This is a genomic window from Rufibacter sediminis (assembly GCF_014269285.1).
Classification (GTDB): domain Bacteria; phylum Bacteroidota; class Bacteroidia; order Cytophagales; family Hymenobacteraceae; genus Nibribacter; species Nibribacter sediminis.
In genome coordinates, this window is record NZ_JACOAF010000001.1 from 57,672 (window position 1) to 115,342 (window position 57,671).

The 57,671-nt window shown below is 53.7% G+C and carries 52 protein-coding genes (2 of these 52 cut by a window edge); 39 read left to right on the forward strand and 13 right to left on the reverse strand.

Annotated features, from left to right (window positions below):
- Positions 1-69, forward strand: partial view of a serine hydrolase gene (locus H7U12_RS00255; protein ID WP_241748987.1) — the 3' portion only. Its footprint begins 1,200 nt before the window's first position; 69 of the gene's 1,269 nt are visible here — the last part of the coding sequence; its start codon lies off the left edge, out of view; it ends in the stop codon at positions 67-69.
- A 65-nt stretch (positions 70-134) separates the two neighbouring features.
- Here H7U12_RS00255 and H7U12_RS00260 read toward each other — a convergent pair whose 3' ends face one another.
- The 7 genes from H7U12_RS00260 to tsaD form a co-directional block, all read right to left on the reverse strand.
- Entirely contained in the window at positions 135-371 is a 237-nt protein-coding gene (locus H7U12_RS00260) for a hypothetical protein (protein ID WP_186631129.1), read from the reverse strand.
- A 219-nt stretch (positions 372-590) separates the two neighbouring features.
- Positions 591-1,583, reverse strand: coding sequence for an MBL fold metallo-hydrolase (locus H7U12_RS00265; RefSeq protein ID WP_186631131.1), 993 nt, complete (start codon positions 1,581-1,583; stop codon positions 591-593).
- A gap of 268 nt (positions 1,584-1,851) precedes the next feature.
- On the reverse strand, positions 1,852-3,084 hold the full coding sequence (locus H7U12_RS00270) for a nucleoside recognition domain-containing protein (RefSeq protein WP_186631133.1): 1,233 nt from the start codon (positions 3,082-3,084) through the stop codon (positions 1,852-1,854).
- A 111-nt stretch (positions 3,085-3,195) separates the two neighbouring features.
- Positions 3,196-4,263 carry a mandelate racemase/muconate lactonizing enzyme family protein gene (locus H7U12_RS00275; RefSeq protein WP_186631135.1) on the reverse strand — a complete coding sequence of 356 codons (1,068 nt, stop codon included), beginning with the start codon at positions 4,261-4,263 and terminating at the stop codon, positions 3,196-3,198.
- On the reverse strand, positions 4,260-5,336 hold the full coding sequence (locus tag H7U12_RS00280) for a DUF1611 domain-containing protein (RefSeq protein WP_186631137.1): 1,077 nt from the start codon (positions 5,334-5,336) through the stop codon (positions 4,260-4,262). Before H7U12_RS00280 ends, H7U12_RS00275 begins: the two co-directional genes overlap by 4 nt.
- 92 nt (positions 5,337-5,428) lie before the next feature.
- Complete coding sequence (locus tag H7U12_RS00285; protein WP_241748990.1) at positions 5,429-6,922, reverse strand: M14 family metallopeptidase; 1,494 nt, start codon at positions 6,920-6,922, stop codon at positions 5,429-5,431.
- A 475-nt stretch (positions 6,923-7,397) separates the two neighbouring features.
- On the reverse strand, positions 7,398-8,402 hold the full coding sequence (tsaD, locus tag H7U12_RS00290; protein WP_186631139.1) for a tRNA (adenosine(37)-N6)-threonylcarbamoyltransferase complex transferase subunit TsaD: 1,005 nt from the start codon (positions 8,400-8,402) through the stop codon (positions 7,398-7,400).
- Between the two features lie 96 nt (positions 8,403-8,498).
- Here tsaD and H7U12_RS00295 point away from each other — a divergent pair, with 96 nt between their 5' ends.
- The 11 genes from H7U12_RS00295 (at position 8,499) to H7U12_RS00345 (ending at position 21,184) form a co-directional block, all read left to right on the forward strand.
- A complete protein-coding gene (locus tag H7U12_RS00295; RefSeq protein ID WP_186631141.1) occupies positions 8,499-13,067 on the forward strand; it encodes a translocation/assembly module TamB domain-containing protein in 4,569 nt (1,522 codons plus the stop codon).
- A gap of 215 nt (positions 13,068-13,282) precedes the next feature.
- On the forward strand, positions 13,283-14,182 hold the full coding sequence (locus H7U12_RS00300; protein WP_186631143.1) for a cell division protein FtsX: 900 nt from the start codon (positions 13,283-13,285) through the stop codon (positions 14,180-14,182).
- 14 nt (positions 14,183-14,196) lie between these two features.
- Entirely contained in the window at positions 14,197-14,418 is a 222-nt protein-coding gene (locus H7U12_RS00305) for a DUF3098 domain-containing protein (RefSeq protein WP_186631144.1), read from the forward strand.
- Positions 14,419-15,261, forward strand: a complete 843-nt coding sequence (locus H7U12_RS00310; protein ID WP_186631145.1) for an undecaprenyl-diphosphate phosphatase — start codon at positions 14,419-14,421, stop codon at positions 15,259-15,261. It begins immediately after the preceding gene.
- Positions 15,261-15,971 (forward strand): tRNA pseudouridine(55) synthase TruB, encoded by a 711-nt coding sequence (gene truB / locus H7U12_RS00315; protein ID WP_186631146.1) that lies wholly within the window; start codon positions 15,261-15,263, stop codon positions 15,969-15,971. Before H7U12_RS00310 ends, truB begins: the two co-directional genes overlap by 1 nt.
- Complete coding sequence (locus H7U12_RS00320; RefSeq protein WP_186631147.1) at positions 15,949-16,875, forward strand: bifunctional riboflavin kinase/FAD synthetase; 927 nt, start codon at positions 15,949-15,951, stop codon at positions 16,873-16,875. Before truB ends, H7U12_RS00320 begins: the two co-directional genes overlap by 23 nt.
- A gap of 96 nt (positions 16,876-16,971) precedes the next feature.
- Entirely contained in the window at positions 16,972-17,370 is a 399-nt protein-coding gene (locus H7U12_RS00325) for a hypothetical protein (RefSeq protein ID WP_186631148.1), read from the forward strand.
- A gap of 118 nt (positions 17,371-17,488) precedes the next feature.
- Positions 17,489-18,187, forward strand: coding sequence for a CoA transferase subunit A (locus tag H7U12_RS00330; protein WP_186631150.1), 699 nt, complete (start codon positions 17,489-17,491; stop codon positions 18,185-18,187).
- Between the two features lie 94 nt (positions 18,188-18,281).
- Complete coding sequence (locus tag H7U12_RS00335) at positions 18,282-18,638, forward strand: four helix bundle protein (protein ID WP_186631152.1); 357 nt, start codon at positions 18,282-18,284, stop codon at positions 18,636-18,638.
- Between the two features lie 99 nt (positions 18,639-18,737).
- The gene (locus H7U12_RS00340; protein ID WP_186631154.1) at positions 18,738-19,394 is read left to right on the forward strand and encodes a CoA transferase subunit B; all 657 of its coding nucleotides are present in this window, start codon (positions 18,738-18,740) and stop codon (positions 19,392-19,394) included.
- 236 nt (positions 19,395-19,630) lie between these two features.
- A complete protein-coding gene (locus H7U12_RS00345) occupies positions 19,631-21,184 on the forward strand; it encodes a GNAT family N-acetyltransferase (protein WP_186631156.1) in 1,554 nt (517 codons plus the stop codon).
- 280 nt (positions 21,185-21,464) lie between these two features.
- Here H7U12_RS00345 and H7U12_RS00350 read toward each other — a convergent pair whose 3' ends face one another.
- Positions 21,465-22,376 (reverse strand): hypothetical protein, encoded by a 912-nt coding sequence (locus H7U12_RS00350; RefSeq protein WP_186631158.1) that lies wholly within the window; start codon positions 22,374-22,376, stop codon positions 21,465-21,467.
- Between the two features lie 281 nt (positions 22,377-22,657).
- On the opposite strand from H7U12_RS00350, the gene H7U12_RS00355 reads away from it, so the two are divergent.
- From H7U12_RS00355 to H7U12_RS00415, 13 genes are all read left to right on the forward strand, one after another.
- Positions 22,658-23,959, forward strand: coding sequence for a flippase (locus H7U12_RS00355; RefSeq protein WP_186631160.1), 1,302 nt, complete (start codon positions 22,658-22,660; stop codon positions 23,957-23,959).
- Between the two features lie 122 nt (positions 23,960-24,081).
- A complete protein-coding gene (locus tag H7U12_RS00360) occupies positions 24,082-24,951 on the forward strand; it encodes a glycosyltransferase family 2 protein (protein WP_186631161.1) in 870 nt (289 codons plus the stop codon).
- Positions 24,952-25,051: 100 nt separating this feature from the next.
- Positions 25,052-26,077, forward strand: coding sequence for a glycosyltransferase family 2 protein (locus H7U12_RS00365; RefSeq protein ID WP_186631162.1), 1,026 nt, complete (start codon positions 25,052-25,054; stop codon positions 26,075-26,077).
- Positions 26,074-27,384 (forward strand): O-antigen ligase family protein, encoded by a 1,311-nt coding sequence (locus tag H7U12_RS00370; RefSeq protein ID WP_186631163.1) that lies wholly within the window; start codon positions 26,074-26,076, stop codon positions 27,382-27,384. Before H7U12_RS00365 ends, H7U12_RS00370 begins: the two co-directional genes overlap by 4 nt.
- Complete coding sequence (locus H7U12_RS00375) at positions 27,365-28,486, forward strand: glycosyltransferase family 4 protein (protein ID WP_186631164.1); 1,122 nt, start codon at positions 27,365-27,367, stop codon at positions 28,484-28,486. Before H7U12_RS00370 ends, H7U12_RS00375 begins: the two co-directional genes overlap by 20 nt.
- Before the next feature lie 52 nt (positions 28,487-28,538).
- Positions 28,539-29,654 (forward strand): glycosyltransferase family 4 protein, encoded by a 1,116-nt coding sequence (locus tag H7U12_RS00380; protein WP_186631166.1) that lies wholly within the window; start codon positions 28,539-28,541, stop codon positions 29,652-29,654.
- Complete coding sequence (locus tag H7U12_RS00385; RefSeq protein WP_186631168.1) at positions 29,632-30,906, forward strand: O-antigen ligase family protein; 1,275 nt, start codon at positions 29,632-29,634, stop codon at positions 30,904-30,906. Before H7U12_RS00380 ends, H7U12_RS00385 begins: the two co-directional genes overlap by 23 nt.
- Positions 30,907-31,332: 426 nt before the next feature.
- Complete coding sequence (hisS, locus tag H7U12_RS00390; RefSeq protein WP_186631169.1) at positions 31,333-32,715, forward strand: histidine--tRNA ligase; 1,383 nt, start codon at positions 31,333-31,335, stop codon at positions 32,713-32,715.
- Entirely contained in the window at positions 32,715-34,220 is a 1,506-nt protein-coding gene (gene hutH, locus H7U12_RS00395; RefSeq protein ID WP_186631170.1) for a histidine ammonia-lyase, read from the forward strand. The genes hisS and hutH overlap by 1 nt, the downstream gene beginning before the upstream one ends.
- Positions 34,217-35,866, forward strand: coding sequence for a T9SS type B sorting domain-containing protein (locus H7U12_RS22840; RefSeq protein ID WP_186631171.1), 1,650 nt, complete (start codon positions 34,217-34,219; stop codon positions 35,864-35,866). Before hutH ends, H7U12_RS22840 begins: the two co-directional genes overlap by 4 nt.
- A gap of 210 nt (positions 35,867-36,076) precedes the next feature.
- Positions 36,077-37,129, forward strand: coding sequence for an acyltransferase family protein (locus H7U12_RS00405; protein WP_186631172.1), 1,053 nt, complete (start codon positions 36,077-36,079; stop codon positions 37,127-37,129).
- A 262-nt stretch (positions 37,130-37,391) separates the two neighbouring features.
- On the forward strand, positions 37,392-37,727 hold the full coding sequence (locus H7U12_RS00410; protein WP_123128821.1) for a YbaB/EbfC family nucleoid-associated protein: 336 nt from the start codon (positions 37,392-37,394) through the stop codon (positions 37,725-37,727).
- Positions 37,717-38,769, forward strand: coding sequence for a glycosyltransferase family 2 protein (locus H7U12_RS00415; protein WP_194362484.1), 1,053 nt, complete (start codon positions 37,717-37,719; stop codon positions 38,767-38,769). Before H7U12_RS00410 ends, H7U12_RS00415 begins: the two co-directional genes overlap by 11 nt.
- On the opposite strand, the gene H7U12_RS00420 is transcribed toward H7U12_RS00415, so the two are convergent.
- Complete coding sequence (locus H7U12_RS00420) at positions 38,734-38,952, reverse strand: PspC domain-containing protein (RefSeq protein ID WP_186631173.1); 219 nt, start codon at positions 38,950-38,952, stop codon at positions 38,734-38,736. The two genes, H7U12_RS00415 and H7U12_RS00420, sit on opposite strands and share 36 nt — an antisense overlap.
- Before the next feature lie 206 nt (positions 38,953-39,158).
- On the opposite strand from H7U12_RS00420, the gene H7U12_RS00425 reads away from it, so the two are divergent.
- The 3 genes from H7U12_RS00425 to H7U12_RS00435 all read left to right on the forward strand — a co-directional run bounded on the left by H7U12_RS00425 (position 39,159) and on the right by H7U12_RS00435 (position 42,510).
- Positions 39,159-40,865: a tetratricopeptide repeat protein gene (locus H7U12_RS00425; RefSeq protein WP_186631175.1), complete on the forward strand. Its 1,707-nt coding sequence runs from the start codon at positions 39,159-39,161 to the stop codon at positions 40,863-40,865.
- A gap of 138 nt (positions 40,866-41,003) precedes the next feature.
- Entirely contained in the window at positions 41,004-41,987 is a 984-nt protein-coding gene (locus tag H7U12_RS00430; RefSeq protein ID WP_186631177.1) for a pyruvate dehydrogenase complex E1 component subunit beta, read from the forward strand.
- A gap of 103 nt (positions 41,988-42,090) precedes the next feature.
- Positions 42,091-42,510, forward strand: a complete 420-nt coding sequence (locus H7U12_RS00435; protein ID WP_186631179.1) for a hypothetical protein — start codon at positions 42,091-42,093, stop codon at positions 42,508-42,510.
- A 105-nt stretch (positions 42,511-42,615) separates the two neighbouring features.
- Here the strand turns inward: H7U12_RS00435 and H7U12_RS00440 are convergent, their stop codons facing one another.
- Complete coding sequence (locus H7U12_RS00440) at positions 42,616-43,335, reverse strand: class I SAM-dependent methyltransferase (RefSeq protein WP_241748994.1); 720 nt, start codon at positions 43,333-43,335, stop codon at positions 42,616-42,618.
- A 320-nt stretch (positions 43,336-43,655) separates the two neighbouring features.
- Here H7U12_RS00440 and H7U12_RS00445 point away from each other — a divergent pair, with 320 nt between their 5' ends.
- The 8 genes from H7U12_RS00445 (at position 43,656) to H7U12_RS00480 (ending at position 51,482) form a co-directional block, all read left to right on the forward strand.
- Positions 43,656-45,164, forward strand: coding sequence for a sensor histidine kinase (locus tag H7U12_RS00445; RefSeq protein ID WP_186631191.1), 1,509 nt, complete (start codon positions 43,656-43,658; stop codon positions 45,162-45,164).
- Positions 45,161-45,871 (forward strand): sensor histidine kinase, encoded by a 711-nt coding sequence (locus H7U12_RS00450; protein WP_186631194.1) that lies wholly within the window; start codon positions 45,161-45,163, stop codon positions 45,869-45,871. Before H7U12_RS00445 ends, H7U12_RS00450 begins: the two co-directional genes overlap by 4 nt.
- A 110-nt stretch (positions 45,872-45,981) precedes the next feature.
- Positions 45,982-46,395 (forward strand): response regulator, encoded by a 414-nt coding sequence (locus H7U12_RS00455; protein WP_186631197.1) that lies wholly within the window; start codon positions 45,982-45,984, stop codon positions 46,393-46,395.
- Positions 46,396-46,457: 62 nt separating this feature from the next.
- A complete protein-coding gene (locus H7U12_RS00460; protein WP_241748997.1) occupies positions 46,458-46,886 on the forward strand; it encodes a response regulator in 429 nt (142 codons plus the stop codon).
- A gap of 13 nt (positions 46,887-46,899) precedes the next feature.
- Positions 46,900-49,251, forward strand: coding sequence for a hybrid sensor histidine kinase/response regulator (locus H7U12_RS00465; protein ID WP_186631200.1), 2,352 nt, complete (start codon positions 46,900-46,902; stop codon positions 49,249-49,251).
- A 75-nt stretch (positions 49,252-49,326) separates the two neighbouring features.
- Positions 49,327-49,848, forward strand: coding sequence for a DinB family protein (locus H7U12_RS00470; RefSeq protein WP_186631202.1), 522 nt, complete (start codon positions 49,327-49,329; stop codon positions 49,846-49,848).
- A gap of 76 nt (positions 49,849-49,924) precedes the next feature.
- Complete coding sequence (locus H7U12_RS00475) at positions 49,925-50,410, forward strand: nucleoside deaminase (RefSeq protein WP_241748998.1); 486 nt, start codon at positions 49,925-49,927, stop codon at positions 50,408-50,410.
- 310 nt (positions 50,411-50,720) lie between these two features.
- On the forward strand, positions 50,721-51,482 hold the full coding sequence (locus tag H7U12_RS00480; protein ID WP_186631204.1) for an OBAP family protein: 762 nt from the start codon (positions 50,721-50,723) through the stop codon (positions 51,480-51,482).
- Between the two features lie 42 nt (positions 51,483-51,524).
- Here the strand turns inward: H7U12_RS00480 and H7U12_RS22420 are convergent, their stop codons facing one another.
- The 3 genes from H7U12_RS22420 to ffh all read right to left on the reverse strand — a co-directional run bounded on the left by H7U12_RS22420 (position 51,525) and on the right by ffh (position 54,520).
- Positions 51,525-51,866, reverse strand: a complete 342-nt coding sequence (locus tag H7U12_RS22420; protein ID WP_206683840.1) for a hypothetical protein — start codon at positions 51,864-51,866, stop codon at positions 51,525-51,527.
- Between the two features lie 9 nt (positions 51,867-51,875).
- Positions 51,876-52,853 (reverse strand): glycosyl hydrolase family 8, encoded by a 978-nt coding sequence (locus tag H7U12_RS00485; protein ID WP_206683841.1) that lies wholly within the window; start codon positions 52,851-52,853, stop codon positions 51,876-51,878.
- A 329-nt stretch (positions 52,854-53,182) separates the two neighbouring features.
- On the reverse strand, positions 53,183-54,520 hold the full coding sequence (gene ffh, locus H7U12_RS00490; RefSeq protein ID WP_186631206.1) for a signal recognition particle protein: 1,338 nt from the start codon (positions 54,518-54,520) through the stop codon (positions 53,183-53,185).
- Positions 54,521-54,739: 219 nt separating this feature from the next.
- Between ffh and H7U12_RS00495 the strand changes: the two genes are divergently transcribed.
- The 3 genes from H7U12_RS00495 to H7U12_RS00505 all read left to right on the forward strand — a co-directional run.
- The gene (locus H7U12_RS00495) at positions 54,740-56,059 is read left to right on the forward strand and encodes a glycosyltransferase family 4 protein (protein WP_186631207.1); all 1,320 of its coding nucleotides are present in this window, start codon (positions 54,740-54,742) and stop codon (positions 56,057-56,059) included.
- An 81-nt stretch (positions 56,060-56,140) separates the two neighbouring features.
- The gene (locus H7U12_RS00500; protein ID WP_186631209.1) at positions 56,141-57,460 is read left to right on the forward strand and encodes a polysaccharide deacetylase family protein; all 1,320 of its coding nucleotides are present in this window, start codon (positions 56,141-56,143) and stop codon (positions 57,458-57,460) included.
- Positions 57,461-57,590: 130 nt separating this feature from the next.
- A protein-coding gene (locus tag H7U12_RS00505; protein ID WP_186631211.1) for a lipopolysaccharide biosynthesis protein crosses the window boundary here: on the forward strand, positions 57,591-57,671 show its start. It continues 1,392 nt past the right edge of the window; 81 of the gene's 1,473 nt are visible here — the first part of the coding sequence; it begins with the start codon at positions 57,591-57,593; its stop codon lies off the right edge, out of view.

Sequence of the window (57,671 nt, forward strand, 5' to 3'; positions counted from 1 at the left end):
CGCAAAAAGAAGCACCAACCCGACCTGAGCCGTTTTAAGCTCGTTTATGACAAACCCGCCCAAAACTGACGTAAACCAAAACGGCCCCAGTCTGAAGATCAGGCTGGGGCCGTTCCGTTATAGATAAATGCCTTTTAGCGGCTGCCGGTAGAGCTGCCGTCTACGTCGCCGCCGTCTTCCACGCTGATGTTGCCTCTTCGGCCGCTGGCGCTTTTCACCACGCCCGGGCTGTCTTCAATGTAGCTCGGGTCATCGTTCACATCGGTTGGCAACGGCAGTTTGCCTACTGCTTCTGGCACGCGGCCCGGCTCGGCCTGGTTACTTACGTTGTCTTGGCTGTTGTTCAGGTTTTTATTTTTCTCGTTATCCATGGTCCGTTCAGTTTATGTGATTACTCTTCCTGTAAATACGGAGATTCCCCGGAACGGATACCGCCGCTCGCCAGAAAGAAGGCGGAAGTCCTATGAAAGGCACGTGTTTTAAGGCCGATTCTGGTAAAACAAGCTTAAAACAGCATGGCGTTCTTTCCTCAATTCTTCCTATCCTGAGAGCCGAAATCATCTTACCCTGAAAGCGGAGAGCTGTTTTCTTTACTTCAAGGGAAGCGCCTGCCCAATGGCCAATACCTGCAGTTTACCCGGAATTTCCCCCTCGGCCTCCATTTTCCTCAGCCAGCGCACCGGCTCACCCATGGGCTCATCAGACAAATCAAATGTGCCGTAGTGCATGGGCACCAGCGTGCCGCCCTGCAAATCTTTAAAGGCCTGCACCGCCTCGGCCGGATTGGTGTGGCTGGGCTGCATAATAAACGCCGGGTTATAGGCCCCCACGCCTAACAGACACGTGTCAATCTGGGGGAATAGCTTCTGAATCTCCTTGAAATGCTGGTCGTAGCCAGAATCGGCCCCGAAATAGAGCGTGTGTTCTGGGGTCTGAAGCATAAAACTGCCCCAAAGAATCTGGTTGTTGTCCGTGAGGCCGCGTTTGTGCCAGTGGAAAGCCGGTAAGTAATAGACCTTGGGTTGGTTCTCCCGCAGTTGGTATTGCTGGTACCAACCCGCCTCCTGCACGTCAATGCCCGGCAACCAGCTTTGGATCAGGTGCTTCATTTTCAAGGAGGTGAGTACCGTAAAGGAATGCGTTTTGCGCAGCGTCTTCAGGCTGTCCTTGTCACAGTGATCAAAATGACCGTGCGAGAGCAGCACGTAATCAAGGGGCGGCAGTTCACTGGGCTGCACCGGGAAAGGCACTTTCCGCTTGAGCATGGAAACGCCGAAGAACAGCGGATCGGTGAGGAACGTCACGCCGCCCAGCCGAATAAAAAAAGTCGCGTGTCCCAACCAGACCAACCCATCCTGCTGGCTGTTCAGAAACGCGCGCGGGTCCAGGACCTCGGGCAGCCACTTATCATTTTTCTTTTCGTCCTTCTGCGGATTGGTGGTCAGTTTCCATTTCAGGGCTAATAACATAGACTGGTTGCCCTGCCTGAACTGGTTCAGGAAACGGCCGTTCTGCAGCGCGTTGCCTTGCCAATCCGGGCGGATGATGGGAAGCGCTGGGTTCGATAAGAAGGTATCTGCCATGAGGTTTGAGCATCAAAGAAATAGCCGAGCGGAAAACGCCCGCTGAAAAGTACACCAATATCGGCTAGGATCAATACGGGATTTCTGGAGCCGAATCCATCCACCTTGGCTTCTGTAGCCAATTCTAAAACAGAGCGGGCTTCCTGGTCAGGAAGCCCGCTCTGTTTTAGGCGTGTTTTAAAGAAAGTAGCCGTTAAACGACCTCTTCGTTTCTGGGCGTGAAAGCTGTTTTAAGCCTGATTTTCAGAAACCAGCCTCTAAACGCTTCTTAATGGAAGAACAGGTACGCCAGCGTGATGGCCGCAATCACCCCGAACAAATCGGCGATGAGGCCGCAGACCAGCGCGTAGCGCGTTTTCCGGATACCCACCGAGCCGAAGTACACGGCCAGAATATAGAACGTGGTCTCCGTAGAACCCTGGATGGTGGAGGCCACCCGGGCCACGAAAGAATCAGCGCCGTAGGTTTGCATGGCTTCCACCATCAGGCCGCGGGCCCCGCTGCCGCTCAGGGGTTTCATGAAAGCAACCGGAAGCGCCGGCACAAAATCGGTGTTCATGCCCATGAGCGCAAACAACTGTCCCAGGCCATTCACAATCAGATCCAGCGCGCCAGACACCCGGAACACGCCTACCGCCACCAGAATGGCGATGAGGTACGGAATAATGGTAATGGCCACCGAGAAACCTTCCTTCGCGCCTTCGATAAAAGCCTCGTAGACGTTCACCTTCCGGATGAGCGCCAGGCCAATAAAGGAGACAATGATGGTAAACAGAATCACATTGCTGGCCACCGTGGAGATGGTGCCAATCTGCTCCTGCGAGATGGTGGAGAAATAGTAGATCAACGCCCCGATAAGCAAAATCAAGGTTCCCAGGTACGCCAGCACCACCTTGTCAAACAGGTTAATTCGCTGGTAAAGGGCCACGGAAACCAAGCCCGCTAAGGTAGAGAAAAAAGTAGCCAGCAGAATAGGAATAAAGATATCCGAGGGATCGGCGGCGCCCATCTGCGCCCTAAATACCATGATGCTGATGGGAATGATGGTCAGCCCCGAGGCGTTGAGCACCAGGAACATGATCTGCGCGTTGGAGGCGGTCTCCTTCTCAGGGTTCAGCTCCTGCATCTCTTTCATAGCCTTCAAACCCAGCGGCGTGGCGGCGTTGTCCAGCCCCAGCATGTTGGCCGAGAAGTTCATCAGAATAGAGCCGAATACCGGGTGATTCCTGGGAATCTCGGGGAAAAGACGGTTAAAAAAAGGACCAACCGCTTTGGCGAACAGCGCGATGATGCCGCCCCGCTCCCCTACTTTCATGAGGCCCAACCACAGGGTCATGACGCCGGTCAAGCCCAAAGATATCTCGAAACCGGTTTTGGCGTTGTCAAACGTACTAGCCACCAGCTTCTGGAAGATCTCTACGTCCTGGAAAAAGATGAGCTTGAAGAGCGCAATGCAGAAGGCGATCAGGAAAAACGCCGCCCACAGATAATTTAAAACCATGTAAAAGGGTTTGTTAGGGTTGGATCGAAGCTGAAAGATACAAAGTCGACCTAGAAAAACCGCTGGCCTTACAGAAGAAGACCAGCGGTTGGGGAAATATTCTCAGTGGCGCTACAGCCGTTCCACGCCCAGGCCGGGTTTGCCGTTGGGGCGCATGATGCCGTTCTCCAGGATAAAACCACCCGAGACCACATCGCGGGCCAGGTCCAGGCTGCCGTCCAGGTCAATGTAGCGGGTGTTGGCGCAGGAAAACGCCGCGTGCAGGGCCGCCGTGATGCTGATGATGCTTTCATCGTTACAGCCCCACATCAGGTCAATGCCCGCCTGCTGCGCGATGGTGCCAATCTGCCGGGCCGCGTGCACGCCGCCGCACTTCATCAGCTTGATGTTGTAGATGCCGCAGGCCCGCGGCGACTGGGCGAGTTGAAACGCATGGGCCGGGGTTAGCAACGATTCATCGGCGGCCACCAGGTCTTTCACCGCGTCTGGCAATTCCCGCAGGTCATCAATCATGGGCGCGGGAAGCGGCTGCTCAATCAACTCAATCTCCAGGGGTTGGGCCTGGGTGCAGAAGTTGGCCAGGTCATAGCTGGTCCAGCCCTGGTTCGCATCTATCCGGATGGTGACGTTCTGGCCGTGGGCTTCCCTGAGTTTCACCAGACGTTCCAAGTCCTGCTCCAGGGTCTCTCCTACTTTTACTTTCAGGTGCGTGAAGCCACGGCCTACGTATTCCTCGGCTTCGGCCAAGGTTTCCGCCACTGATTTTATCCCGATGGTGATGGACGTAGGCAACGCATCAAGTCGCTGCCCCAGAAAAGAAACCAGCGGCACATCTAAATACTTGGCGAACACATCGTGCAGGGCGATGTCCAGCGCGGCTCGGGCCGCCGGGTTGCGGGGCAGGCGCTGGGGCAATTCATCACAGAGCAACTGAAAACTGCGGATGTCCTGGCCGATGAGCCAGTCCAATTGTTCGGGTTGGAGCACGGCCATGGTTTCGGAGAGCTTCTCGCCTACCACTTCGGTGCTGGGGTTTCCGGCTCCCAAACCGGTCAAGCCATTTTCAGTGACAATCTCCACCAGCACGTTCTCCACGGCAGAAACGGTCTTAAAGGCGATGGTATACGGGCGGGTTAAGTCCAGATTGGCTTTCCAGACATTGATTTCCTTTATCTTCATACCGCAGCCGCTCCTTCTTTGGCCAGCACCTGCTTCACCAAGTCAATGATGGAATCCACACCTTCTTCCAGCGGAAGAATGACTGGCAAACCCAGCTCCTCCTGGTACTGTCTCTGGTAAGCGCGGGCCTGTTCTAAGGTAAGACCGGCGGTATTCAACGTCACGGCCAAGACTTTAGCGCCGTACAGTTCTATCAACTGAATCTCAGTGGATAGCGGCGGTATCTTGAACCCGAGAACTTCATTATCATCAAAGTACACGCGGGCGGGGGCGTGTTGCAGCACCACGTACTTCACCTGCCCCGACACCAGATATTCAGACCCGCAGGGGCCACTTGGGTTGCGCAAAGCGGCCTGGCCTTCCACAAAAAAGACATCGGGTTGGTGTTCTTCATAGCTGGAAACAATGGCGTGCTCCAGTTCTCCGGAGACAAAGTCATTGTAGGTAGAGTCCAGGATGAAACCTTTGCCCCTGCCCTGCATCCAGCCGGTCTGGCCCGTGAAAATCATCTGAGCTTTGAGCCCGGCGGCCTCGGCGGCCTGGGTGAGCAGACGCGTGGTGGTTCGCTTGCCCATGCGCACATCGGTACCCAGCACGGCTACGCGCGGGGCCGGAACGTCTTTGATTTTGCCGGTCCAGAAATGCAGTTCGCTTTTGGGTTTGGGTTTGCGCACGTCAATCAACTGCACGCCGTGCTTTTGCGCCAGCGAAGCCAAATCGGGCATGTCGCTCAGGTATTCATGGAGGCCACTCACAATGTTCATTCCCTCCCCAATGGCCGCCTCAATGTCCTGCTTCATGCTGGCCGGTAATTTGCCACCCTTCGGGGCGATGCCCACCAGACAGTACTGCGCCGTTTCGGGGCTGTTTTTCAGAAAATCAACTAAATCTGCGTATACCGGGATGTTGCGGTTTTTTCCGTCTACGACTTCGCCGGCGTCTTGCCCGGCAGAGACCGCGTCAATGACGCCAATGATGTTGAACCGCTCGGTGCCTCTGATGAGTCCGTGCGCGGTTTTGGCCGGATACTGGTGGAGTAATCCGTTGGTAAGGATAATGGCATTTCCGTCCATTGTTTGTTAGGGGTTTGGAAGAGGGTGAAGTAAAATAGAGCAACCTATTTCAGGGCTGATTTCGGAAAACCAGTCCTGAAACAGGCTTTGGATTATAAGACCAGGCCGTGGAAGAGGGCGGGTTTTTCTTTGCTGAGGTCGTAGATGAACCCGTTCACGATGGCGTAGCGCACCTGCCCCTCGGGGGTTTGCAAGGTGAAGTTGGCGCCCCGGTCCAAGGCCAGGGCGTGGTTCACGCGGCCGGATGGCTCCACCACGTTCAGGGGCAATTCTACGGGATTATAGCCCACCGGCAGCTGCTGAAGCTTCACGGTGGTATAACCCGCGGAGAGTAGCTGGTGGGTTCTTTCTGGGGTGAGTTCTCCCGCGTTGGCCAAGGGTTCTTCGTAGACTTTGCCAGGCACCAGGTACAGCCCCTCGGCGTTGAGTTCCTCGTAGCCGGTGAACACGCTCATGTCTCCGATCTCTTCCACGGTGCTGCGGTGGTAGAAATTCTGGGGCGTATTGGCGGAGATTTCATTACGGATGATGCCCACGTCCAGCAGGGTGTCACGGCCTTTGTCGCGGTACAGGACCTTGCGGAGCACCACGTCAAACAGGTTGCGTTGGTTCTCCGGGATCTTGAAGTACTCTTTGACATCGTACCTGGTATATTCTTCCGTTCCAATCAGTTGCAGCGCCGACAAAATAGAAGCAAAGTTCAGTTGCCGGATGTACTGCTTCTCGGGATCGCCGTGGTAGCCACCCGACTCGATCAAAATCAAACTGGTGCCCCATTTCTGGATGTTATCGCCGAAGGCGCGGGGTTCGTGTTCATCGGAGTACTTGGCCACCTGCCCCGGAATGAACTGCTGGATGCTTTCGTTCATGCCCACGATGGTGCGCATGGCTCGCTCCCGCACCTCGTTCACGCTCTGGGCGTGGTTATAGGCCGGGGCCAGAAAAGAGATGGTGGCGGGTTTAGCGGTGGAGCCAACGGTGTAGAGGCGGCTCTGGTCGTGCAGGTTGAACCCAAAATCTGGCTGGATGCTGTCGCGGAGGCTTTTCAGGAGTTTGGCCTCGGGGCTCTGCAAGCGCAGGGCATCGCGGTTGAGGTCAATGTCCAGGGCGTTCCGCCGAATGAATTTCTCCGCCCCGTCAGGGTTGAGCATGGGCACGAAGTAGAGCGTGTTGTTCTTCAGGATCTCCTCCCGGATGGGGTTCAGCTCGTCTGAGGCTTGCAGGAAGTTGAAGATGTCCAGCAGCGCCATAGTGGCCGTGGACTCATCGCCGTGCATCTGCGACCACAGCATGACTTTGGTTTTGCCGGTTCCGGCCTTGATGAGGTAGATGTCGCGCTTCTCCACTGATTTGCCCGCCACCTGCACCTGAAAGAGCGGGTTTTGGCGGAGTTTTTCCAAAAGCGGCACCAAATCTCGGTGCTTGAAGCGGCGATGGGTGATGCTGGCTTCTTTGTACTGCGCATGTTGGTCAAACACCTGCCGCGCCATGGCGGCGGAAGGACTCTGACCCGAAACTAGACTTTGTTGGCACTGGCTCCCCAGAAGTGTCATGAAGGATAAAAAGTAAATAAGGACTTTTCGCATGAACCACGCTTTTTAAGTGGCGGCAACTTGACAACCAACCCCGAATGCTTTTCAGGGAAAACAGCCAAGGCTCTTCGGGCGGTCAATGTACCCACGAATTCTGGGTTACAAAAAAGTTTTCTCCATATTTTGCTCCTTAACGCCCCCAGCAAATCCCTAAACTCACCTTATCCCTCCCCTGCTCAGACGCAAATTCCTCCCCTACGTTTTAGACCTACTTTCCCAAAAACAAGCCCAAAGCGCTTCATCCTTTGGCGCGAGACTCCAGTCTCGTGCCAAAGGATGAAGCGAGTCTCCAGACTCGCCGGAATCCACCGGCATTTCGGCAGTAGCAAAAAGGAAGGGAAATTTACGGGTGACCAGAACAATACCAGATAGGATAATCAACTAGAGTTCTGACTTTAATACGTGCAAACCAGTACCCGCCTGTTTCGGGTGTGATTTTCCAAAAACAGGCCCGAAACAGCGGAGCAAACTAAACTTTCAGGCGGGGATCTGGGCTGGCGTATTGCGTTGTGAAATCACCGGCCAGGTACTGGTAGTGGGCGGCCATGGCGATCATGGCGGCGTTGTCGGTGCAGTACTCGAAGGCCGGGATGTACACGTTCCAGCCGTGTTTTTGGGCATATTCCTGTAAAGTAGCCCGTAAACCCGAGTTGGCTGACACACCTCCGGCAATGGCAATTTCCTTTATGCCCAGCTCTTTGGCGGCCAGTACCAGTTTCTTCATGAGCGTCTGGATGAGCGTCCACTGGATACTGGCGCAGATATCGTTTAAGTGGTTCTGCACGAAATCGGCCTCGGCGGCGGAGTTCTTCTTCACAAAGTTGAGGATGGACGTTTTGATGCCGCTGAAGGAGAAATCATAGCCGTCCATGTTCACGATGGGGAACGGGAACCGGTTGGGGTCTCCGGTGGCCGCCAGTTTGTCCAGCATGGGTCCGCCGGGGTACGGCAAGCCCAGCAGCTTCGCTGATTTGTCAAAGGCCTCGCCCACGGCGTCATCGGTGGTCTGGCCCAGCACTTCCATGTCCAGGTGGCTGCGCACGAGCACAATCTGGGTATGGCCGCCGCTCACGGTGAGGCACAGGAACGGAAAGTTGGGCTTGGGATCGTCAATGAAATGGGCCAGGATGTGGGCCTGCATGTGGTTCACCTCAATGAGCGGCAGATTGAGGCCCAGGGCGAACGATTTGGCGAACGAGCAGCCTACCAGCAGCGCGCCCAAAAGTCCGGGGCCGCGGGTGAAGGCCACCGCATCTAATTGGCTTTTTGCTATATTTGCTTTTTGGAGCGCCTGGGAAACCACGGGGATGATGTTTTGCTGGTGGGCCCGCGAGGCTAACTCTGGCACCACTCCGCCGTATTGCTCATGGATTGCCTGCGTGGCTACAATGTTTGACAGCACCTGGCCGTTTTGAATGACAGAAGCGGAGGTTTCATCACACGACGATTCAATTGCTAAAAGTGTAGGGTTCATATTCCGTTGGAGACGCAAGACCAAGAAGAAACTCAAGAAAAAAAGAAAAACTACCCGCAAGTTATAGCAAAAGCTCTGTTAAAAATAATTCTGGGCGTGCTTATCCTGGCGATAGTACTGGTGGGGGGACTCGCCCTGGCTTTGCGTTTTCCGTCGGTTCAAACCAGCGTGGCCCAAAAGGCCGCCAGCATGCTCTCCGAAACCATCCACCACCAGGTGACCATTGGCCGGGTAGACATCCGGTTCTTCAAGAGCGTGGTGCTGGAGGAGGTGCGGGTGCTGGACCGCCAGAAAAAGACGCTTTTCTACATAGGTGAAGCCGATGCCGACATTGGTTTTTTTCAGCTTTTCACCTCAGACCAGCTGCACATCCCGCTGTTTGCCAAAAAGGAAATCCGGATTCCCATTCCTAAATTTCAGCCGAACAAGCTGCACATCGCTTCGCTCACCCTCACCCGGCCCGAGGCCAACCTCATCAAATACGCAGGCACGGACACGCTGAACATGAGCACGTTCATCACGGCTCTGTCTAACCTCGTCACCAAAGACACCACTCAGGCCAAAGCACCCTTCGATTTCAAGATTGACGAGATCGTCCTGAAACAAGGGCTGTTCACCTACCACAACTACAACATCCCGCGCACCGACTACGGCCTGGATTACCAGCACATGGACCTGGAGCGGATTAATGGCCGTTTTTCCGAAATCGATATCAAAGGAGACACCATCCATACGGTGGTGACCAGCCTCACCACCCAGGACCGGCGGTCAAAAACCTTTCTCAAGGACCTGGACACCCGCATGACCTTCGCGCCTACGTTCTGGGAGTGGGATAATCTGAACCTGCGCGTGAACGACAGCCACCTGGCCAAGTACGTGCGCTTTGATTACCGGCAGTTCTGGGACTTCAAGGAGTTCAATGACAGCATGAACGTGACCGCCACCTTTGACAGCACCTACGTGACCTCAGACGACATTGCGCTGTTTGCCCCCGTGCTCAAAGACTGGAACGAAAAGGTGCTGCTCTCGGGCAAGGTGAAGGGGAAAGTGAAGAATTTTAGGGCCGAGGACATTGACGTGCGATACGGGCAGTACACCCACATTGTAGGCGACATTGCCGCCGACGGGCTGCCCAATTTCAAAAACACCTTCGCAGACCTGAACCTGGAACGCACCACCCTCAATGCCCGCGACCTCAAGAAGTTTCTGCCTAAGAAAGCCTACGAGATGGCCGCCCGCGCTGGTACGGTGACACTGGAGGGCGAGTTCACCGGTTTCTATAATGACTTTGTGGCCAACGGCGCTTTCCAGACTGCGCTGGGCAATCTGGTGTCTGACATCAACCTCAAGTTTGACAAGAACAACATTGACAAATCGGCGTACCGGGGGTACCTGAAGACCAGCGGCTTTGACGTGGGCGGCCTGTTGGGGGACCGAAGTGTCATCAAGAAAGTAGCCCTGGACGGCCGGGTGACGGGCAGCGGCTTCAGTCTAGCCACCGCCCGCCTGAACGTAGACGCCACCATCAACGCGCTCAACCTAAACAACTACAACTTCCGGAACATTGTGGTGAACGCCGACCTGAGCCGCCAAACCTTCAACGGTGACCTCCGCATCAACGACCCCAACCTGAAGATGACGGCCAGCGGCCAGATTAACCTGCAGAACAACCGGCAGGTGTTTGACCTGAAAACCAGCATCAAAAGCGCCGATTTGCGGGCCCTGGGCTTCACGGAGCAGGGCATTGTGCTTTCCACCGACGCCGACGTGGATTTCATTGGCGTTAAACTGGACGAGATTGCCGGGCTGGCCAACTTTAAGAACACCAAACTCCTGTACGGCGGCAAGCAGGTAGACATTGACTCGCTCACCATTGAGTCTCATTTCCATGACGGCATCCGGGAACTGCACGTGGGTTCTGAGGTACTGGCGCTGCAGGCGGGCGGCAATTTCCTTTACTCCACGTTCTTCCGGGATCTGCAGACGCTGTATGAAGAGTACCGCCTGAACCTGGAGAACAATCCCCTCAAGATTGAGAACTACTACCGTCGCAAATCATCGGCTCCGCCGGCATATTATGAGGTGGATCTGGACGTGCATTTGCGGCACATCAACCCGGTGCTGCACGCCTTCGCCCCGGATATCTCTATTTCAGATTTCTCCCGGCTGGAAGGTACTTTCCGTAACGGCCCCACCTCGGTATTAAGCCTTGTCAGCCAGATTGATACCATTATGTACGGCAAGAATGAGTTTTACCAGAACAACATAGAACTTACCTCGTCTAAACTCTGGAACACGCCAGACGTGCTGGCCAACGCCATCATCACCTCAGAGCGCCAGAAACTGGGCAATGCCGGAGACACCGAGAAGCTGTACGTGGAGGGTGTCTGGAACGAACGCGTCATCAGTTTCTCCAGCAACATCGCGCAGACCGGCACCACCAACCGCGCCAACATCAGCGGCAACGTGTCCTTTGAGCGCGACCAGATTCAGGTGGTTTTCAACCGGTCCAACATCAACGTGCTGGACAAAGTCTGGAACATCTCCCCCAACAACACCATTGTGTATGACGATGGCGCCATCCGGTTCGATAACGTCACTTTGTCCAACGGCCCGCAGAGCGTGAACATTTTTGGGGTACTTTCCAGAAATCCGCAGGATTTGCTCACGGTGAGCTTGGCCAACTTCCGGCTGGAGAACCTCAACCCGCTCCTCCCCGATAAGATTGACGGCCGCCTGAACGGCGAGCTGCAGCTGAAGGACCTTTATAATGACGTGAACCTGACCTCGCGCATGGCCGTGGACACGTTCATGATCGGGAATCAGCTGATTGGGAACGTGGCGGGCACCACCACCTGGGACAACCGCCAGAAACACATGAACGTGGACCTCGGCATCAGCCGGGACAGCAAAAAAGTACTCTCGCTCACCGGTACCTACGACCCCAGCGCCGACAAAGAGCAACTGGATCTGCTGGCCGTGCTGGACGATGCCCAGATGAAGCTGGTAGAACCGGTCCTGAAAACCATTATGTCTGATCTGGGCGGCACCATGGACGGCCGCGTCCGGATCACGGGCAAGTTATCTGGGCCTATTCTGAAAGGCTCCGTGATGGTGACCGATGGCTCCTTCGTGTTCAATTACCTCAACACGAAGTACACGTTCTCTGACCGGGTTTTCTTCTCTGAGAATGACATTTCCTTCCAGAACGTGCGCATCCGGGACATTTACAACAACGTGGCTATATTGAATGGCGGTATTTTCCATGACGGGTTCCAGAACATGGTGCTGGACCTGAGGGCCCGGTTTAACCGGTTCATGGTCCTGAACACCACCCGCGCCGACAACCCACTTTATTACGGAACCGCCTTCGCCACCGGCGAGGTGACCGCCCTAGGCGCTACCTCCAACCTGCAGGTGAACATTACCGCCAAAAGCGAGAACAACACCAGCATTGCCATTCCGCTGGACAACACCTCGTCGCTGGAACGGCAGAACTTCATCACGTTCGTGAACAACAACCCCGCCAAGCAGGACAGCGCCGGCACGGCCACGCCCATTGTGCAGAAACAGGTGGATTTGAGCGGCATCCGGCTGAACTTCAACCTGGACGTGGATGAGAACGCCTACATAGAACTGATTTTCGACGAACGCACCGGGGACATCATCCGGGGGAAAGGCCGCGGCAACATCCGGATGGAGATTGACACCCGCGGCGAGTTTGCGATGTACGGAAACTACGAGATTGTGCAGGGGCGCTACAACTTCACCATGCTGGGCCTCATTAACAAGGAATTTAACGTGCGCCCCGGCGGCACGGTCACCTGGAACGGCAATCCGCTGGAAGGCCTCCTGAAGATTTCGGCCACTTACACCCAACGTGTCTCGCTGGTCCCTATCCTGAACAATCTCTCTACGGAGGAGCGGCAGTCGGCGGCGGCGCAGACGCGGTACCCAGTGACGGCGGTCATGGACCTGGACGGACCTCTCACCACACCCCAGATCAGGCTGAACCTGGAGTTCAATGACACGCCCAGCCTGCTCGAAGATCAGATTACCCGCTATCTGAACAACATCCGGAACGATGAACAGGAGCTGAATCGGCAGGTTTTCTCCCTTTTGGCCCTAAAACGCCTTTCCTCGCAGGACGAATTGCAGGTAGGGCTAGGCGTGGGTGACCTGGGCAGCAGCGTGGGCGAACTTTTCTCTAACCAGCTCAGCTACTGGCTTTCCCAGATTGACACCAACCTGGAAGTGGACATCGGGGTAAGCGGCAACGGAAACCAGGTACTGGACGATGTACAGCTGCGCTTAAGCTACACCTTTATGGAGGGCCGCCTGAAAGTGACCCGCGAGGGCAGCGTGAACAATAACCGCCTGGGGAGCAACCGTTCCACCGCCGCCGGTGACTGGTCTGTGGAGTATTACCTGAGCCAGAGCGGACAGCTGCGGTTGCGGGCTACCTATGAGACCACCCCGCGGGACTTTGAAGCGAGCGCCACCTCCAGCCGGCAGACGGTGAGTATCCTGCATCAGGCCAACTTTGACCGGTTCGGGGAGCTGTTCCGGCGCCGGAAACTGAGCAAACGCGCCCAGCGCGCCGCCGAACGGGAACGCACCATCAAGCTGGAAGACGATACGCCCACGCCCATTCAGAACCTCTGACCTGCTTTGAGCCTGTTTTCCTGAAAATAGCCCTAAAACGGAAAGCTCGCCCCTACAACCTGCCGGTGGAGGTACGCGTTTACTCCTCCATTCATGGCGTAAATGTCCTGTTTGGGCGTTGTCGTTTAGAGGCTCTTTTACAGAAATTAGGTTAAAAACGCTCCTCTGGCCGTTCTTCTTCTAAATAATTACTATTTTTGCCCGCACACGTTTCTATGGCTGCTAAACCGCTCAAACATACCCGCAAGAAAAAGCTCGGCAATTACCCGCACACCATGGTGATCTTCAGCATCACGCTGGCGCTGTTTGTCATTGGTTCTTTTGGGCTCCTGCTCATCCATGCCGGTAAGCTATCCAACCTGGTGAAACAGAACATCGAGGTGCAGGTGTACCTGGATCGGGAGATCTCGCCGCTGGAAATTGAGAAGCTGAAGAAGACGCTGGGCCGCAAGGAGTACATCGCCTACGAAGAAAACGAGCCGCAGGTCCTGTTCATGTCCAAAGAGGAGGGCGCCAAGGAATTCATTGACGAAAGCGGCGAGGATTTCCTGACGTTTCTGGGCGAGAATCCGCTGCGCGATGCCTTTATCCTGCGCATCAACCCCGAGTTTGCCACCTCAGAGCAACTCAAGAAAATTAAACAAGACCTGCAGAACACCCTGGGCGTGTACGAGGTAGATTACGTGGAGAGCCTCATTGACTCCATTAACCACAACCTGCGCCGCCTGAGCATTGTGCTGCTTTCGTTTGCGGCCATTCTGGTGCTGGTGGTCATCATCCTCATCAACAACACCATCAAACTGGCGCTTTACTCGCAGCGGTTCCTGATCAGGAGCATGCAGCTGGTGGGAGCCACGTCCTTTTTCATCCAGCGGCCATTCTTAAACCGCGCCACGTTCCAGGGACTGGCAAGCGGGGCCTTGGCATCACTCCTGCTGTATGCGCTGGTGCAATACGCCTACCATGAGATCAGTGAACTCTACCTGCTCCGCGATGAGAAGCAGATGCTCATTCTCATGGCCATCCTGCTGCTGTTGGGCGGGCTGCTGGGCTTTTTCAGTTCTTACCGGGCGGTTAAGAAATACCTCCGGGCATCCTTAGACGATTTATACTAAACACTACCTCCTTTATGGAAAACAAGACTCCCACCCCTTTCTCTTTTGGGCGCCGCAATTACCAAATCATGCTGGTAGGTTTACTGGTGATGGCCGTTGGCTTCATTCTGATGGCCATGGATTCTGAGCCTTACGGATACGGCTTTCTAGGACTCACCTTAGGGCCCATTGTGTTGGTCATTGGGTTTATCATTCAATTCTTCGCCATTTTGGCAAAACCCCGCAAAAACGTTTAAATGAGTATCTGGCAAGCCATCATCCTGGCCATAGTGGAAGGGTTGACGGAGTTTTTACCAGTTTCGTCTACCGGGCACATGGTCATCGCGTCCAGCCTGATGGGCATCAGCGCGTTTGAGTTCACCAAGATGTTCACGGTCTCCATTCAGTTTGGGGCCATCCTGTCGGTGGTGGTGCTGTACTGGAAGCGGTTTATCACTTCCTTTGATTTCTATAAAAAACTGATGGTGGCGGTGATTCCCGCGCTGGCCATTGGTTTCAGGTTGAAAGATCTGGTGTACTCCATGCTGGAGCGCATTGAGATTGTGGCCATCAGTCTGCTGCTGGGCGGTATTCTCCTGATCTACATTGACCGCTTGTTCCATGATCGGGTGAACCCCGTAACGACGCCCAGCTACAAAAATGCCTTTGTGATTGGATTGTTCCAGTGCATTGCCATGATTCCGGGGGTTTCGCGGTCAGCTTCCTCCATCATTGGCGGGCTTACCCAGGGCATGACTCGTAAATCGGCGGCGGAGTTCTCTTTCTTCATGGCGGTGCCCACCATGCTGGCGGCCACGGTCTACAGCGTGATCAAAGACCTCCTACACCTGGAGATCTCTGACGTGCTCACCTTCAACCTCCCCAAGATAAAAATGGGCTTTGCCTCCATCACCGCTCAGGAATGGCAGGTGCTGCTGGTGGGGAACGTAGTGGCGTTCATTGTGGCGCTGGCTGCCATCAAGTTCTTCGTGGACTTTCTGACCAAGTACGGGTTCAAGCTGTTTGGCTACTACCGCATTCTGTTAGGCCTGGTGATCCTGATTTTGCTTTCCATGGGCGTTGATTTACAATTGATCTGATGCAGGAAATTCCTTATGACTTTGAGGCCGGCGCCATCCTTCTGATGGACAAACCCCTCACTTGGACTTCGTTTGACGTGGTCAAGAAAACCAAGTTCGCGCTCCGCATCAAGAAGATCGGCCACGCCGGCACCTTGGATCCTCTGGCCAGTGGCCTCCTGATTCTGTGCACCGGCAAGTTCACCAAACGGATTGAGGAGATCCAGGCCCAGGAAAAAGAATACACCGGCACCTTTGTCTTGGGGCACACCACACCGTCTTTTGACCTGGAGACCGAGATTGACAGCACCGCCTCCACCGATCACCTGACCGCTGAGATGCTGACCGAGGCCGCCAACTCCTTTCTGGGCGAGATTGACCAGACGCCTCCCCTTTACTCAGCGGTAAAAGTGAACGGGGAAAGAGCCTATGCCATTGCCCGCCGGGGCGATGACGCCGAGATCAAATCCAAGCGCATCACCATCAAGCAATTTGAGCTTACCGCCATTGAGGGCAACCAAGTCCATTTCAAGGTAGTATGCTCCAAGGGTACCTATATCCGGAGTCTGGCCCGCGATTTCGGGCAGAAGCTGGGCTGTGGGGCGTACCTTTCCAAACTGGTCCGGACCCGTATTGGGGAATACCGGCTGGAAGATGCCATGACCCTGGACCAATTACAGGAACTCCGCGAAAAACAAGCGATGCACCATGATCGTCATCCGGGAGCTTAGTCAATTTCCAGTACTTTCAAATGCCGTGGTCACCTCCGGCACGTTTGACGGGGTCCATGTGGGCCACCAGAAGATACTTTCCCGGCTTATTGAAACCGCCCGCCAGAGCAACGGGCAAAGCGTGGTCATCTCCTATTGGCCTCATCCGCGCACGGTCCTCAACCCGAATGATGACTCCCTGCGCCTGCTCTCCACCATTGAGGAGCGCATTGAAGCCCTCCGCGCCTATGGCGTAGACTACCTGCTGCTGCTTCCGTTCACCCGCGAGTTCGCGCAGCTCACCTCCGAAGAATACATCCAGCAGATCCTGATACAGGCCATCCAAACCAAAAAGCTGGTGATTGGCTATGACCACCGGTTTGGGAAGAACCGTGAGGGCGGCTTTGATTACCTCCAGCAGAACGCGGCCCGCTATGGTTTCACCGTAGAGGAGATTCCGCGCCAGGACATTGATGCCGTGGGCGTGAGCTCCAGCAAAATAAGAACCGCCCTGGAACACGGCGATGTAGCCACGGCCGCCCGCTACCTGGGCCGGCCGTATTCCCTCACCGGCACGGTGGTTCAAGGCAAACAACTGGGCCGCACCATCGGTTACCCCACCGCTAACCTAGAGCCTAAGGAGAAGCTGAAACTGGTGCCCGCCCAAGGCATCTATGCCGTGACCGTCCAAACCCAAACCGGACTTTTCAAGGGGATGCTCAGCATCGGCACCAACCCCACCGTACAAGGCACCCACCAAACCATTGAGGTGAACATCTTTGATTTCGACGCCGATGTGTACGGGCAGGAAATCACCCTCTTTTTTGTTTCCTACCTGAGGCCCGAGCAGACGTTCAGCGGTCTGGAAGAACTCACCCAACAGCTCCACCTGGACAAAGTGGCCGCCTTACAAGTGTTAGGATAAATCAGGTAAATACGTAACTTCACCTCGGGCTTTCACGATAAAGACAGAAGGGAAGCAAGCCTGCCACTTGTTTGTCACCTAACACACCACTGTCTTATGTTCAGAAGCATTCTGGCTGTTCTAGGCGGAGCCGCGATTGGGGTATTTACCATCAGTTTGGTGGAATACATGAGCCACCAGCTCTTCTCCCTGCCCGCTGCGGTGAGTCCTCCCGAGGCTGCCTCCGGGTCTTTGAATGATGCTCCCACCGCGGCCTTGCTGCTGGTACTGCTGGGCTACGCGCTGGGCTCCTTCTTTGGCGGCATGGTGGCCGCCCGGTTCGGGCAGCACCGGCGCATCTTACTGGCGGTGCTGGTAGGTCTCTTTCTGCTGGCCGCCGGCATTGCCAACTTAGCTACTTTTTCGCACCCGCTCTGGTTTACTGTGGTCTCCGTGGTCATCTATTTGCCCATGGCGTATTTTGGCGGCATGATGTCGGTGCGGCGTATTCCGTAAGGCAGCTCTGTTTTGGGCCTCATTTTCTGAAAACAGGCTTAAAACGCCTTGTAAAGCAGAAACGAATCGGCAACCTGATTTAAAATTTTCTACACACTCCACGTTCATTTAGAAGATTATGATAAACAAAGTGGTGCAAAATGCCGCCGCGGCCTGTCAAGATATCCCAGACGGCGCTACCCTCATGTTGGGCGGCTTTGGCTTATGCGGTATTCCGGAGAACGCCATCCAGGAACTGTTGCGCAAAGGCATCAAAGACCTTACCTGCATCTCCAACAATGCCGGCGTGGATGATTTCGGGATAGGGTTGCTGCTGCAGAAACGGCAGGTGAAAAAGATGATCTCCAGCTATGTGGGCGAAAACGCCGAGTTTGAGCGCCAGTTGCTGTCCGGGGAACTGGAGGTGGAACTGATTCCGCAGGGCACCCTGGCCGAACGCATCAGGGCCGGAGGGGCAGGTATTCCCGCTTTCTTCACCCCGGCCGGCTACGGCACCGAGGTGGGCGAAGGCAAGGAAAGCCGCGCGTTCAACGGGAAAATGTACCTGATGGAAAGCTGGCTCAAAGCGGATTTCTCCCTGGTGAAAGCCTGGAAAGGCGATACCGCCGGCAACCTCATCTACAAAGGAACAGCCCGCAACTTCAATCCCATGATGGCCACCGCCGGGCACATCACCATCGCCGAAGTAGAGGAACTGGTGCCCGAAGGCGAACTGGACCCGAACATGATCCACACGCCCGGCATCTACGTGCAACGCATCTTCCAGAGCAAAGACTACGAAAAGCGCATTGAGCAACGGACGGTTCGGCAGGCATAGCCTGCCTCTTGATGTGGAGATGTGGTAATTTGAAGATGTGAGGATGTGGAGATGTGAGGATGTGGAGATTTATCAATTGGTCTATAACTCAGATATGGAAAAGCAGCAGCCTCAAAATCTCATTCTGGACCTCACGCTTGACTTTTCAGTGGCCGTAATAGAGTACGCGGAACAGTTGGAGACTCAAAGAAAATTTGTGGTGGCCAACCAACTCCTGAAAAGCGGAACTTCTATAGGAGCGAATGTACGTGAAGCGCAGAATGCGGAAAGTAGAGCTGATTTCATCCATAAGTTCAAGGTCGCGGCGAAAGAAGTAGATGAAACGGAGTATTGGCTTTTGCTTTGTCAGCGAGCACTTACATATCCAAACCCAGAACATCTTCAAAAAGACCTTCAATCCCTCAAAAAGATCATCTCTAAAATTATTATTAGTGCAAAAGCAAAAAATTGAAGTTGTGAAGAAGGGGATTTACCATTTCACGAATCTTCAAATCTTCAGATTTCCACATCTCCTAATTTCCAAATCTTCCCATCTTCAAATACGAATGAAATGAGTCTAGATAAACACGGCATCGCCAAACGGATAGCGCAGGAACTGCAGGAGGGATTCTATGTGAACCTGGGGATAGGGATTCCGACCCTGGTGGCCAACTACATTCCGGAAGGGATGAACGTGGTGCTGCAGAGCGAGAACGGGCTGCTGGGCATGGGCCCCTTCCCCACCGAAGACCAGGTGGACCCCGACCTAATCAATGCCGGAAAGCAAACGGTGACCACGCTGCCGGGCTCGGCGATTTTCAGCTCCGCCGAGAGTTTCGCCATGATCCGGGGGGAGCATGTGCACCTGACCATTCTGGGGGCTATGGAGGTATCGGAGCGCGGCGACATCGCCAACTGGAAAATTCCGGGCAAAATGGTGAAAGGCATGGGCGGCGCCATGGATTTGGTGGCCTCCGCGAAGAACATCATCGTGGCCATGCAGCACACCTCCAAAGACGGACAGTCCAAGCTATTAAAGAACTGCACCTTGCCCATCACCGGCCTGCAGTGCGTGAAGAAGATAGTAACGGATCTGGCGGTACTGGAGGTAACTGAAGACGGCTTTAAGTTGCTGGAGCGGGCACCGGGTGTTACCGTAGAACAGATTCAGGCCGCTACAGAAGGGAAATTAATCGTAGAAGGCGACATCCCTGAAATTAAAGTCTAAGAAAAGGTGTTACCCTAAGGCTGCCCCAACCCGGGCCTGACTGCTTTTGCTGTTTTTGAACCCATTTCCGGAAAACAAGTAAAAAGGAGCTAGCCCTTCATCGGCTTGGTGGCCGCAGAAAGCTTTTGTAATTTTGAAGGAACGCCTTTCAGAAAAGTCTGCAGCACTCTCCCAATCCTCCGTGATCAGGAAGCTGCCCTTCTCCCGTTGGCGTTTCTAAACCGATTTGACGTAACATGAGTGAAAATACCGAACACAAATTAATCCTTCGTCAGCTTACCACCTCAGACTACAAGGAAGTAAAACAGATCATGGAGCTGGTGTACACCAACATCGGCGGCTCCTGGACCCAGAAAGAATTCTCCTCGCTCCTGAAACGCTTCCCCGAAGGCCAGCTTTGTATTGAAGACAAGGGCCGGGTAGTGGCCGCCGCGTTGAGTCTCATTGTGCAGTATTCTGAGTACGGCGACAAACACACCTACGAGCAGATTGTAGGCGGCGGAAAGTTTGACACCCATGACTCAGACGGCGACACGCTCTACGGCGTGGACGTTTTCGTGCACCCAGAGTACCGCAACCTGCGCCTGGGCCGTCGTTTGTACGATGCCCGGAAAGAGCTCTGCGAGAACCTGAACCTGCGCGGCATCATCCTGGGCGGCCGAATCCCGGGGTACAACGCGCATTCAGACCAGATGACGCCCGGCAAGTACATTGAGCAGGTCCGGAACAAGGAGATCTATGACCCCATTCTCACCTTCCAGCTCAGCAACGGTTTCCACGTCCGGAAAATCATCAGAGGCTACATGCCGCAGGACAAAGAATCCAAAGCTTATGCCTCGCTGCTGGAGTGGATCAACGTCTATTATGAAGAGAAAGAAACGCTGGTAGGCGGTACCAAGCGCGTGGTTAGAATTGGGGTGATTCAGTGGCAGATGCGCCAGATGACGTCGCTGGAGGATTTTGAGCAGCAGGTGGAGTTCTTTGTGGACACCGTCAGCTCGTACAAAGCCGATCTGGTGATGTTCCCCGAGTTCTTCAACGCCCCGCTGATGGCCCTTTCCGATGAGAAATCGCCCTCGGCCGCTATCCGGAAACTGGCCGAGTACACCGATGGCATCCGGGAACGGTTGATCCACCTGGCGCTTTCCTACAACATCAACATCATCGCGGGCAGCATGCCTGAGTACATTGACAACAAGCTGCACAATGTGAGCTATCTCTGCCGCCGCGACGGTACGTATGACAAGCAGTACAAGCTGCACGTGACCCCGGATGAATCTCAGTACTGGGGGATGCGTGGCGGAAACAAACTCAGCGTCTTTGACACCGATTTCGGGAAGATTGGTCTGTTGATCTGCTATGACGTGGAGTTCCCGGAACTGGCCCGGATGCTTTCCGATCAGGACATGAAAATCCTCTTCGTGCCGTACCAGACCGATACCAAGAACGCGTATCTGCGGGTGCGTCACTGCGCTCAGGCCCGCGCCATCGAGAACGAGTGCTACGTGGCCATTACCGGAAGCGTAGGGAACCTGCCCCGCGTGGAGAACATGGACATTCAGTACTCCCAATCGGCGGTGTTCTCCCCTTCCGATGTTGCTTTCCCGCACGATGCCATCATCGCGGAAGCAACGCCTAACACGGAGATGACCCTCATTGCCGACCTGGACCTGGACTTGCTCAAAGACCTGAACACCACCGGTAGCGTACGGAACCTGAGAGATCGCCGGAAAGATTTGTACAACCTGAGCTGGTTACACCAGAAAGAAGACGATTTAACGGAGATTTAAGGAAAACACCCCAAAAACAGAAAGGCCGGTAAATACCGGCCTTTCTGTTTTATAATGATCTGGCAATTAAGTTCATGGACTTAAGATTGCCTGAACGCTTAGACTTCTATAGCAAGTTGTCTCTCAGTTCGAACCCATCTACTTGTTTGTTCTAAGAAGGACGTTTCTGTTTTGGGGCAGTTTTCAGAAAAGTGACCCTAAAACGTGGGCAGAAGCAGATGTTTGCTGCTGAAAACACTAATCAAAACTGCCACTAAGAAACGTTTTACAGGCTGTAAACCTATCCCACTCTTTGGTTGTTGATCCGGCTGTTTTTGCGGTTTTCCTGCGCCTGCGCCAGCAGGAAAGCAAGAAGGAAACCCACCAAAGCACCAATGGCCAAATGCCATTTCAACCGGGGACCAGTTTGGTGAATCAACGGGGCGAAAGCAACCGCTACCTGCATGGTTTCCAGCTTCCGGAGCTCATCTTCCAATAGGGCTTGATTTTCGTACAAGGCCGCACTTTGCTTGTATAGGTTGGTAGGGTCTAATGGCTCTCCGTAGACCAGTCCATTGGTGGGACCTTTGAGGGTGACCGCCGCCCGCTTGATGCTGTCAATAGAAGCGATGTCTTCCTTTAACTTGGCGATGGTGTTCTGCAACTGTTCCCGCCGGGATTGGGTGCTTCTGGAGAAGAAGGCGTTGCGCTCAAAATAACCAATCAACGCTTTCTGAAAAGCAGGAAAGAAATTCCGGTCGTACAGCTCCGCATCTACCCGGAAGGCTGCGCCCACCAACACCGTGTCCGGGGTGCCGGCAAAAGGATCAATCTCCACATACTGCACCGATTTGATATTGGCTGCCTCTTCGGGGCTCAGGTGGAGATCAGAAGCAACGGTTTCAGTATTGCCGTCCAAAAGCAAGGTGGCTAACCGGTTCACCTGCTCTTGCAGTAACCGGTTCCGGATTTCAGAAGGTACTAACGTGACCGATGACCGGTAGAAAGGACGTTGGCTTAAGTAGATCAGGTAACTTAAGCCAATGCCCACCAGTACCAAGAAAAGTACCAACGGCCAGCGGCGCAGAAGCAAAAAGAAAGAACGCCTGATCCCGTCCCGGATCTGGCCCGCGAAAGAAGCCAGTTTTCGGAAAACTACTCGTAAATCAATTTCGTCGCTTGTTCGGTCCTCTCGCCGAGACGTTTTATCCATGGGAACGTTGTTGTACTTCTCTTTTCAAAAATATAAAAACTTTATAGAACTCTGTGAAAAGCTTTCGGGCCGCTGCCAGCCGCCGTTTGGTGCTTCCGTTTATATTCGACTACCTTTGTCTGCTGGCAAATTCCCCGCGGGCGAAGCGAAACCCGAAGATTTTCTACTGTTTCAATTTGAAGGTTTACCTCACCAGGCATTGACCTTTTGACGAAACCACCCGGAGGTTGTAACCTACCAGTTTCTGCCAGCGACTTCACTTATAAACTAACGCCTTTCCGTTGAGTAAAATCAGAGCACTAACGAACGAGATGATGAGCGGCAGGATCCTGAAGAACTTGGTTTCGTTGGGTTCTCTGCAACTCTTCAATTTCCTGATTCCGCTGGTGCTGTCGCCCTACCTCGTCCGGATCATTGGGCTGGAGAATTTTGGACGGGTGTCGGTGGCACAGGCCATCATCTCCTACTTCAACATCGTCACCGACTACGGGTTCTACATCACGGCCACCAAGGAAATCTCCCAAAACCGCGACGATCAAAAAGCCATAGGCGCACTTTACAACGAGGTGCTTACCACCAAATTGGCGTTGCTTGCCGTCAGCTTTCTGCTCTTGGTAGGGCTGGTGACACTTTTCAGCACCCCTGAGACGCGGCCGCTTCTTTACCTGCTGTCTTTCACCTTGGTGGTGGGGCAAGCCGCCTTACCCGTCTGGCTGTTCCATGGCCTAGAAGACATGAAGTACATCACGCTGGTGAACTTCGGCACGAAGGTGTTTTCCGTACTCCTGATTTTCCTGTTCATCCGGCAGGCGGAAGATTACATCTACATCAACTTTTTCCTGGGCCTGGGCACCATGCTGGCGGCGGCCATTTGCCTCTTCTTCATCAAAAGGAAATATGGCCTGGTGTACCAACCCACTTCTTTAAAGAAAGTCCGGCAACATCTGAAGGAGGGGAAAGACATATTCGTCTCCAATTTTGCCGTCAACCTTTACTCCAATTCCAATATCCTGATCTTAGGTTTATTTGCCCCCGTGGAAATTGTGGGCTTCTACAGTATAGCCGAAAAGATCATCAATGCCGTGCGGCAGGTGTTGGGCGTGTATTACCAAGCCATTTACCCGTCTATGTGCAATCTGGTGACCAAAACGAAAAAGGAGATTCTTCAGGTCACCTTGCGCCTCCATCTTCCTTTTTCGTTCGGGATTTTAGGGATTTGCGCCGGAATCTTCTATTTCTCAGAAGAACTGACGCTTTATTTTTCCGGCACTCACACGCCAGCCATCGTGCACCTGATCCGGTTGTTGAGTTTCGTTCCTTTCTTCGTGGCGCTAAACATTCCCTCCAACCAGCTTCTGCTCATTTACGGGTTCAAGGAAAGCTACCGGACAACCTTGCTGCTAGGCTCTTTCCTGAACCTGCTGCTGAACACCGTCTTAAGTTCTTTTTACCAGGCTCAGGGCACAGCAATTGCCGTGATCATCACCGAGGTTTTCATTACAGCGGGCTTGATCATTATGCTGGAATACAAGAATCCTGTTTTTAGCCTGTTATTTAAAAAACAGCCCCAAAATCAAATCTGAGGATGGGCGGTTTCTCACCGTTTATTTTCTGATGCTTTTGATTTACGTCATCGGAAGTATAACACCCCGGGCCGCCGAATCTCAGTACCTATGCATATGGCGCTTACCAGTCTGAACCTGACATGATTGTATCTACCCTTGAAAACACGGCGGCCGTGGTGGTATTGTACCACCCGGAGGAAGAGGTTCTGGCCAACCTTGCCTCCTACTTACCCGCCGTTGACATTCTCTTTTGTGTAGACAATTCAGAGGTTAAAAATTCCAGGTTGGTGGCGCAGTTAAAGGCTTTCCCGAAGATCGTGTACCATGACAACCAGGGAAACAAGGGCCTGGCAGCAGCTTTGAACCTGGGGGCGAATCTGGCGCAATCTAAAGGGTACGCCTGGCTTTTGACCATGGACCAGGACAGCAAAGCTCATCCAGATATGCTGCCCCAAATGCGTAGTGCTTTGTCCCACCTTGGTGCTCAGAAGGTAGGCATTGTGGCTCCTTTCCAGCTGGATAAGGACAATCAGGACCAACTTCCGCAGCAAGAGATTCAGGATTTAAACGCCGTGATGACATCGGGCAACTTGCTTTCTATGGAAGCTTTTAAGAGCGTTGGTCCGTTCAGAACCGATTTCTTTATTGATTACGTAGATTATGAGTATTGCCTGCGTTTGAAGACCCACGGGTATAAAATCCTGCAGGTTCCACAAGCCATCCTGTACCACAGCGTAGGAAATATTACTCTAAATTATCTGCTGGGCGTACGGGTGACCGCCTCTAACCACTCTCCCATCAGGAGGTACTACATGGCCCGGAACCGGCTTCAGGTGATGAAAATCTACCGTAAACAATTTCCCGGTTTCGTGAAACAGGATACCTTTGACTTTCTGAAAGACGTGGTCAGAATCCTGTTCTTTGAGAAGGAGAAAGGGAAAAAGCTCCTGTACACGGCGTTCGGGATCCGGGATTTCTGGCACAACTCTTTCGGGAAATTCAGGCCCTGATGCGTTTACTTCTGGCTAATGCCGCCACAAAGATGAATTTCATGCGAGTTGACTTTATCCGCACTTACTTGAATCTGCCCGGCAGACCTACTTGCACCTCATGACAGAAGCTGCCTTCGCTCTCCCCTGGGTGAGTATCATCCTGTTGAATTACAAAGGCCACCAAGACACCATGGAGTGCCTTGAAAGCCTGTTCAAACTGGACTATGAGCGGTTTTCCATTGTCGTGGTCGATAACCACTCGCCCGATCATTCCCTGGACTACATTCAGCAGTGGCTGCAGGAATATGAGCAGGAGAAGGTAAAAGAGAAGTTAGTCGTAACCGAGGGGCGATTTCATTTCCATTTTGATCATGTAAAGGAGGAAACTCTGGCAACTCACTCCAGGGTGAAAGCCTTGGTGACCACCATTCAGGGAGCAGAGAACCTGGGGTTTGCGGGAGGCAACAACATCGGGATTCGTTTTGCGCAGCGTACGTTTTCGCCCGATTTCGTCTGGGTGCTGAACAACGACACGGTGGTGGCTCCAGACAGCCTTTCCCATCTGGTCAGGAAGGCGCAGCTCGATCTGCAGTTTGGGCACAGGATTGGGATTTGGGGCTCAAAGCTGCTCTACTACCATCAGCCGGACACCATTCAAGCCATCGGCGGAAAACTGAACCTAACCACCTTTACCACCCGCCATATCGACGAAGGGCAGAAAGATTCTCCTTCCGCTTACCTGGAAAACCCGAATCAGGATTACGTCATAGGGGCCTCGCTGTTTGTCAGTAGGGCCTTTCTGGACGAGGTAGGCGTGTTAAGTGAGGATTATTTTCTTTACTTTGAAGAGCTGGATTGGGTAAAACGAGGGCAGAAACTCGGCTACGCGCTGGGCTACGTACCAGAAAGCAGGGTGTACCACAAAGAAGGCACCTCCATCGGGTCCAGCTCAGCCGGCAAAAAGAAAAGCGACCTAGCCGATTACCACGGAATCCGAAGCAAAATCATCTTCTTTCAGAAGTTCTACCCAGAAAAAAAGCTGCACCTTTACGCTGTTTTATTGGTGTCTGTTTTCCTGCGCCTGGGCAGGTTTCAACTGAAAAGAGCATTCCAGATTCTCAAGCTGATGGGCCGTACTCCATGAACATGACTTTTCAACCCAGGATCTCGCTTTCGTCCACGCTTCTGGTTTCTCTTCTTGTTTCGCTCCTGTTCAGTGGTTTTATAAAAAACTTCCTCTCTTTACCGTCGCTGAGTTTAGGAGCGGTATTGGTGGACCTGTTCATCGCGTTACAAGTAGTTCATACCGTTTTGGTGCTGGTTTTCCATTATCAGGCCCAAAACAAACTAGACAGAACCTACCTCCTGCTGGCGCTTTTCTGGTGTATTCTCCTGCTCTTCACCCTGGCTAAACTCTCCTTGGTAGACGCGAACCCAATCCGGGAAAAAGTGCTGGGGCTCAGAAACAACCTGATCTATTGCTTCCCGATGTTTTACCTGCCGTTGCTGCTTCAGAAGGAAAATCAAGTGCGCAAAAGCCTTTCCCTTCTGCTCGCCATCGGGTTGTTTTTATGCCTTTTTGGTATTTTTCAGTTCACGTTTGCCTCCCGCCTGCCCCTTTCGTTGCTGGTCTTAGATGGAGAAAGTGCCTTTAAATTCTATGACCAGGCAATCACCCGGCCAACTGCTCTGTTAGGGAATACCATTATTTTCGCCAGCTTCACGCTGTTACTCTTCTGCCTGCTGTTTACCAAATACCTCGCTCAACCCAAGAAAACGTATCTGTTTTACCTGGCCCTGGTATTGATCACCAATGTGCTGACCTATACCCGGGCCAGTCTGGCAGGTTTTCTTTTGTGCAGTATTGCCATTCTACTCCTGCACTATGGGCGCTTTACAGTAGAGTACCTCCTCAAATTAGTAGTGGGCCTGATGGTCACCCTGACGCTTCTCCTCAGTATTGGGTATCATTACCGTGATTCCTTTATCATCAAGCGCCTGACCGGCCGGGAAGCCAGCACGCAGTATTCCAATGAAGGCCACTTCAGCATGATTGAAAACGCCCTTCTGTATTTGCAGGACCATCCTCTGGCTGGCTCTGGCGTTGGTTCCCAAGGGCCGGGAGCTACGGCAGAGAATGTGATTATCCCGGATGGCTACTGGTTTCAGTTGCTGCTGGAGAATGGGATTCTTTTAGGCCTGCTCTACTTAGCTTTCTATCTGCTGTGCTTTGTCTATGTGCTTCTGGTTTTTCAAAAGACCCAAAGCGTTTTCCTAAAACAGCTGTGCCTGACTTTTATTGGTATAAGCGTGTATTACTACGCAGCTTCGTTCATTAACTCAGCGTTTATCGGGCGGGTGAACTTTATCCTGTACTGGGTAATGTTCGGTCTGGTCATGGCGCAACACCTCATCATCAAAAAACAACAGAATGCCCTCCCTCGTCATTGATGCCCGCATGGTGCACGCCTCCGGCATTGGGGTGTATCTGAAACAACTGCTGCCGTTTCTCCTTCCTTCGTTCCAGGTGCAGGTGTTGGGAAACCCACAGGAATTGACGCAGTTTGCCTGGGCTTCGGCGGTGACAGTGATTCCGGTAGAGGCACCCATTTACTCAATCAAAGAGCAACTCGCCCTCGCGGCGAAAATCCCGGTCTGTGACATCTTCTGGTCTCCGCAGTACAACATCCCGTTACTCCCCATCCGGGCCAGGAAAAGAGTAGTGACCATTCATGACACCTATCACCTGGCTTACCGGCACACCTTGAGTTTGGCGCAAAAAGTCTACGCCACGGTGCTCTTGAGGGCGGCGGTCAGGGTATCAGACCGGGTGGTTACGGTGTCACAGTTTTCCCGTGAGGAACTGATCAAGTACACCGGGTGTCCGCCAGCTAAAATCAACGTGATTTACAACGGAGTGAACACAAGCTTGTTCAAGACCTCGGATTCACCGCAACTGGAACACACCCTGCGGGCGGCTTTGCCGAAACTTCCGGCCAGGTACATCATCTATGTGGGCAACGTAAAACCGCATAAAAACCTGATCACCCTGCTGAAAGCCTACGCGGGCCTGCCTTCCTCCCTTCGGGAGGAATATCATCTGGTTATTGTGGGGCAGAAAGAAGGGTTTATCACGCCAGACGAGGAGGTTCCCCAATTCCTTGAGGCGCAGGAAGGTCTGCGGCCGTTTGTGCATTTCACCGGTTTTGTTCCGGACAACCTTTTGCCATTGCTCTACAATTACGCATCTTTGTCCGTTTTCCCGTCAGTTTACGAGGGTTTTGGGTTCCCTCCTTTGGAGTCGATGGCTTGTGGTTGCCCGGTGGTGGCCTCTACCTCGGCTAGTATCCCGGAAGTGTGCGGAGAAGCCGCCCTGTACTTTGAGGCACTTAATGAAAAAGGACTCCGGAAACAGCTGATGCGGGTACTGGGTGACCCAGAGTTACGGGCCGAGCTGGTGCGCAGGGGTTTACAACAGTACCGGCACTACTCCTGGCAAACTTCGGCGGAACAGCATCTGCAGGTTTTGAAAGAACTGCTCGCCGCCCGGTAATTCACCTCCCATTAACAAAACAGGGCTTGGCCCTGTAACAAGATAAATAGTAGTGAAAGTAGCGATTGTACACGAGTGGTTAGTTGATTATTCTGGTTCAGAAAGGGTGTTGGAACAGCTCCTGCAGATTTTCCCGGAGGCAAGTCTTTTCGCGGTCATTGACTTCCTGCCAGATCACCTCCGGCAGCACATCTTTCACAAACCCATCACTACTACCTTCATCCAGAAGCTTCCCTACGCCCAGAAACACTACCGCCATTACCTGTGTCTCATGCCACTGGCCATTGAGCAGTTGGATGTATCGGGGTATGATGTGGTCATCTCCAGCAGCCATGCCGTGGCCAAAGGCGTGCTCACCAGTCCGGGCCAGTTACACATCTGCTACTGCCACTCCCCCGCCCGCTATGCCTGGGACCTTTACCACCAGTATCTGCAGGAAGCTGGCTTAACCACCGGCTTGAAAGGGCTTCTAGCCAAGCTGATTCTGCACCGTTTCAGGAACTGGGACGTGATGACCGTTAATCGGGTAGACTATTTCGTAGCCAACTCGGCGTACATCGCCAAACGCATCCAGAAAAATTACGGCCGGGACTCAACGGTCATCTATCCGCCGGTGGATGTGGAAAGTTTCAGTCTGCCTACCCAGCGGGAGGATTTCTACTTCACCGCCTCGCGGATGGTTTCCTATAAACGAATCGACCTCATTGTGGAAGCCTTTACCCAGATGCCCGACAAGCAACTGTTTGTCATTGGCGAGGGCCCTGAATACGACAAGATCAAAGCACTGGCCGGACCAAACGTGACGTTACTGGGCTATCAACCCTTTGCGGTGCTCAAAGAGTACATGCAAAAGGCCAAAGCTTTCGTGTTCGCCGCCGAAGAAGATTTTGGGATTACTCCGGTGGAGGCGCAGGCCTGCGGCACGCCCGTCATCGCCCTGGGCAAAGGCGGTGCGCTGGAAACCGTCACCCCAGAAACCGGCCTTTTCTTCCCTCATCAAACCACAGAAAGCCTGATGGAGGCGATCGCCCGGTTCGAGAGCAGTGAAGTTACCTACCAGCAGGAAACCATCCGGGCCTCGGCCCAGCGGTTCCATAAAGAACGATTCCGGCAAGAGATCCGGCAGTTTGTTTTAGAGAAATACGATGAGCTTCAGCAGTCTAACTAAGAAAAGCGTCTTTACCCGCCAAGATGCTTTCGCTTATCTTATTTACGTCTATGCCCTCATTATTCCGCTAAGAACCCACCTGAAGTCGTATGTCTTTCTGGCTCTGCTGGCGTACTTCCTCTGGAAATGCCTGTTCGCGGGAAACTGGCGGCACATCCCCAAAAGCTCCGCGTTTAAGGCCCTTGCCGGGTACTTTGCCCTTTGCGTGCTCTCCCTGCTGTACACAGAGCATCCCAAGGAGACGCTGAACTTTATCATCTTGCAGGGTACCCTGGCATTTCTGCCGCTCATCGTGTATAAGCAGCTCACGTTAAAGCAGATTCATGCCGCGCTGCTGCTTTTTTGCCTGAGTTGCTTCTGTTTGTCTGTGTATGCCACGGTAGACATTACCCGCCAGTACTTTGATAAATTCCCGCAGCACGTTCACCAGTGGCAGGAAATTGACTGGACTTTCTTCTCGTATTTCCTGCCCCAGAACATCAAATTCCACGCCCCATACTATAGCCTGTACATCGGGGTTTGCCTTATCATACATTCGTATTTTCTGTTCGTTTCCCGGAAAACGCACCAAAAGAAGGCTTTCTTTCTCCACCTCTTCTTCTGCGTCTTCTTCTTTGCTTTTCAGGCCCTGCTCTCTTCCAGAACGGCGCTGGTGGCCACGGTGGTAGTCATTGCGTTGGTCTGGGCGTATGTGGCGGTGAAGGCCGGCAGATACGGGCTGATGGTGGCGGTGGTCGTGTTTACCCTGGGCACCAGCTTTCTGGTTTTCCAGAAGGTGACCTACCTGAAAATGAAGTTCAGCGAAAGCGCCGGCGTGTACCAACGCAAAATGATGTGGACCTCTGCCCTGGACATCATCCGAGAACACCCGCTGCTGGGCATCAGCCACGGCAATGCCGAAGAGGCGTTGGTGGAGCGCTATAAAGCCAACCAGTTCACCGAAGGCGTGGAAGCACGCTTCGATGCCCACAACCAGTTTCTTATGCACGGGGTTTCCCTGGGAATTTTGGGGGCGCTGGCTTTTCTCCTGGTGCTGTTCTTCCTGGGCAAAGAAGCTTACCAACGCCAGGACTACATCCTGTTCTGTTTTATCGCCGTTTTCGCCATCTGCTGCCTCACCGAATCGCTCCTGCAGCGCCGCGACGGCACGCTGCTGTTTTCTTTCATCACATCCCTGTTGCTTTTCGCGAACAAAGAACCCCAGGTTGGTCTTCCGGCGGATGAGCCAGTGGATAAAACTCCTACAACTTAGTCCTTCCGTTTTTGACCAGTTTTGCTTAAAACAGGCTGAAAACGTATCTAGCTCAACACGAGTCAATAGAGCCTGTTCAAGGAAGTCTATGGACAATTCCTTTAGTTTTGGGATTCTCTCCAGCAAGCGGAAAGGTGCCGATGTCTGGTTTGTTGGTGAGAACACCAACAAAGGAGGTGTAAGTAGCGAGGTGGAAAGGAGGCGAAGGTGCGTGTTTCAGGTTTATCTGCAAAAAGAAGACTGAAGATGGGTGATGTAATGGTTGTGCAGCATTGCTCATCTGGCTTACATCTATCAAGAATGCGTGGGAGACGGAACAGACTGACTGTTTTGGGGCTGTTTTCCGGAAAAGAGCGGTAAAACGAGTTAGAAGTTGGTTTACCCCGAGGGAGCCTGATTCTTTTCTGAATTTGCTATCTTCGCAGCATGAGTCAAGACAAACCTTCTATCCCCAAGGGCACCCGCGATTTTGGGCCGGCCACGGTGGTAAAACGCAACTATATTTTCTCCGTCATTAAGCGCACGTTTGAGAAATTCGGTTTCCTCCCGCTGGAAACTCCCGCCATGGAAAACCTGTCGGTGCTTACCGGTAAGTACGGCGACGAGGGCGACCAGCTGATTTTCAAAATCCTGAACTCCGGCGATTTCCTGAGCAAAGTTTCTCCGCAGGACCTGGAGCAGGGCTACAAGCCCCTCACCCGCAAAGTCTCTGAAAAGGCCCTCCGCTATGACCTCACCGTGCCGTTCGCGCGGTTCGTGGTCATGAACCGCAACGAGATCGCCTTCCCCTTCAAGCGGTACCAGATTCAGCCCGTTTGGCGCGCAGATCGTCCGCAGCGGGGCCGTTACCGCGAGTTCTACCAGTGCGATGCCGACGTGGTGGGCACCAATTCCCTGCTCTGCGAGGCCGAGATCATCCTGATGATGGATGAAGTGCTGAGCACGCTGGGGCTGGTCGATTTCACCATCAAATTCAACCACCGCGGTTTGCTGGCCGGCATCGCCGAGGCCATCGGGGCCAAAGGACGTGAGGCCGACCTGTGCGTGGCCATCGATAAACTGGATAAAATTGGGCAGGAAGCCGTCAACGACGAACTCCGCCAGAAAGGCATCGCCGAGGAAGCCGTGGGCAAACTCCAGCCCATCCTGAATCTAACCGGCGACATCGCTGATCTGCTTCCGCAGTTAGACACGCTATTACAGGACTCTGAAGAAGGGCAGCGCGGCTTGCGGGACATCCGCAGCATGTTGTCGTTTCTGGAGAGTTTTACCATAAACAAGGCCAAAGTACAGCTGGACGTGACGCTGGCCCGCGGGCTTTCCTACTACACCGGCTGCATTTTTGAGGTGAAGGTGAACAACGCGCAGATGGGCAGCATCAGCGGCGGCGGCCGCTATGATAACCTCACGGGTATGTTCGGGTTGCCGGGCGTGTCGGGCGTGGGCTTCTCCTTTGGCGTGGACCGCATCTTTGACGTGCTGGAAGAACTCAACCTGTTCCCCGAGGAAAGCCAGACCATCACCCAACTGCTGATCGCCAATTTTGACGTGGCGTCCATGCGGTACGCTTTGCCGGTGCTTCAGTCGCTTCGGGCGGCTGGCATCTCCGCAGAGCTGTACCCAGAATCAGCCAAACTCAAAAAGCAGATGGCGTACGCCGATCAGAAACGAATCCCGTACGTGTTACTCATTGGCTCTGAGGAAATTGAAAGCGGTTTACTCAACCTCCGCAACATGCGGACCGGCCAGCAGGAGAAACTGCCCTTGACCCAAATTCTGGACGTACTTCAGACTAATTCCAGCAATTGATGGCCGGGCAGCATCTCGTTTCCCTGGCGCCTCTTTCCTTGGAAGAGATTGGAAAGGTCCTGAAAACCAGGGCCACCCTGGGCCTTTCTGAGGAGGTGGAGCAGCGCATTAGCCGCAGTTACACGTACCTGCACCAGCATCTGGCCAACGCGTCAAAACCGGTCTACGGCATCAACACCGGCTTTGGCGCCCTCTGTAACACCAGCATCTCGCCCGAACATCTGGAAACCCTCCAGCGCAACCTAGTCATGTCGCACGCGTGCGGCACTGGCGAGGAAGTGCCCGCCGAAGTGGTGAAACTGATGTTGTTCCTGAAGGTGCAGTCGCTGGGTTACGGCTACAGCGGCGTGCAGTTGAGCACCGTGCAGCGGCTCCTCGCCTTCTTTAACCGAGAGGTGTACCCGGTTGTCTACCAGCAAGGTTCTCTGGGTGCCAGTGGCGATCTGGCTCCTTTGGCGCACTTGTGCCTGCCTCTGATTGGGTTGGGCGAAGTGCGGTTCCAGGAGTTCAAGCTGAAAGGCCACGAGATTCTGGACATCTTCAGCTGGGACCCCATCCGGCTACAGGCCAAAGAAGGTCTGGCGCTGCTGAACGGCACTCAGTTAATGGCGGCGTACGGAGCCATCATCTGCCTGCGCGCCCGCCAAATTTCCATGGCCGCCGATGTGGTGGCCGCGCTCTCGTTGGAAGCCTTTGACGGACTCAGTGCCCCTTTCTCGCCCCAGATCCACCAGGTAAGACCGCATGCCGGGCAAGTGAAAACCGCCGCCCGCATCCTGAACCTGTTGGCGGGCAGCGAGCTCCAGCAAAAAGAAAAGGCGCAGGTGCAGGACCCGTATTCGTTCCGGTGCGTGCCGCAGGTGCACGGCGCCAGCCTGGATGCGCTGGAGTACGCCGAGAAAGTCTTCACCACCGAGGTGAACGCCGTGACCGATAACCCCAACATCTTCCCCGAGGAAGAACTGATTCTCTCCGGCGGCAACTTCCATGGGCAGCCCTTAGCATTGGCGCTGGATTTTCTGAGCATCGCCCTGGCGGAGTGGGGAAGCATCTCCGAGCGGCGCACGTTTCAGTTGATCTCGGGGCAGCGCGGGCTGCCGCAGTTCCTGATTCAGGAGCCGGGGCTGAACTCCGGGTTCATGATTCCGCAATACACGGCTGCCTCCATCGTTAGCCAGAATAAGCAACTGTGTACCCCCGCCAGCGTGGATTCCATTGTCTCGTCTAACGGGCAGGAAGACCACGTGAGCATGGGCGCGAACAGTGCCACCAAGGCATATCAGGTGGTGCAGAACGTAGAGCGGATCTTAGCCATCGAGCTTATGGCGGCGGTGCAGGCCCTAGAGTTCAAACGCCCGCTGCGCAGCTCTCCGGCCCTGGAGAAAGTAGTGGAAGCGTTCAGAACGCAGGTGGCCCCGCTGGAACAGGACCGCGTTTTACAGCCCGATATTGAAAAAAGCATCAAATTTATCCAGGACTTTCCTTTTGAGGAGCTGATGGCGTGAGAAAACGGTTTGCATTTCTGCTGTTGTGGTTAGGAACTTCCCTGAGTGGCTGGGCGCAGCAGGAACGCCCCTGCTTTCTCGCCTACAAGCAGCAGCAGAATCAGGCCGTAGAAACCTTCTGCGTGGGAGAGACCATCACCTTCAAAGATAATTCGGGCCGGCCCAACGTCACGGAGTTCTATGATTTCGATGCTCGGGATGGCGTCACCCCTGACCAGCTACCCCAGCATGTGTTCACCGCACCGGGTACGTACACGGTCACCCAATTAACTGGGGTGGGCAATCTCTGCCCGCGCACGTTTGTGGTGAAAGCGGCCGCGCCGCCTTCGGCCCCGGTTCTCCAGAAAATCGCCTTGCAGGGCACTTCTATCCAGATACAACTACAGACCTCCGGGGTGAATGACCTGGTGGTAGAAAGCGCCTCCTCTCCTACCGGCCCTTTCACGACCTTGGAAACCCTGTCCAGCGTAGCCACGGGGCAAAGCCAGCACTCCATCGCGGTAAGCTCCGCTTCGGGCTGTTTCAGGGTCCGGGTGACGAATCTGTGCTCGGAACGGGAAGATATCATCTCCAATGTGGTTTGTACTCAATCTCTGGCCGCATCGGCGGGCGACCGGCAAAACGTGCTTTCTTGGAGTGCCAACGCCAGTTCCGGAAGTGTGACCGGTTACCAGCTGCTGCGGGGCGGACAACTCTACCAAACCTTTGCGGCCGGACAAACCACGTACACCGATGCGCAGGTGGCCTGTGGCCGAAGATACACTTACCAACTAATCGCCTTGCTGCAGAATGGGGGGCAAAGCGCCTCGTTGCCCGTGGAAGTGGAGACGCGGGGTACTTCGCGTCCGGCGGCCGCCTTGCTGGTGGCCAGCTTTGACCTCCAGAACAGAGTATTGCTGGAAACCAAGGTGCCCGGCCAGGAGACCTTCAAAGAACAATCGGTGTACCGAAGCCAAGGCGGCGCTTTTAACCTGATTTCCGAAAAACAGCCCCAAAACACCGTGGATCCCGCTCCGGGAGACCTTCGGTCGGGACTTTGTTACCAGATTGCTTACCTGGATTCCTGCAACCTTTCCTCGGGGCAAAGCAACAGCGCCTGTCCTTCCATCTTAATCGCTTCTGCCCAAGCCAACGGGGCGGTTCAACTTACCTGGAACTCGTATGAAGGTTTCCCGACGGACGTGGGCACCCAGACGTTGCAGCTCCTGGACGAGCAGGGCACCGTGTACTGGAGTACCTCCGTGACCGGCCAGAGCTATCTGGACGCCCAGCCCCAGACCAAATTCCAGCGGCTCACGTACCGGCTGCTTTCCGTGTCACCGGATGCGGCTTACCAGAGTTTCTCCAATACCAGTTCCGTGGACCAGGGCTTTCAGTTTTCGTTCCCCACGGCGTTCACGCCCAACAACGATGGCCTGAATGATGTCTTCCGGCCCGTGGGAGCGCCTTTCGCCTCGTCTTTTATCCTGCAGGTGCTGAACCGATGGGGCCAGATCATCTTTGAAAGCAAAGACCCCAAAGCGGGCTGGGACGGCACGCACCGCGGCAAACCCGCTCCCCCCGAAACTTATATTTACCGCATGGAAGCCGTGGATGTGAACGGCAAAAAGATCACCCAGAAAGGAACCGTCACGTTGATCCGGTGAGCCGTTTTGGGGCTGATTTCCAGAAATTAGGCTTACATAACTTTGTGAATCGTGCAGTTAGGCTGGTTAGCCAAGATTTCCAAACTCTGGTTTAGTTGAAACCGCCAAGTAGTCCAGAGGCTGCTTATCACCTTATTCATAAAGGCCAAAGCAGTTCATCCTATTGAATAGTTTTGACAGAAAAACCCCTTTACCCTTTATCCCATATAGATGCAGACACCGTCGTCTCGGTTGGAATTTCTGGACTTTTTACGGTTTATAGCAGCCTTCGCGGTGATGCTCCAGCACACGTTGGAAAGTAAGTCTCCGGCCTTTGCGACATTCAGCACCCATTACTTTCAGTTCGGGGTGTTTGGCGTCACCTTGTTTTTCCTGACCAGCGGCTTTATCATACCGGTCTCTCTAGAGAAAGCAAAATCGCTGAAAAGCTTCTGGATCAGTCGAATGTTTCGCCTTTTCCCGCTGTACCTGACCAGCATACTGGTTTCACTGGTTCTCATCTACCTTGGATGGATAGAAGGAAGTCTGCCCACGGCCGGTAGCTTGCTGGCCAATGTCATCATGTTAGCCAAATTCCTGGGGCAACCTTTGATTCAAGGCCTCTACTGGACTTTGAACCTGGAAATGGTATTCTATCTAGCGGTGACGGTTCTGTTTATTACCGGCCTACTCAGGAGAAGTGTCTTGTTAGCGGTAGCGGCGCTTGGGTTTGCCTTACTGGTTGGGGTGGTGGGAACCCAGGTACTGCACCTGTTGGAAAGCGGTTGGGGGCTCTGCTTCCAACTGGCCACCATGTTTGTGGGTACTGTTTTTTACCGCTACATGACAGGGCAGGTAACGGGTAAGTCATGGGGTTTGATCCTATTTGCTGCGATAGGAGTGCTTTTCGCCATCACCTATGCCAACTTGTACCAGAAAGATATACCTTCGGAATTGGGCACCAGAAGTTTCTGGCCAGTCACCAATGCTTTTTTTCTTGCTTACGCACTGTTTACCTCCTGCTTTCTGCTCAGAGAACGCTCCTACCCGAAACCTCTCCTTTTTCTGGGCATCATCAGTTATTCTCTGTATCTGGTGCAGGCCACTGTTCTGGCGATACTGTTACCGCATCTATCTAATGTCTTCGTGGCAGCACCAGTGGGTATTGCCGCTACGGTCTTTGTCTCCTATTTCACATACACTTTTATTGAAAAGCCTTTCGTCAAATTAGGGCGAAAACTATCCGGGAGCAAAGTACCCACAGTCTCGCCACACAACAATTGAGGACTAAACTCAGGTCTCAAATCGATACCGCACATCTAAGCTTTGCATGAGCCGAAAGGAACTCCTTTAAGCCTGATTTGGCAAAATCAGGCTTAAAACAGAACGGTTCGCTTGGCAGGAGGCGGGCTAGGCAGGTGCCTCGGGCCGCTTGTACAACATTCAGGTAAATCCCTTACTTTTGAGGCGTGAAAAAGAGGCCGGGCAGTATCTTCTGCGGTGGTTTCGCGTTAACTTGGATAGAACTCATTTAAAGAAGAAGACTATGTTTGACATGTTCGGGATGATGAATAAGGTGAAGGAGATGCAGGCCAAGATGAAAGAGGCCCAGGATAATCTCAAGCACATCCAGGTATCGGCGGAGGCCGGCGGCGGCATGGTAAAAGCCACGGCCAGCGGAGACCGCCGCTTGCTGAAGGTGGAGTTTGATGAGACCCTCATGAACCCCAACGACAAGGAAATGCTGGCCGATCTGGTGGTGGCCGCCGTGAACAAAGCCATGGACGAAGCCGGTGAGCGCGCCAAGGAGGAAATCAAGAAGAACACCGAAGGCATGCTGCCCAACATCCCCGGTTTAGATTTGAGCAACTTTGGCTTATAGTTCCCCGCGCGTGGCGGTGGTCATCCTCAACTGGAACGGCCGCCGTTGGTTAGAGCAGTTTTTGCCCTCGGTTCTGGAAAACAGCCCCAAAGCCGATGTGGTGGTGGCCGACAACGCCTCCTCCGATGATTCCCTTTCTTTTCTGGCGCAGCAGTACCCGCAGGTGAGAACCATCCGGTTACAAGAGAACCTGGGCTTCTGCGAAGGCTACAACCAGGCCCTGCGCCAGGTAGAGGCCACGTATTACGTGCTCCTCAATTCAGACGTGGAAGTCACCCCTCATTGGCTGGACCCCATGGTGGAGCTGTTGGAGAAAAATCCGCAGATTGCCGCCTGTCAGCCTAAAATTAAATCCTTCCAGCAACGGACCCATTTCGAGTACGCCGGAGCCGCCGGTGGGTTTCTGGATGCTTACGGGTATCCGTTTTGCCGCGGCCGCTTGTTTGACACCCTGGAAGAAGACCGTGGCCAGTATGATGACGTGCGACCCGTCTTCTGGGCCACCGGCGCATGTCTGTTCATCCGGGCCAGTGCCTACTGGGAAGCCGGCGGACTGGAAAAGGAGTTCTTCGCGCACATGGAGGAAATTGATCTCTGTTGGCGGCTCCAGAACTTGGGGCACCAGATCTACTACCAGGGCCAAAGCACCGTGTACCACGTGGGCGGCGGCACCTTACCCAAAGCCAACCCAAGAAAAACCTTCCTGAATTTCAGAAACGGTGCCGCGCTGCTCTACAAAAACCTGTCTGACGAAGAACTGACAAAGGTTTTCTACACCCGCTTAGCGTTAGACGGCGTGGCCGCGACCCAGTATTTCCTGAAGGGCGAATGGAAAGAGGTAAAAGCCATCTGGCAGGCGCACCGCACCTTCTTTGCCGAGATGGACTACTGGAAAAGAAAAAGGCAGGAAAACAGCGTCAAAAAGAAAACCACGCAATTGACCGGCTGGAGCCAGCAGAGCGTGGTGTGGCAGTATTTTGTGAAAGGCAAAAAGGAGTTCTCTACGCTAGACGTCCCAGACGGTGCTGCGCTCCCGGCGTAGGATCTTCCGGATGTTCAGCCAGAAAGCCAGAATCAGGTACACCAAGACCGGTGAGCCGAACGTTAAAAAAGAGAGGTAGATAAAATAGAGCCGAATGCTGCTGGTGGCAAAGCCTAACTTTTCCCCCACTTTGGTGCAGACCCCAAAGGCTTGGCTTTCCAGGAAAGACTGAATATTTTTCATGGTTTGAAAAGTTAAACACCTAAGTTAAATAAATTAATCAAATTCTACCGTAACTTTCCCTTTGAAAAAGGCTCAATTTAGAGTCTGGTAACGTTTCATACGTTTCTTGTTGTAGTTAAGATATGCCTTTGTTGTCCCGCCGTTCCCTTTCCACGTTTAGTCTCGTTCTTCCCCTTCTTTTAGTATCCGGATGCACCCTTTCCAGAATGGCCAAAAAGGCGGAGAAAGGCCAGATTATCACCGCCCAGCCTCAGGTGCTGATGGTGCGCGGAAACCAGGTGCCGGTAGAAGTCCAGGCCCAACTGCCTAAAAACCTGCTCCGCAACGACTACCGCTACGGCATCCGGGTGTTTTACAAAGCCGAGAAAGGCGTGGAAGAACACGTGGGCTCGCTGGGCTTCGATTTCGGGAACTACAATTTCGTGGACGGCAAACCTACCATGGGCAGCTCCTTCGCCTTCCCGTACACGGCTTCCAAGATCAGAGGCAAACTGATGGCCCAGGGCGTAGTCACTGATCCCAAAGGCCGCAAGAAATACACCAAATCCAAAGAATTGGCCGAGGGCATTATCACCACGCCTCAGCTGATCCAGACGGTACATACGCCCACTTACGCGCCGGAAAACTTCAAGAACGAAGCCCCCGGTCCGCTGAAGTTCCCCATCTATTTTGACCAGTCTCTGGCCACTCTGCGCCAGGGGCACGGCACCAACCTGCAGTTACTGGAAGATTTCATCAAAACAAACCAGAAAACGAAGAAGATAGAGATTCTGGCCATGCACTCGCCGGACCAGGAGGAGAGCACCACGCGCAACCTGGCGTCCCGAAGAGCGGTGGCCGTGGAGCGGTTCATCAAACAGAAAATAGAAACCGAGGGCTACAACAACTCGGTGCAGGCCATCAACTTTGATCTGCGCACCCTGCAGAAAAACTGGGCCGCCTTTCTGGGCCGCGTGCAGAACTCCGCCCTCCCAGAAGAGCAGATCCAGCAGATTCTGGATATCGTGAACGGGTCCGGGTCATTCCAGGAGAAGGAAGAGAAATTACAGGCGCTTCCCTCCTATGATTACCTGGAGATGTACGTGTACCCCGTGTTGCGCTACGCCGAAGTCACCATTGATTACCAGCCCAACCTGCGCCGCGACTACGAGATTTACCTCATGGCCAAACGCATTGTGGAGAACCGGGCCAACGCCGATGCCCTCACCGCCGAGGAAATGCAGTACGCCGCCACTCTCACCCCCCTGCTCGCTGAGAAAAAGCGCATCTATGAATCGGCGGTGGAGACGTACATGAACTGGCAGTCGCTGAACAACCTGGGCATGGTGTTCTTTGAGCAGGCGCAGAAAGAGCTTCGGCCCAAGGTGAAGCAGACGCTGCTGGAAAGTGCCATTCTCAACCTGCGGTACGCGGCGCACCGGCAACCCAACGCCCAGCAGTTCTACAACCTGGCGGTGGCTCATCACCAGCACGGCGATGCCCTGGAAGCCCTGCAAAGCTATGATTACGCCATCCGGTTGGGTGGTTCGCTGCCGGTGCTGCAACAGGTCTTCACCGACAAAGCCGCCCTGGAACTGAGCGTGGGCCAGTACGATGATGCCGTGCGCAGCCTCTCGTACGCGGGCAAAGGCTACGCCGCCCAGTTCAACATGGCTCTGCTGTACTTCCTGAAAGAGAACTACGAAGGGGCCGCCGAGCTGGGTCAGCAACTAGTCACTGAATTCCCGCAGGATGCCAACGCCCATTACCTGCTGGCCGTGATTGGCGCCCGCAGCCAGAAGGAAGACCTCATGGCCGAGCACCTGAAACTTGCCATCAAAGCCAAACCCACCCTGGCCGCCAAAGCCATTGATGACCTGGAGTTCCGGCGGTACCATAAATCGGCCGCGTTTGCGGCGGCCATGAAACCCTGATTCCGTTTTAAGCCTGTTTTCGGGAAATAAGGCTTAAAACACTTCTATCCCGCTAATTTCACTCTAAGGCAGATGCGTTTTTTTTATTGTGCCGCATGTCTTAATTTTACCTTCAGATAGACGTTGAAAAATCTTACTATGCGAACCATACAATTCAGAGAGGCATTGCGTGAGGCAATGAGCGAAGAAATGCGCCGCGACCCAAAGGTGTTCCTGATGGGCGAGGAAGTTGCCGAGTACAATGGTGCTTACAAAGTGAGCCAGGGCATGTTAGACGAGTTCGGACCAGAGCGCGTGATTGACACGCCTATCGCCGAGCTGGGCTTTGCCGGTATTGGGGTGGGTGCCGCCATGAACGGTCTTAAACCCATCATCGAGTTCATGACCTTCAACTTCTCTTTGGTGGCCATTGACCAGGTGATCAACTCGGCCGCCAAAATCATGTCTATGTCTGGCGGGCAGTACTCTGCCCCAATGGTGTTCAGAGGCCCAACCGGTAACGCCGGTATGTTGTCTTCGCAGCACTCCCAGAACTTTGAGAACTGGTACGCCAACACGCCCGGCCTGAAAGTGGTGGTTCCTTCCAACCCCTATGACGCCAAAGGTCTGTTGAAGTCGGCCATCCGCGACAACGACCCGGTGATCTTTATGGAGTCTGAGCTGATGTACGGTGACAAAGGCGAGGTTCCGGAGGAAGAATACCTCATTCCCATCGGCGTAGCCGATACCAAACGCCCCGGTAAAGACGTGACCATCGTTTCCTTCGGGAAAATGGTGAAGCTGGCCTTGCAGGCCGCCGAGGAACTGGCCAAAGACGGCGTGGATGCCGAGGTGATCGACCTGCGTTCCGTGCGCCCGATCGATTACAAAGCCATTATTGAATCCGTTAAGAAAACGAATCGTTTAGTAGTGGTGGAAGAAGCGTGGCCGTTGGCCTCCATCTCTTCGGAGATCGCTTTCCACGTACAGCACAACGCCTTTGATTACCTGGATGCGCCGGTGAAACGCGTGACTGCCCGTGACGTTCCGTTGCCTTACGCGCCTACCTTAATTGAGGCGTCACTGCCCAACGTGAAGCGCATCATCCAAGCCGTGAAAGACGTAACGTACGCCAAAGCATAGGCTTACCCACAATAAAAGCAAGAGCCGACCTTTATAGAAATGGTCGGCTCTTGCTTTTACCGGCATTTTACGCTTGTTTTCCTTAAAAGAGCCTTAAAACAGGATGATCCAGAAATATCTAAAAGTCTCCTTCGCCGCTGCCGCGCTGTGCCTGTTGGGGTTTTGGGGGTGTACCGAGACCTCAGAACTAGAAGAAGTGGTGCTGCCCGCCCCCGTGGAGGAGACCTCCGGCTTCCCGCGCGTTCCGGTAAAAGTTGACAGCACGCTTACCCTGAAAGTACTCTACCGCCCGGCAAACGGCTGCGGACGTTTTGAGCGGGCAGATTCTCTGGTGAACGGGCAAACCACCACCCTCACCATCTTTGCTGCCTACCCCACCGAAGACCAGGAAGCCATCTGCGCCGATATCTCCAAACAGGTGGCCTTTACGTTCCGGTTTAGAACCAAGGCGGTGGGCAAGCACTATTTCCGGTTCTGGCAGTCAGACACCTCTTTCCTGCTTGATTCCATCGTGGTTCAATAGTCCTTTCTGTAAAATACCCTTCAAACGCGAAGCCTCCGTTTCGGGCCTGTTTTCAAGAAAACAGGCCCGAAACGGAGGCTTCGCCATAAGCAGTTCTTGGTGGTGTTAGGTTCGCGTGAGCCGGGCGATGTAGTGGTCGTCTTCCTCCTGCAGGAGAAGTTCGGCGGTGAGGCCGGCTTCCTGGGCGTACTGGTGCAGCAAATCAAAATCAATGAAAAGCCAGGGGAAAGGCGGGGTGCGCTCCGTCCCGTATTCCATCATGTAGGTTAGCTCGCCGTAGTAAGCGCCGTTCAAATCCAGCAGCACAGAGCCGTCCTCTTCTTCATACAGGTACAGGATATCAGAAGACTCTAGCAGAATCTGTCCGCCGGGAGCTAACCAGCGCTTGCAGGTTTCCAGGAAATGCGGGAGTTGGTCCAGGGTGCCGGCCAGACCAATGCCGTTCATGAGCAGCAGCAGGGTGTCATGCGGCGTGGGGTCCAGTTCAAAGAAATCACCGGTGAGCACGTTTTTCACGCCGCGCGCTTTTTGCACCTGGGCGGCTCTCTCCGAGATTTCCAGCGCGGTCACCTCCAGCCCTTTTTCCTGCAGCGCCAAGGCATGCGAACCGGCCCCGGCCCCAATGTCCAGCACGCGGCCGCGGGCTTCGTTCAAGGCAAACTGCTCGCGCTCGGGCATCTCAGTAAAGGTCCGGAACAGGTACGCGGCGGGCAGTTCATCGGCCTCCATATTATCGGAGTAGACGGTTACGGATGCCTCCTTATTCCCCTCCCAAAATGCTTTGATGGCCCCGCCCATGGGGTCTGGTTTTTCTAACTGCATCATCTTTGACATAAACCCAAAAGTACACAATCTGCGGCAGTCCCGCGCCTAAATTCTGGTGAGCCTCCGGCGTAAGCGCTTGCCAAGGCAATTAGATTTAAACGAGCGTTACCGATGATTCATCGAAAAAGGGTGAGGGATGGATATAATTTTCTGAACTTTGCAGCCTCTTGGAGAAAGTATGCGGCTTTGCCGCCTGAAAGGGTAGTAAAAAAAGGGAACAGAGTAAAAAGGACCTTTTTCTTCTGTTTCGCCAGCGGCATAAGCTGTACCTTTAAGAGTTGAATCACCATCCCCCACCTCCTTAAAAAGAGGGAACACTTATGAAATTAATCACCACCATCTATACCGTCATCGGGTTGATTCTGGCCATGTTCTGTATTGTGACGCTAGGTTACATCCAGCAGACCAGAAAGGTTAAGAAAAGTATTGAAGACGTACTCTACACCTCTGATATCATCAGGGAGGGAGAACGGGCCCAAAAACTGATCCTGGACATGGAAACAGGTCTGCGAGGCTACTTACTCACCGGGCAAAAGCCGTTTCTGGAGCCTTACCTGAAAGGACATATAGAATTTGAACGCAGCATCAACCGCTTGGACACCCTCACCGAGGGACGTCGGGAGCAAAACCAACTGGTGGATTTGATCCGGCGTGATGCCGAATTCTGGGAGGAATCATTTGCGGTGCCGCTGCTGCAAAGCAAGGAAAAGGAAAGTCATAGCAGCCAAGACAACCATTACCACGATTCCCTCTTCAATTCCAACGTGAGACTTGGAGTTGGCAAGCGGATCATGGACAAAGCCCGCGTACGTTTTCAGCTGATAAGACGGGATGAAGAGCAGATAAAAGCCAAACGGTTAGCCGAACTGGATTCCTCTTTTGTCAAAACCAATGAGATTTCCGTTGGGTTAATGCTGGCCTCCATTCTGGCCGGTGGGTTTATGGCCTTTCTTTTGGGAAAGACCATCAAAAAAAGGTTTCGGCGCATGCACAGCCTGGCCAACAGCATTGCCCAGGGAAATTACAGCGTTTCTTTGGTAGACAAGCACCACGATGAGATCAGCAGCCTCACGCAGTCTCTGAACATCATGGCCAGTAAACTGCAAGCCAGTTTCAACCACCTCACCAAGATAAACAAAGAGCTGGACCAGTTCGCTTACGTGGTTTCCCATGACCTGAAAGCTCCCCTGCGCGCCATCAACAACCTGGCCGAGTGGATAGCCGAAGACCTGCAGACCCAGGACGAAGACATCCTCAAGAACCTATCCACGTTACGCGGCCGGGTGTATAGAATGGAGAACCTGATCAACGGCATTCTGGCCTACTCACGCGTGGGACGGCAGACGCTGCCTTCCACCACGTTCTCGGTGCAGGAGCTGTTGCAGGAAACCCTGGAAAACCTTTTGCCGCCTCCTTCTTTCAAAATAGAGGTACCAACCCCGCTCCCCACCGTCACCGGTGAACGGACGCTGTTCTACCAGATCTTGTCTAACCTGCTGAGCAACGCCATTAAATACCACCACACCCAGGAAGGATGCATTGAGGTGAAAGCCAAAGAATTGCCTGATTTCTACCAGTTTGAGGTCAAAGACGACGGACCGGGCATACCCAAAGAATACCAAACCAAAGTATTCGGGATTTTCCAGACCATGGAAGCCCGTGACGTGAAAGAAAGCACCGGCATAGGGCTTTCCATTGTCAAGAAGATTGTGGAAGAAAAAGGAGGCCAAATCTGGATTGAATCTGAAAAAGGACAGGGTACCACCTTCCTTTTCACCTGGCCCAAGGTTCCCGCCCAAAGTCTCATCCAAACGCCCGTTCTATCATGATGCACTCAGAACAACCCTGCGCCCAACAGCTAGAAGACCTGCAGAAGGAGTACGAAGAGTTCGCCTACATTGTCTCCCATGACCTCAAAGCCCCTCTGCGGGCCATCAGCAACCTCTCTGCCTGGATAGCCGAAGATTTGGGCGACGATCTGTCCCCTGATGTGGAGAAGAACATCCAGCTGCTCCAGAAACGCGCCGACCGGATGGAACGCATGATCAACGGATTGCTGGAATTCTCCCGAGTTCCGCGGTTTGATCTGGAGGTGCGGGAGGTAAACGTGACGCAGCTGGTACAGCAGGCAAGCGACCGGGTGCGCCAAAACCACGCCCTGGAGATACACGCCTCTTCTCTGCCTACGCTCACCACGTATGGCAAAAAGCTGGAAACGGTTTTCTTTCACCTGCTGCAAAATGCGGCCACGTATACCCAACACGAAAATCCGCAGGTTTGGATCTCCGCCACCGAAGAGGAAAACGCGTTCTTATTTCAGGTAAAAGACAACGGGATGGGTATGAAGGAAGAAACCCTGGACAAAGTGTTCAAGATGTTCTATTCAGCGCAGGCCAAAGACCAGCACGATGGCCTGGGCGTAGGCTTGTCCCTCGTCAAGAAGATTGTGCAGTTTGCGGGCGGTACCATCTCGGTCACTTCTACACTGGGTGCCGGAACCGAATTTCAATTTTTTTGGCCCAAAACTGTGCAATAGCCACACGTACCCCAATTACTATTTTTTAAATTCATCTCGGAGAAACCACAGGAACGCGACATAGGTATAGTGACACTTGGCACCCCCTCCGGTAATCAGCACATAAAAACATGGAAGAGCAAGAAGTAAATATTCTACTGGTAGAAGACGATGAGGTAGACATCATGAACGTGCAGCGCGCCTTCAAAAAAAACAACATCACCAACCCGCTGCACATCGCCAACAACGGTTTAGAAGCCCTGGAGAAGCTCCGGTCAAACAGCTTCCCCATGCCGCCCATCATCATTCTGGACATTAACATGCCCAAAATGAACGGCATAGAGTTTCTGCAGGAACTCCGCAAGGACCCTGAGTTGAACCGCATCAGCGTGTTTGTCATGACTACCTCCAATGAAGACAGCGACAAAATCAACGCCTACAACCTCAATGTGGCCGGGTATATTCTTAAGCCCTTATCATTTGAGAAGTTCATCACCTCGGTGGCCACCTTGAACCGATACTGGAAATTATGTGAGCGGCCTTAAGGAGAATACAAGAAATTGTGTATTTTTAACGCCCCCTCTACATTTTCTTGCCCAAAACTGCCTTGAAAACAAACCAAGCCCATATACTCTTAGTAGAGGACGATCCGATGGATGTAGCCGCTACCAAACGTGCTTTTCAGTCCCAGAACATTGAAAGCCCTATCCACGTTGCTGCCAACGGGAAAGTGGCCTTAGACATGTTGAAAGGGAGAGGCATGCCGGCGCTGCATCCTACGCCCCATATTATCCTGATAGATCTGAACATGCCGGAGATGGGCGGTATTGAGTTCCTGAAAGAACTCAGGAAAGATCCCGAGCTGAAAGCGTGTAGTGTTTTTGTCATGACCGGGCAGAATTCTGAGCAAAACGTGCTGGAAGCGTATAACCTCAATGTAGCTGGCTACATTGTAAAGCCCATCCAGTATGATTCTTTCCTGGAGGCTATTGCCACCCTTCACTCTTTCTGGAAATTAATTGAACTCCCCAACTAACGCCTTTCCCTTCATGGAGCCTGCGGTAAAACTGCTCATTGTAGATGACGATGAAGTAGACCGGATGATCATCAAACGATCGCTCCGGACGGCAAAAGTGGAGGCGACCATCACCAACGCGGCCTTCGGTTCAGAGGCCCTGGAAGCCGTTCAAAAGGATACCTTTGACTTCATTTTCATTGACTTCATGCTGCCCGACATGAACGGGCTGGAGCTGTTGCAGAAAATCAGGGAAAAAGGCATCACCACCCCGGTTCAGATTGTGACCTCGCAGGGCGATGAACGCATTGCCGTGGAAGCCATGAAAACCGGGGCTTCTGATTATCTGCCCAAGACCCTGCTCACTCCAGAGGGCATTTCCCAGAGCATCCGGACGGCCATCCGGCTGCACAAAATAGAGCAGGAACGGCTTCAGACGCAGGAGCAGCTGGCCACCACCCAGAAACAGCTGGACACCGTCATCAACGGGGCGCCCATCATCCTTTGGGCCGCTAACCAGAACGGCATCATCACCATGTCGCGCGGGAAAGGTCTCCCGCTCATTGGTAAAGTAGAGGCGCAGTCGGTGGGAATGTCGGTGTTTGACGTGTACAAAGACTACCCCATCGTGGTTAAGTGTGTCAGGAGAACGCTCAAAGGTAACCGTTCTACCTGTATGGTCAACATCCAGGGCGTTTGGTTTGACTGCCTTTTCCTCCCGCTCCGCAACGCCACCAATGAAGTGAACGGGATCATCGGCCTGTGCAACAACATTACCGAGCGCATCTTAATTGAAGAGGAGCTGAAAAGAGCCAAAGACGAGGCCCTGAGCATGGCTCAGGTGAAGGAACAGTTCCTGGCCAACATGAGCCACGAGATCAGGACCCCCATGAACGGGATTCTTGGTTTAACCGAAGTTTTGGCAAAAACCCCTCTAAACGATAGCCAAAAGGAATACCTGCAAGGCATCCATGCCTCGGCCAACAACCTGATGGTGATCATCAACGACCTGCTGGATTTCTCTAAAATTGAGGCGGGCAAGATTACGTTTGAGGTGATTCCCTTTGACCTGAAACAGGCCATCAAACAACTGCTGGACATTCTGGAGATCAAAGCCAAAGAGCGCCAGAACACCCTCAAACTACTCTTCGACCAGGATATTCCGCAGATGGTGGAGGGTGATCCGTTTAGGCTGAGCCAGATTCTGAACAACCTGCTGGGCAACGCACTTAAATTCACCGAGAAAGGCACCGTACGCCTGAACGTGGAGGTGATCTCGCAGGAAGAAAACCAGCTGTACCTGGAATTCACGGTGAAAGACACCGGCATCGGCATTCCGAAGGACAAGCTGGAAACCATCTTTGAGAAGTTTACCCAGGGCAGCAACGACACTACCCGCAAGTTTGGGGGCACGGGCCTGGGGCTGTCCATCGCCAAAGAACTCATTGAAGCCCAGGGCGGGCACATTGCCGTGGAGAGCACGCTGCACGTGGGCAGCACGTTCCGTTTTGTGCTTCCTTTCCGGAAAGTGGCCGCAAAACCCGAGCCTTCGTGCCAGGTTACATCCTCAGATCCTCACCACCAGAAAACGTTGCGCAACGCCCGCGTTCTACTGGCCGAGGACAACTCTGTGAACCAGATGCTGGTGAAAAAGGTGCTTCAAGACCATGAGGTGCAGGTCTGCGTGGTGAATAACGGACGCGAGGCCCTGGACAAACTCACCGAGGAACCGTTTGACCTGATTTTGATGGACATGCAGATGCCCGAGATGGATGGGTATGAAGCCATGTACCACATCCGGGAGAAAATGCCTACCCACCGGGATATTCCCATCATTGCGTTGACCGCGCACGCCACCCAGGGCGATTTCCAGAAGTGCCTTTCGGCGGGCGCCACCTCCTACGTATCCAAGCCGTTCAAGTCAGATGAGCTGGTGCTGGAGATCTCGGCTTTGCTGCAAAACAAGCAAACCAGGCCAGCCGCCAAACCCGCCACGGTGGAACCGGTGGTTTCTCCCCTTCCCACCGAGGTGGAGATTGACCTCACCTACCTGGAGAACTTCGCCAACGGGAGCGCCGAGTTCATGCGGGACATTCTGCAGCTTTTTATTGACCAGACCCCGAGGCTGGTAAAGGACCTGACGACTGCCGTTTCACAGGCGAACTGGGCCGAGACCCGCACGCTGGCGCACAAAATTAAACCATCTATTGCCCTGGTGGGCATTCAGGAACTGGAAGAGCTGAACGAAACCATTGAACAGTCTGCCTTGCACCACACCAATACCGAGCAGTTACCCGCATTGGCCCAGCAACTGGTAGAGCTGGTAGACCGCTCCATTCTGCAATTGAGAGTAGAACTGGCGAAACTGGAGAGCAAATTAGCGTAAAAGGGACAGCAGCCGTTTAGGGGCTGCTTTCCCGAAATCAGCCTCTAAACGCATCTAACCTGTCACCTTAACGCCATGCACACGCAACTTTTATCTTCCTTTGAAAAGCTGGAAAAGCAGCGGGAGGAGTTCAGTCAATGGGTGGAGAAAGCTCCGCCCCAGGCACAGCACCGTCAGCCAAGCGCAGACCAGTGGTCGGGGGCGCAGTTGTTGTATCACCTGGCCAAAGTAGATGAAATGGTGGTGTTGGGGCTGGAGAAAAGATTGGCCAGCAGCAAGCCGTTAAAGTCCCGCAAGCTGGGGACCAGGGTGCGCTCGTTCCTCCTGAATCTGTTCCTGCGTTTGCCCATCAAGTTCAAGGCGCCGGCCGCCGTGCGCGAGGTGCCCGAGCAAGTGGTCATCGCTGAGGTTATCCAAAACTGGAAGCAAACCCGCCATAGGTTGCAGGCCATTCTTTCGTCATTCCCCGAGGACCAGTTGCAGAAAGAGGTTTTCTTCCATCCGAGGTCCGGGATGATCACCCTGCCGCAGACGCTACGCTTCATATATGAGCACCATGAACACCACCGGCGGCAGATGCATCGGCTTCTTTCTTAGCTTCCCTTTCTTATCTTTGCAGCCCTTTTGCAGAAAAACTGCGTACTTACTTTAGCTTAACTGACAGTACCCTCCCATGGCTGAATCCACCCCCTCCAAAGAAAACTTCATGCGCGAAGCCATCCGGCTATCCATTGAGAAAATGAAAGAAGGCAAAGGCGGTCCGTTTGGGGCAGTGGTGGTGAAAGACGGCCAGATCATTGCCCGGGGCTTCAACAACGTGACCTCCAGCAATGACCCCACGGCCCACGCCGAGGTAGACGCCATCCGGAAAGCCTGCCAAACGCTAGGCACGTTCCAACTCACCGGCTGCGAACTCTACACCAGCTGCGAGCCCTGCCCCATGTGCTTAGGCGCTATCTACTGGGCCCGCCCTGATAAAGTGTACTACGGCAACACCAAAGCAGACGCCGCCGCCATCGGGTTTGACGATGCCTTCATCTACGAAGAGCTGGAACTCCCCCTCCACGCCCGTTCCCTCACCATGGAACAACTCCTGCCCGAAGAAGCCCTACTCGGCTTCAAAGAGTGGGAAAAACACGAAGGCCGCACGGAGTATTGATTGCTGATTGCTGATTGTTGATTGTTGGCTCGTGGATGTTGCTTGTTACGCACTGATTTTGTTAGGCATCTACAAATTAACCTAACAAAACTGGCGCGAGTTTATAACTCGTGCCTCAGGATGACGGGGAGTCTCCAGACTCCCCTCGCTGCCCGGCAGCGAAAACGGACCAGCTGATCAATCCAGCCCCAAACGACCTCCCTGGTTTTAGTATCCTTTTCCAGAAACAAGCCCCAAACCCTTGCAGGGTAGGGTGCACAGCTTTTAGCGCACATCTTCCGTAGTTAGAAGCGTACAAAACGTTGACCCTATGGAAAAGAACCTGTCTCCTCTTCTGAGCGGCCTCGCGCTTCTCTTTCTTTTCTCCGCCTGCGGAGGCAACAACACCGACTCGTATGTGAAAGCCCCCGGCGGGGAGAAAACTACCAAGACCAAAGTCCTGGAGGCGGGAGCCGATCTGCTGCAGAAGAAAACGCCGCTCTCTAAAATAGACGCGTACCTCAACGGTTTCCACTTCTACAACGGCAACCTGCAGGGCCAGATGGAGGCGCACCACTACGTCACGCAACTCAACGAAGACCTGCACCAGGCGGTGATGTATGACGGCAACGGCCCTAACTCCAAATTGATGGGCGTGGAATACATCATCTCCGAAAAACTCTTTAAAACCCTGCCCCTGGAGGAACGCAAGCTCTGGCACAGCCACCACCATGAGGTAAAATCGGGGACGCTCATAGCCCCGGGCATCCCGGAGGTGGCCGAGCACGAGCTCATGGAGAAACTGGTGAGCACCTACGGCAAAATCTTCCACACCTGGCACACCGATCGCGACCTGGAACTTCCGCTGGGCAGCCCCATGCTCATGATGGGCTTCACCAAAGACGGCCAGCTGAACCAGGAACTGGTCACCGACCGCGACAAGCGCTTCAACGTCTCCTCACAAGAGAAACGCAAACAGCGCGAAGACATTCCCATGCCCCAGGTAATAGAAGGAGCCAATGCCTGGGAGAAAGGTGACATACGACAATTGCAGTTCACCAACAACTACAACGCACCCGAACACCAGCACTGACGCTTTCGGCCTGTTTTCTGAAAAGTAGCTTAAAAGCAGCGCCTACCTGGGTTCGTAAATTCTGAACTCGCCGCTGCAATGCAGCAGACTCATGAGGTACAGCAAGCCGCCGTAATAGCGGTCGCCTACGGTATGCGGCACCGGCAACTGCCAGAGCGCCTCCACAAACTCTTTGGCCACCGGATGGGTGGCGGCCAAACTCACCACGGCGTTGGTGGAGACCAGACCAGCGGCGTGGCTGTTCCCTACTTTCTTGCCGTCCAGGCTGTAGATGTTGCCGTACGTGGTAAGCCCCTCCCCCGCAAAGAAGGTTTGGATGCGGTTGCTCAACTCCGGTTCCCGCGGGTCTTTCCGCCACCAGGCCCAGTCCACGCTCCAGTTCATGGCCGTGCGCTAGGAATCATAGGCGAATAGGTGCGAGTTGGGGTTGAAGTGCGTAGTGACTGGTTTCCCGTCAAAGTGGGCGTAATCTGGAGCTAAACCGGTGGCAGGATGCGTGGCTTTCTGAAAGTAGGCGCGGCTGGTGTCAGCGGCGGCGGCCCAGAACGATCGGTCGGCTTCAGGTCCCCATAAGGCCCAGAGTTCATAGAAAGCGGGCAGATGATAAGAGGGATCGGTGAACTTTCGGCCCGGGTTTGTGGGTACGAACAGAATCATCTTATGTTCTTCGTTCACCATCGGGCCACTTACCTGCGGTCCGAACTTGGTTTGGCCGGACACTTCAGGGTGGTGGCGCATGGTGGTGAGGATTTTATTTGCCCAAGCTTTGTAGTCGTAGATTCCCTCGCCGTTGCCCCATCTGCCCGACGCGAAGTACAGAGCCGTCACAAAGTATTCCTCGCCATCGGGCGCGGGGCCTTCTGAGTTGCGCGTACCATCGGGTTTAGTAGACCACGCAAAATACCCTTCCGACGGATGCCCGGGGGTGTCTACATACATGTGTGTCATGGCATAATTCCAGAACGCATCAAACTCGGCCTTCTGGTCCAGCTGCACCGCAATCATCATCCCGTAAGACATGCCTTCGCTGCGCACGTCTTTGTTGTAGACATCGTAAATGTAGGCCAGCGGCCCCCGCTCGTTCTTGCCCGCGGTAAAGTAAATGGCCTGCGTTGCAGAATCGCCGTGGAAAAGTTGCTGGTATCCTTTCTTTATCTTTTCCTTGATTTCCTGCGCTGAATGTCCGTTCTCCTGGAAGAGATTGCGGTAGCTTTTGGTGGCGTAGGCGCCTTTACCAGTAGTGGCCGTTTGGCTGGTCTGCGAAGCGAGATTTCCTTTGGGCGCGCACGAATTCAGGACTCCCGCAAAGGCCAAAGCCGTGACGGAGAACTGCACAAGTACTTTCAAGCGGGAGGAAGCGGTGGCTTTCATGATTTATCTGGCAGGTGAAAGGTTTGCAAGGTTATCAGGAAAGATACTCCATATTATTCTAACGGAAAGACGTCAAGTACACCAGTTAAGAACTTTCATCGGCTCGTGTTAGACCTTTATGAGCGCCGAGCCTTGCGTAAAGGTCTACTTCGTTCGCCCACACGTTCCCTTCAGGAGAATAAATAGGTTACGTTTATTTCCGTTTGGAGCCCGTTTTACCAGAAACTGCCCCAAAACAAAAGCCCCGCACCAAGTGGTGCGGGGCTTTCTATAATTCTACTGCTGGTCTTCTTAAACGAACAACCAACAATTAGCAATCAAACAATTAATTACCGGCGGCCCATCATGCTGCCCAGCTTGGCCAGACCGCCTTTGGTGCCGGCCATTTTGTTCATGCTACGCATCATTTTGCGCATGTCGTTGAACTGCTTCATGAGGTTGTTCACCTGCTGGATGTTAGTGCCTGAGCCTTTCGCGATCCGGTTCCGGCGGCTGCCACTGATCATATCTGGGTTCTGGCGCTCTTCTTTGGTCATGGACTTGATGATGGCTTCAATTGGTTTGAAGGCGCTTTCGTCAATCTCCACGTCTTTCAGCATTTTGCTCACGCCCGGGATCATGCCCACCAGGTCTTTGATATCGCCCATCCGCTTGATCTGCTCCAGCTGCGACAGGAAGTCATCGAAGTTGAACTGGTTTTTGCGGATGTTCTTGTTGATCCGTTTGGCTTCGTCCTCGTCAAAGGTTTGCTGGGCGCGCTCCACCAGGGAGATTACGTCACCCATGCCCAGGATACGTTGCGCCATCCGGTCGGGGTAGAACAGGTCCAGGGCTTCCATTTTCTCACCAGTGGAGATAAACTTGATGGGTTTCTCTACCACGGCTCTGATGGAAAGGGCCGCTCCACCACGGGAGTCACCATCCAGCTTGGTCAACACCACGCCATCAAAGTTGATGCGTTCGTTGAAGGTTTTAGCGGTGTTCACGGCATCCTGACCGGTCATGGAGTCTACCACAAACAAGGTCTCGGTTGGCTTGATGGCCTCCTTGATGTTGTAGATTTCCTTCATCATGGCCTCGTCTACGGCCAAACGACCGGCGGTGTCAATGATGACTACTTTCTTGCCAGTTTTCTTGGCGTGCTCCACGGCGTTACGGGCAATGGAAACCGGGTCTTTGGACTCGCGCTCGGCGTAGAACTCCACGCCTACCTGCTCGGCCAGCACGTTCAGCTGGTCAATAGCGGCGGGGCGGTACACGTCACAGGCGGCCACCAAAACGCCTTTTCCCTGTCTTTTCAGGAAATTGGCCAGTTTACCGGTGAACGTGGTTTTACCGGAACCTTGCAGACCGGCAATGAGCACAATGGCGGGAGAGCCGTTGATATTGATGTCTTTTTTCTCGCCACCCATCAGCTCGGTGAGCTCCTCGTGCACGATCTTCACCATCAGCTGGCCCGGTGACACGGCAATCAGAACGTCACGGCCCATGGCCTCGTCCTTGATCTTGTCGGTCACGGTTTTGGCCACCTTGTAGTTCACGTCGGCATCCACCAGGGCGCGGCGCACTTCTTTGATGGTCTGGGCAACGTTGATCTCGGTGATGCTGCCTTGGCCTTTCAAGGTCTTGAAGGCACGGTCCAGCTTGGTACTTAAATTCTCAAACATGTGGGATATATGACTGAGTTAGCTATTTACAAGAATTGACAAAGACAAAAATACGCAGAATTTGCGGAAGTTCACCATCTTTTAGCCAGAGGTACGTATATTCGGACTTAACTATACAGTTGCTTACGGGAATTCTGTTTTTGTGCTTTTTTGCGTAAAACACCCCTAAAACGGTTTCCGTTCGCTCTGTCGCATCAATTACCTGTAGACCATTAGCTTTTGAAATCAACTGGCCCACATACCACCCGGCAAGCTTTACTGATTACCTATTACTGGCCCCCTTCCGGCGGAGCCGGAGTACAGCGTTGCCTTAAATTTGTGAAGCACCTGCCCGAGTTTGGCGTGAAACCCACCGTGATCACCGTTGATGCCCAGCAGGCCTCGTACCCAGTGCTAGACCAGACGCTGCAAGCCGAGGTTCCCGCCGAGGTCCGCGTGATACGGACGGCCACCCGCGAGCCGTTTGAATTCTACAAAAAGCTGACGGGCAAGAAAGACATCCCCTTCGGGGGATTTGCCAATACCGGGCAGGAAAGTTGGAAACAGAAGCTGTTCAAGTTCCTGCGGGGCAACCTGTTCATCCCAGATCCGCGCGTGGGCTGGAACAGCTTTGCGTTCGCCGCCGCCAAAAAAGTTATTCAGGAACAGCAGATCAAGGCCATTGTGACCTCAAGTCCGCCCCACTCCACGCAGCTCATCGGTCTTAAACTGAAAAAAAAGCTGGGCCTGCGGTGGATTGCCGACATGCGCGACCCCTGGACCGATATCTATTATTACGCTGACTTGAACCACACCGCCCTGGCTCAGAAACTGGACGCCAAGTACGAGCGCGAGGTGCTGGAGCACGCCGATGCCGTGGTGGTGGTGTCTGAGGACATGAAGCGTCTGTTCCTGAACAAATCCACCACCATTGACCCGAAGAAGATCCACGTGATCCCGAACGGGTATGATGAGGCCGATTTCGTGCATCCGTCCACGCCTTCGTCTGAGGAGTTCATCATCACCTACACCGGCACGCTCACCGAGGCCTACAACGTGATCGGGTTCTTTCAGGCACTCTGTGAAACCATGACCCGCAACCCGCTCATGCGCTACAAGCTGCGGTTCGTGGGCAAAGTATCAGCGGAGATCAGAAAACAGATTGAGGAAGCCGGCTTGCCTTTGATCACCGAGTACATTGACTACGTACCGCACGAACAGTCCATCAAATACCTCATGGCCAGTACCATTCTGTTCATGGCCATTCCGGATGTGCCCAACAACTTCGGGATACTGACCGGCAAGCTGTTTGAGTATTTGGCTTCCAACAAACCCATTATGTGCATCGGGCCCATTCACGGCGACGTGGACAAGATACTGGATGAGTGTGGGGCCGGTCGGGTGTTCCATTACTCTGGCTACGAGCTGATGCTGGATTACCTCATGCAGATGAGCAAAAGCTGGAAAGTGAACCACAACCTGGATCTGCCTTTCATCAACTACACCCAGTACTCCCGCCGCTCGCTCACCGAGCAATTGGCCAAACTGATTGGCAACTAAAGCGTTTCCGTTTCGGGGCTGTTTTCCGGAAAACAGCCCCGAAACCTATACCAGAACCGGAAAGAGCTTCGTTTTCTCCCCGTGAACATCATTTTTGACTACGTCCTTTTCCATTTCCAGCGCCTCTACCACCTGCCTTCTCCCTTGGAGATAGGTTACGGGTTAGACGGCCGAAGCCGGGTTCAGGTCACCTCCACCACCAGCACCTTCTTTGAACGGCAGCAAGCCAAACCAGTGCAGACCGTCTGGAAAGACTGGCAGGGCACCAACCTCACCCTCTTCTTTGATGAAACCCCCGATCAACCCTGGTTTACCCAAACTGAGCAGGGCCACGTGGTGGTGCACTATGATCTGGTAGCCTCGGCATTTTACCTGTTGAGCGGCTGGCAGGAATTCTACGGCCCCGAACGGGATCAATTCGGCCGCTACCCCTACAAAGCCTCGCAGCAGGCCCGGCACCGCTTCATCACCAAACCGCTGGTTAATTATTACCTCGATATTCTGCGCGAAGCTGTTTCCCTCGCCTACGGACAAGAGATCAAACCTAAGCTTTGGCACGGAAAACCGTTTGCCACCTGCCTCACGCATGACATTGATTTCTGCCAGAGTGCCTGGAAAGTGGCCGGGAAACCGGCGCTCAAAAAAGGAAATCTTGGCTTATTCCTGAAGCTGGCGCAGCAAAAGCTTGCGGGTAAGGACGCCTGGTTTAACCTGCCACAGGTAGAACACGAACTGACGCAACTGAACGCCAAAGGCACCTTCTTTTTCCTGCCCGAGTCCGCACCCTATGACGGCCACCCCAATGCCGACTATGACGTTTTAAGCCAGGAAATCCAAAAAGAGATCAAAAGGATCTCGGCTGCCGGGCATGAGATTGGGCTACACGGCAGCCACGGCACCGGTACCAACGCCCGGCAACTGCAAGCTGAGCGCGACAAACTTCCCGCCGACGTTAAGGGAAACCGTTTCCATTACCTACGTTTTGATCCGGTGAAAACCCCGGCCCTGCTGGAGGAACTGAACTTCGCGTATGACAGCACCCTGGGGTTCCCCGAGCACTTCGGGTTCCGGAACAGCTATTGTCATCCGTTCAGGCTGTTCAACTTCAAGGAGCGGCGGATGCTGCCGGTCTGGGAAGTACCGCTGAATCTGATGGACGTGACCCTGAATCACCCCAATTACCTGCAACTGTCCCCCGCCGAAGTCATGCCCGCCCTAACGCCCATGCTGGAGGAGATCATCCGGTTTGGCGGGGTGTTCACCTTGCTGTGGCACAATGAGAATTTCAGTGACTACGGTTTGTCAGCAGGAAGGCCGCTTTTTCAGGAGATCACCCGTTTTCTCCAGAACCGCGAGACGTGTTTCCTGACCGCGGGTGAAGTGATTGGGTTGACGGAGTAGTAGTCGGTGGCCATTCATTTTTAAGCGGCATAGCGAAAGCCACGGGAGAAGCTGCTATTTTTGTTTTTCGGGCCGAGGCTGTTTAGGGCCTGGTTTCCAGAAATCAGCCCCAAAACGCCGCACGCACTCCATGGATGTCATCCGCAAGCAGAGTTATCTGAACACCGTCATCTCCACCGTGGGAATGGTGATTGGCTACCTGAATACTGTT

What these genes read in the sequence shown, in the direction of transcription:
- H7U12_RS00260 (WP_186631129.1), bottom strand. Translation starts at nt 371, where the DNA reads ATGGATAACGAGAAAAATAAAAACCTGAACAACAGCCAAGACAACGTA.
- H7U12_RS00265 (WP_186631131.1), bottom strand. Translation starts at nt 1,583, where the DNA reads ATGGCAGATACCTTCTTATCGAACCCAGCGCTTCCCATCATCCGCCCG.
- H7U12_RS00270 (WP_186631133.1), bottom strand. Translation starts at nt 3,084, where the DNA reads ATGGTTTTAAATTATCTGTGGGCGGCGTTTTTCCTGATCGCCTTCTGC.
- H7U12_RS00275 (WP_186631135.1), bottom strand. Translation starts at nt 4,263, where the DNA reads ATGAAGATAAAGGAAATCAATGTCTGGAAAGCCAATCTGGACTTAACC.
- H7U12_RS00280 (WP_186631137.1), bottom strand. Translation starts at nt 5,336, where the DNA reads ATGGACGGAAATGCCATTATCCTTACCAACGGATTACTCCACCAGTAT.
- H7U12_RS00285 (WP_241748990.1), bottom strand. Translation starts at nt 6,922, where the DNA reads ATGCGAAAAGTCCTTATTTACTTTTTATCCTTCATGACACTTCTGGGG.
- tsaD (WP_186631139.1), bottom strand. Translation starts at nt 8,402, where the DNA reads ATGAACCCTACACTTTTAGCAATTGAATCGTCGTGTGATGAAACCTCC.
- H7U12_RS00300 (WP_186631143.1), top strand. Translation starts at nt 13,283, where the DNA reads ATGGCTGCTAAACCGCTCAAACATACCCGCAAGAAAAAGCTCGGCAAT.
- H7U12_RS00305 (WP_186631144.1), top strand. Translation starts at nt 14,197, where the DNA reads ATGGAAAACAAGACTCCCACCCCTTTCTCTTTTGGGCGCCGCAATTAC.
- H7U12_RS00310 (WP_186631145.1), top strand. Translation starts at nt 14,419, where the DNA reads ATGAGTATCTGGCAAGCCATCATCCTGGCCATAGTGGAAGGGTTGACG.
- truB (WP_186631146.1), top strand. Translation starts at nt 15,261, where the DNA reads ATGCAGGAAATTCCTTATGACTTTGAGGCCGGCGCCATCCTTCTGATG.
- H7U12_RS00320 (WP_186631147.1), top strand. Translation starts at nt 15,949, where the DNA reads ATGATCGTCATCCGGGAGCTTAGTCAATTTCCAGTACTTTCAAATGCC.
- H7U12_RS00325 (WP_186631148.1), top strand. Translation starts at nt 16,972, where the DNA reads ATGTTCAGAAGCATTCTGGCTGTTCTAGGCGGAGCCGCGATTGGGGTA.
- H7U12_RS00330 (WP_186631150.1), top strand. Translation starts at nt 17,489, where the DNA reads ATGATAAACAAAGTGGTGCAAAATGCCGCCGCGGCCTGTCAAGATATC.
- H7U12_RS00335 (WP_186631152.1), top strand. Translation starts at nt 18,282, where the DNA reads ATGGAAAAGCAGCAGCCTCAAAATCTCATTCTGGACCTCACGCTTGAC.
- H7U12_RS00340 (WP_186631154.1), top strand. Translation starts at nt 18,738, where the DNA reads ATGAGTCTAGATAAACACGGCATCGCCAAACGGATAGCGCAGGAACTG.
- H7U12_RS00345 (WP_186631156.1), top strand. Translation starts at nt 19,631, where the DNA reads ATGAGTGAAAATACCGAACACAAATTAATCCTTCGTCAGCTTACCACC.
- H7U12_RS00350 (WP_186631158.1), bottom strand. Translation starts at nt 22,376, where the DNA reads ATGGATAAAACGTCTCGGCGAGAGGACCGAACAAGCGACGAAATTGAT.
- H7U12_RS00360 (WP_186631161.1), top strand. Translation starts at nt 24,082, where the DNA reads ATGATTGTATCTACCCTTGAAAACACGGCGGCCGTGGTGGTATTGTAC.
- H7U12_RS00365 (WP_186631162.1), top strand. Translation starts at nt 25,052, where the DNA reads ATGACAGAAGCTGCCTTCGCTCTCCCCTGGGTGAGTATCATCCTGTTG.
- H7U12_RS00370 (WP_186631163.1), top strand. Translation starts at nt 26,074, where the DNA reads ATGAACATGACTTTTCAACCCAGGATCTCGCTTTCGTCCACGCTTCTG.
- H7U12_RS00375 (WP_186631164.1), top strand. Translation starts at nt 27,365, where the DNA reads ATGCCCTCCCTCGTCATTGATGCCCGCATGGTGCACGCCTCCGGCATT.
- H7U12_RS00385 (WP_186631168.1), top strand. Translation starts at nt 29,632, where the DNA reads ATGAGCTTCAGCAGTCTAACTAAGAAAAGCGTCTTTACCCGCCAAGAT.
- hisS (WP_186631169.1), top strand. Translation starts at nt 31,333, where the DNA reads ATGAGTCAAGACAAACCTTCTATCCCCAAGGGCACCCGCGATTTTGGG.
- hutH (WP_186631170.1), top strand. Translation starts at nt 32,715, where the DNA reads ATGGCCGGGCAGCATCTCGTTTCCCTGGCGCCTCTTTCCTTGGAAGAG.
- H7U12_RS00405 (WP_186631172.1), top strand. Translation starts at nt 36,077, where the DNA reads ATGCAGACACCGTCGTCTCGGTTGGAATTTCTGGACTTTTTACGGTTT.
- H7U12_RS00410 (WP_123128821.1), top strand. Translation starts at nt 37,392, where the DNA reads ATGTTTGACATGTTCGGGATGATGAATAAGGTGAAGGAGATGCAGGCC.
- H7U12_RS00420 (WP_186631173.1), bottom strand. Translation starts at nt 38,952, where the DNA reads ATGAAAAATATTCAGTCTTTCCTGGAAAGCCAAGCCTTTGGGGTCTGC.
- H7U12_RS00425 (WP_186631175.1), top strand. Translation starts at nt 39,159, where the DNA reads ATGGCCAAAAAGGCGGAGAAAGGCCAGATTATCACCGCCCAGCCTCAG.
- H7U12_RS00430 (WP_186631177.1), top strand. Translation starts at nt 41,004, where the DNA reads ATGCGAACCATACAATTCAGAGAGGCATTGCGTGAGGCAATGAGCGAA.
- H7U12_RS00435 (WP_186631179.1), top strand. Translation starts at nt 42,091, where the DNA reads ATGATCCAGAAATATCTAAAAGTCTCCTTCGCCGCTGCCGCGCTGTGC.
- H7U12_RS00440 (WP_241748994.1), bottom strand. Translation starts at nt 43,335, where the DNA reads ATGATGCAGTTAGAAAAACCAGACCCCATGGGCGGGGCCATCAAAGCA.
- H7U12_RS00445 (WP_186631191.1), top strand. Translation starts at nt 43,656, where the DNA reads ATGAAATTAATCACCACCATCTATACCGTCATCGGGTTGATTCTGGCC.
- H7U12_RS00450 (WP_186631194.1), top strand. Translation starts at nt 45,161, where the DNA reads ATGATGCACTCAGAACAACCCTGCGCCCAACAGCTAGAAGACCTGCAG.
- H7U12_RS00455 (WP_186631197.1), top strand. Translation starts at nt 45,982, where the DNA reads ATGGAAGAGCAAGAAGTAAATATTCTACTGGTAGAAGACGATGAGGTA.
- H7U12_RS00465 (WP_186631200.1), top strand. Translation starts at nt 46,900, where the DNA reads ATGGAGCCTGCGGTAAAACTGCTCATTGTAGATGACGATGAAGTAGAC.
- H7U12_RS00470 (WP_186631202.1), top strand. Translation starts at nt 49,327, where the DNA reads ATGCACACGCAACTTTTATCTTCCTTTGAAAAGCTGGAAAAGCAGCGG.
- H7U12_RS00475 (WP_241748998.1), top strand. Translation starts at nt 49,925, where the DNA reads ATGGCTGAATCCACCCCCTCCAAAGAAAACTTCATGCGCGAAGCCATC.
- H7U12_RS00480 (WP_186631204.1), top strand. Translation starts at nt 50,721, where the DNA reads ATGGAAAAGAACCTGTCTCCTCTTCTGAGCGGCCTCGCGCTTCTCTTT.
- H7U12_RS22420 (WP_206683840.1), bottom strand. Translation starts at nt 51,866, where the DNA reads ATGAACTGGAGCGTGGACTGGGCCTGGTGGCGGAAAGACCCGCGGGAA.
- H7U12_RS00485 (WP_206683841.1), bottom strand. Translation starts at nt 52,853, where the DNA reads ATGAAAGCCACCGCTTCCTCCCGCTTGAAAGTACTTGTGCAGTTCTCC.
- ffh (WP_186631206.1), bottom strand. Translation starts at nt 54,520, where the DNA reads ATGTTTGAGAATTTAAGTACCAAGCTGGACCGTGCCTTCAAGACCTTG.